The organism is Psychrobacter sp. 1Y10 (genome assembly GCF_052259005.1).
GTDB lineage: Bacteria > Pseudomonadota > Gammaproteobacteria > Pseudomonadales > Moraxellaceae > Psychrobacter > Psychrobacter saeujeotis.
In genome coordinates this window covers 173,014-230,684 of record NZ_JBQQES010000003.1, presented here as the reverse complement: position 1 = coordinate 230,684, position 57,671 = coordinate 173,014, and the positions used below count along the sequence as shown (strand labels likewise).

The following is a 57,671-nucleotide window of genomic DNA, read 5'->3' as shown; positions in this document are numbered from 1 at the left end:
AAGGTTAAGGAAGCATCACTGACCCCTCCTGCCAGCTCACCGACTTGATTATCATATTGGCTCAATCCTGACTGTCCAAATACCGTCATCCAGACGATGGTTACAAGCGTAGGGGCCAACATTACTGAGGTAATAAACTCACGTACTGTACGGCCTTTTGAAATACGAGCAATAAACATACCTACAAAAGGTGACCAGCTGATCCACCATGCCCAATAAAACACTGTCCAGCCATGAAAGAATTCGTCGTCACCGCGGCCTATAGGATTCGATAACGGGATAATATAAGTTGCATAATCAACAGCAGTGGCACCGATTTTACTCAGCAATCCGATTGAGTTGCCAACGAAAAACACAAACAGCAACAAAGATAAAGCGACTAACATATTGACGTTACTCAATAGCTTAACCCCGCCATCAAGGCCACGTGCTACAGATATTGTAGCAAGAGCAGTCACTACAACTATAATGGTAATCTCAAGCGAATTACCTGCAAAGTCCCAACCAAACAAATAATTAAGTCCGCTGGCCGCTTGTTGAGCACCCAAACCCAGCGAAGTCGCTAGACCAAATATCGTCGCTAGTACGGCCAATATATCAATAATATGACCAGGCAGCCCCCATGTCTTTTCTTTAAAAATAGGATAAAATACGGAGCGCATGGTCAATGGGAAGCGAAAATTGTAAGCAAATAGGGCCAATGACAAACCAACTACTGCATAGATACCCCAAGGGTGCAAACCCCAGTGGTACATGGTCGCACCCATAGCAGCATGGTAAGCTTCAGGGCTGCCTGCTGCGACACCAAGTGGTGTACCTGCCCAACCGCTTGCATAAGCCAATGGCTCAGCCACACTCCAAAACATAAGGCCGATGCCCATGCCAGCTGCGAACAACATGGAGAGCCACGAGCGCCGATTGAACTCAGGTTTGGCATTTATACCGCCAATTCGGATGCTGCCATAGGGAGACACAACCAATATCAGACTAAATATCACCATAATATTAGCTGTGCTGACAAAGAGCCAGTCAAAACCATTGACCACCCAATCTTTAGTACCATTAAGCCAAGAATTGGCTATATTCGGTAGTAATAAAGCAAATAATACAAAGCCAACAACGGCAATAGCGGTAAAGAAGAATACAGGTCTGTGTAAATCTAAACCCAATATTTCAGTGTTATTTTCACCAACTGTATGTTCAGTGGTATAAAGCCTGCGACGAAATTTATCGAGAAGGGGCTTTGGAATCTGTTTTTGCTCGTTCATAGGTGACGAATCTCCTGATGAGTTAGCTGAGCTGGACACCGTCAAAGTATCGACTATTTATGACTAATAAACAGTTTTTGGCAGCTACAAGCTTTAGATTTTAGGTAATGTAAAAATGCTGTTGGCGCTTTACAGAGAGTGCAAGCTACTGAATAATCGAGACTCAATAAAAGGCATGTATAGGAGATATTTATTCAAAATACTATGCAAAAGTTTATATAGAAATAATTAAATGCTAACAATGGAAAGTTAGCTTAAAACAAGAATAGCCAAAAGCGTGCCATGTTAACAAACCGTTTAGTTTTGTCAAATCGTAGCAGCCTGTTAAAGTGTAAATTAGTTTTGGTCAATTGCGAAAATATTCGTATAATAACTGCCAGATTCTTAAATAGATCCTACCTGCTATGTCTATCACTGCCCTAACTGACGCTTTTGCTCCCATTAATGAACAGCTATTTCCTATCCAAAACTTGCAAAGACGCTGGCTTGCACCCGTACATGGTGCAGTAGGCAGTCTATGGTTAGCAAGTTTGGTCAAAACGACTATATGGGAAGTGTCAGAACGTTTGAAAGTGGTCGTAGCTCGAGATCAAAACCAGCTCAACCAGATAGAGACTGAACTGGCATTTTGCGGCGTTGATGCTTATGTCTTTCCTGACTGGGAGACGCTAACGTATGATGAGCTGTCCCCGCACCAAGATATCGTTAGTGAACGAATCAACTTATTGACAGATATGCCAACGTCAGGTGTGCTACTCATATCTGTACAAGCTTTGATGCATCGCGTTGCACCGCCTAGCTGGCTGATTGGACAACACTTTGATTTAGGTGTTGGTGATCAATTTGATATCCATACTCAACGTGAGCTACTAGCGAAAGCGGGCTACCGTGCGGTTGACAATGTATTTGAGCCAGGCGAGTTTGCAGTACGCGGTAGTATTATTGATATTTTTGCGATGGGTCAGCCATTTCCACTGCGCCTAGATTTATTTGATGATGAAATTGAGACAATTCGCTTTTTTCACCCGCAGACTCAGCGTACGTTGACCGATGATGATCTAAAGGCTATGGTCTCCGGTAATGATAAAAGTATGGGTCAAGAGTCGCTATCGTTGTTGCATAAATTGCCCGATATCTCAAAACCTATTAAGAAGTTTCAAATACTACCTGCAAAAGAGTTTCCTTTAGAAGATGGGAAAGACACTTTTCGCATGAATTTTGCTGCAATGTTCCCAAATGCTAGTAGCCGTAAATCTGAGTTACATAAAGATGTGATGGCAGGAATTGCGAGTAGTGGGCTTGAATATTATCAACCGTTGTTTTTTGATCTAGAAGATTGGCAGCAAGAGAGCAGCTTATTCAATTATTTGCCTAAAGATGCTTTGTTCATTACAGATGAGCTAATCAATGAGCGCCAAGCGGATTACTGGTCGCAAATCCAGCGCCGCTATGAAGAGCGTCGTCATGATATTGATAAACCTATCGTAGCACCAGAGCTATTGTATTTATTATCCAATACGCTGAATGAGCATTTAAACCAGTATCCACGAGTGATATTAAGTGCAAGAGAAGAGCTTGCATCTATGACAGATGTAGCAGATCTTAATGGCCAAGAAGCATCCGCATCTACTGTATCGCAAACCAAACAACAAGGCCTAGTCACATTAAGCGCGCAAATGCCGCCACAACTGACAGTAAACCACCAAAAGGCAGAACCTTTAACCGAACTGTTGGATTTTTTACATCTGCAGGTAGAAACAGGTACACCAGTATTAATTGTCGCTGAAACTGCAGGTCGTCGAGAGATTCTCATTGAGCTGTTCAAAGGTAAAATTGATATAAAAACCTATGACAGCTTCAAAGATTTTTTAGCAGCAGACAAGGTCAGTGACAACAATTCAAGCCAAAAACCATATGTTGGTCTGACAGTTGCACCGATTGAGCGCGGAGTCTTTGTCCCCGAACGTTTGGTGCTGATTAGTGAGACTCAGCTATTCGGTAGGCAAGTACTACAAACACGTCGCCGTCGACAAAGTGGCGTATCAGAAGAGTTCTTGGTCAAAAGTGTCACTGAAATGACACAAGGCAGTCCTATTGTCCATATCGAGCATGGTATTGGTCGCTATAATGGCCTCATTATTTTAGATGTGGGTGACGGTGAGCAAGAATTTATCCATCTAAAATACGCCGATGATGCCAGTATTTATGTACCAGTAGCCAGTCTACAAATGATCAGTCGTTACAGTGGTGGTGATCCAGCACTTGCTCCTCTACACAAAATTGGTAGTGGAAAATGGGACAAAGCCAAGCAAAAAGCATTGCAGCAAATTCATGATGTGGCGGCAGAGCTGCTCAATATGCAAGCAAGGCGCGAAGCCAAAGTGGGTATTCATTTTAAAATAAATATCTCACAATATGATCTGTTTGCCAGCCAGTTTGCTTTTGAAGAGACCCCGGATCAAGCCAACGCTATTCACGCGGTTATCGAAGATATGAGACAAAACCAGCCGATGGATCGTCTTATTTGTGGTGATGTGGGCTTTGGTAAAACAGAGGTTGCCATGCGAGCTGCGTTTATTGCCGTCAGCGCTGGTTATCAGGTTGCCGTATTAGTACCGACTACTTTGCTTGCAGGACAGCACGAAGACAACTTCCGCGACCGTTTTGCTGATTGGCCTGTCCGTATCGAGACCTTATCACGGTTTGGTGGTAAAAAGCATCAGGAGACGGTGCTAGCAGATTTGGCTGCTGGTAAAGTTGATATTGTGATAGGTACGCATAAGCTATTACAGCCTGATGTCAAGTTTTCTAACTTGGGGTTGATGATCGTCGATGAAGAACATCGCTTTGGTGTACGTCACAAAGAGCGTATTAAGGCTATTCAGACTGATGTAGATAGTTTGTCGATGACAGCGACACCGATACCTAGAACGCTTAACATGGCGTTATCTGGTATGCGAGATATGTCTATTATTGCAACCCCGCCTGCACGTCGTTTGGCTATTAAAACTTTTGTCATGCAAAAGACAGAAGCTCTAATGAAAGAGGCTATTTTACGTGAGTTGCTACGCGGCGGACAGGTATACTTATTGCACAATGATGTCGCAAGTATTGAGCGTATGGCAGAGACTATTCGCGAGCTGGTACCAGAGGCGCGCGTAGGGGTCGCTCATGGACAGATGCAGGAGCGTCAGCTTGAACAAATCATGCAGCAGTACTACCATAAAAAATTCAATGTGTTAATTTGTACAACTATTATTGAAACTGGTATCGATGTACCGAATGCCAATACTATTATTATTGAGCGCGCTGACAAATTTGGCCTGGCTCAGCTGCATCAGTTGCGTGGCCGTGTCGGTCGCAGTCATCATCAAGCCTACTGCTATCTATTAGTACCATCGCTTAAGGGTCTTAAAGGGGATGCCAAACGCCGATTACATGCGATTGAGCGCGCCAATACATTGGGTGCAGGCTTTATGCTGGCGAGTGAAGATTTAGAGATTCGCGGTGCTGGTGAAATACTGGGTAAACAGCAAAGCGGTAATATGCAGGCAATTGGTTTTAGTCTGTATATGGATATGCTCGAACGGGCTACCAAAGCCATCAAGGCAGGCAAAGAGCCAGATTTGAGCACGCCGTTATCGTTAACCAGTGAAATAAACTTACACAGCTCAGCACTGATACCAGAAGAGTATCTGCACGATGTACACCAGCGCCTATTATTTTATAAACGGATTAGTAATGCGGATAGTAAAGAAACCTTGATCGACATACGTACTGAAATGATCGACCGTTTTGGCGTGCTGCCAGATCAAACCAAGCAGCTATTTGCCATTCATGACCTCCGTTTACAAACAGAGCCATTAAAAATTAATAAAATTGATGCCAATAGCCATAGTGTGACGCTAGAATTTGCACCCGATACACCAGTTGACGCTTTGGCAATCATTAAATTGATTCAATCTGATGGTCAACGTTATCGTATGAACGGCGCTTCAGGTATTCGTTATAATGACGCAGATAAACTTGAGACACCGCAGCAGCGGGTCACTGCTATCCAAGAGCTACTGCATTATTTTAGCGAACATACAGTAGCCGAAACAGCTTAAAAACGTGTTCTGTTTTCTTTAGTCAAGGGTGTTATATTGTTATCATCTCGCCTCGATATAGAACACAGTTTTGATAGATGAGTATGATCAGCAGTAGGTATGTGTGAATGTTCAACACGTCGTTACAGATAACTGATAAAATAGCGCCATTATAGATAGCTGTTAACTGATTTTATTGATATTTTATAACAAGAGAAGCCGTTATTATGTTCCAACTACATCCTAAGCTTGCTGCTGATAGTTTTTTAGTAGGGGATTTTCCCTTGTCGACATGTCGTTTGATTAATGACTGCCAGTTTCCTTGGCTGGTTTTAATACCACGTGTATCAGGTATCAAAGAATTGTATGAATTGTCTGAATCCGACCAAGCACAATTTTTACGTGAGTCAAGCTGGTTGTCAAGCCAACTTGCCAAGACATTCCAAGCCGACAAAATGAATGTTGCAGCACTCGGCAACCAAGTTCCACAGCTACACTTTCATCATATAGTACGCTATCAAAACGATCTGCAATGGCCAAATCCAGTATGGGGCGTACCTGCAGTACCATATACAAAAGATATATTGGCACAAATGCAGCAAACATTAATGATTGCATTGCGAGGTCATCATCAAATGCCGTTTGATTGGCAAATGTAGTTGTTAATCAACAGTTAGATACAATGTTAGATACAGTACTTGGCGAATGGTTACGTTTATATTTTTTGCGTTGTACTGTTTCTTACGTTATAACCAGAACGTCAACTACTGACACTACTGAGTAATGTTAAACGGTATCTAGGATGAATAGTATTGATTAACTGTTGTTCATTTTTAGCAATGTACGTTACTAGTAACTTATACAACATCTACATAGATCATTACCGCCAATCAACCAGCTGTATTCCTCTCTATTTTATTATAAAATTTAACACTCACTCTTCTAAGCTTTTTTAGCTTGTCTTAATCTAAGCGACTGTCAAGTATGCCTCTTTTAGGTAGATTGAAATCATCGACTTTATTGAAAAATCAAGAATATGCTCGGTTTGACTATCCAGAGATATTCGTCCTACTGCTTACTGTAGTGCTGGTCGCTATGCATTTTGAGTTTAATTCTATTTCAATGGTATTGTTTACAATTGTAAGCCTACCAAGTCTAATGATTTTAATTTACAACTACCGGCGTCAACCAAGCTTTTGGACATCCAATATCGTTGTAATGCTATTGTCAACAGTCATTGGAAGTATGCAGTTTTGTACCATCTTATCACTGAGTTTGTCATTATTGATCGGTATTCGAATCATCTTAAGTGAGCCTGAAAATCGACTTAAGCTGATTATTGTTTCGATCGTCATTACTGTCATGTTTTATTACGTCAGTACCATGCTAAATAGCGATATGATGGTTTGCAATGATGACTTTATATCACCCATTGTATTACTAGCTAGTATTATTACTATATGCTGTCAGTTTTGGGAGATTTATCATAAATATTTGAGTTACGAAAACACGGCAGAGAAGACAAAGGGACGACTTAATACTTTGGTATCAGTCATTAGTAAATTGTCCCGTTTCATACCTCCTCAGGTCTGGCAACCAATTGTAAAGTCAGACAATGTGGTAGATGTGAATAATAAACGAGCGAAACTTACGATCATGTTTTCAGACATCGCTGGATTCACTGAGCTGTCTGACAGTCTAAGCTCTGATAACCTAGCTGATATTTTAAATACTTATATGAAATGTATGACAGTTATTGCCAACAAACACGGCGCGATGCTAGACAAGTTTGTTGGTGATGGTATGATATGTTTTTTTGGTGAACCCAACAGTCGAGGGACGCGGCAAGATGCATTGGACTGCGTGGCCATGGCAATTGATATGCGCCGAGAAATGCGCAGTTTACGTCAGGAATGGCGTTTGATGGGCTTTGAAGGACTGTATGTACGCATTGGGATTACCACCGGTTACTGTCATGTAGGGAACTTTGGCAGTAATAGTCGCATGAGCTATACTATCATTGGTAAAGAGGCAAATCTTGCATCTCGTCTTGAATCGATAGCAGGAAAGGGAGATATTCTTATTAGTCAAAGGACTTATGATTATGTCTGCCACGATTACGAATGCGAATATGCTGGCACCTATCAGTTAAAAGGTTTTGATAGTAGTATCAATGCTTGGCAAGTATTAGACCCTGACGCTAATAAAGGCCGCTTATCTAAGTGGGTGGATCATACTCTACCTGGCTTTAATCTACATTTAAATTTTAAAGACATGCAAAATTATGATTATAAAGAGATTAAAAGCAAACTGAACTTCGCACTTGAACGTATTGAAAAGGAAGAAAAAGAGCATTCTTTAATCAATAAGTAAAAGATAACTGGGGCAGTTTTTTTAATCAACACAATGAACGAAGATTACTAGCTTTTCATCCAAACAAAAAGCCAGCTATTATATTTTAATAGCTGGCTTTTTAGTGTAGAAAAACTTTATGCTTATTCTTTAATGATTTTCTTTAGCATGGTTAAGCGTATATTTGGGAATTTCTATGGTTAAATCTTCTTCATCAAGCATCACCTGACAAGACAGGCGTGAATCAGGTTCCAGTCCCCAAGCACGATCTAACAAGTCGGCTTCAATATCATCCATTTCTTCTAAGCTATTAAATCCTTTACGAACCACGACATGACAGGTCGTACATGCTTTTGACATCTCACAAGCATGTTCAATCTTAACGCCTTTTTCAAGCAAGGCTTTACATAAGTTATCACCAGATTGAAGCTCGACCTCAGTACCTTCAGGGCAAATCTCGTGATGGGGTAGTACAGTAATCTTTGGCATAAATTGTCTGTCCAATACTAATCGATTAAAAATCTAAAAATGAAATGTTATAACGTATAAATATATTATATTAAATGAATTATACTTATTGATTTATAGTCATCAGTGTAGCTATTACCAGTCCTGAGCACTTGTACCTGCCATGCTGGCTTTGACACTCTGATTCATAATACGAGCAGCAAAAGCGTCGCTGTGCGGTTTAAGTGAAGCTTGTTCTCTCTCGATAACTGATAAGTCGTCAGTTTCAAGGGCCGTTTGTAACCCTTGAATATGCTTAGCAAGGGACTGCTGCTCCTCCGATGTTAATAAAGCAGCAAACTCGTTCAGGGCGGATTGTAGCGCGAGCACTTCGCGCTCAGCTTCTACTTTAGTCTCAATTAAAGAACGAGCGTTTTTATCTTCTTCTGCATGCTTAAATCCAGCAGTCAAAAGCTGCTCTTTTTGCTCATCTGATAATCCATAAGAAGGCACAATCTCAATCTGACTCTCTGTCTTTGTTGTGGTTTCTTGTGCACTAACTGTCAACTGTCCATTAGCATCAATACTAAAAGTCACTTCAATACGGGCAAAACCTGCTTTCATTGGCGGAATGCCATATAGCTCAAAACGTCCCAGTGAACGGCAGTTCTCTACTGTTTCGCGCTCACCTTGTACTACGTGAACAACCATGCCCGTTTGTCCGTCTTGATAAGTGGTAAACACTTGACGCTTTTTAACAGGAATAGGGGTATTACGTGGGATTAATACTTCAACCAAACCGCCCATGGTTTCAAGACCAAGCGATAATGGTGTCACATCTAATAATAGTAAATGGTCATCACTATCACCACTAACCAGTTGATGCGCTGTCTGAGCCGCACCTAAGGCAACGACCTCATCTGGATTTAGGCGACAAAGTGGCTGCTTATTGAAAAACTCAGCCACAACGTCTTGGATAGCAGGCATACGGGTTGAGCCGCCCACCAAAATTACTTCATCTAAATCAGTGCTAGATAGCTTTGCATCACGCAGTACTTGTTCACACACGCTTAATGTACGGCGACTAACAGGGTTAGCGATGGCGACTAAGTCTTCATGACGCAGTACGCCTTGATAAGACTGCTCATTGACAATAATGTCAATATCGACTTGTTTGGCATCAGTTAGCGCTTGCTTGTAGGCTTTAGCCTGCTGCGCAAGTATTGATTTATCATGAGGGCTGACGTCTTTAGGATCGACGTTTGCTTGTTTGATGAGCCAATTGGTCACCAAACGATCAATATCATCACCGCCTAGGGCACTGTTACCACCCGTTGCTAATACTTCAAAGACACCATCATTAAGCTTTAAAATAGACACATCAAAAGTGCCACCACCAAGATCATAAATTAAGTAGTAGTTTTCTTTAGTCTCGCTATTAACAGAGTCTTCAGCGGGTTTGTCGAGACCATATGCAACTGCAGCAGCGGTAGGTTCATTCAATAAACGCAGTACATTAATACCAGCCGCTTGTGCCGCATCTTTGGTCGCCTGACGCTGCGCTTCATCAAAATAGGCAGGCACGGTAATCACAGCACCTTCTACACTATCTATAGGTAGGGCACTCGTAGCTCGCTGTTCAAGAGCCGCTAAAATCCGTGCTGATACTTCAACAGGAGAGACCTCACCTTGAGCGGTGACAAACGTTGGCATATCATCTTTGTGACCAGACAGCTCATAAGGATGAGAGAACTTGATATCAGCTTGGCTACGGCCCATAAAACGTTTAGCTGAAACAATCGTATTTTTTGGATCATCTGCTAAGTGCGCTAGAGCGTCGTAACCGACAAGGGGGTTACCTGTACTTGGATAATAAACTACAGAAGGTAATAAAGTATCAGTCGTTGTAGCTGCCTCTAAGACTTGCGCTTTGCCTGAACGTACCACAGCGACCAGTGAGCGTGTGGTACCAAGATCAATTCCTAAACCAAAACGATGTTGGTGAGGTTGGGCGCTTTGATTGGGTTCGGCAATTTGCAATAAAGACATAAAATAACTCAAAGATAAAATAGATAAGTAAAATGAAGCAAATGTAGTATGCAGGCGACGATAGTTTAACGGCTAAAGTCTTACTCTACAATAGAAGAAAATAGCGCTTAAAATAAGAAAATATTGTTAGTAATATTTTGACCATACATATAGAGTGTAATACTCATACGTCAAGTTTAAACATATAGGTCATCATCATCTGAGTGTTCAGCGCTCGCTACTTCATCAAGACCGATCGTCACATCAGCATTTAATTTGACCAAAAACTTCAGCTTTTGTGTGGCATCAATGGCAGTCTGCCAGTCTTCACTTTCATAAGCTTCTTCAAAACGTTTAGATTGACGCGCTAAGCGCTCTATGATTTGCGGATGCAGTTGTTGTAATGTCGCACGATCTTTATCTTCGATGGCTTCATCTAAATCAATACGCATCTGCATCGCATCTTCTAAAAAATCCAAATCAGCAATAGAGTGTTCTACATTCTGTGCTTGGTCAGCCATATCAAGTAAATAGCTGGCACGACTATCAGGAGCACTAAGGGTTTGATAAGCTTGATTGATCAAGGCTGATGCCTGCTCAGATTGTTGCTTTGCTTGCGCGGTATCTGTTACGCTCTCTTTACCATTAACAGAAAGATTATCTGGATGATAACGCTTTTGTAGTAAACGTAAACGCTGATCAAGGCTATCTTGATCGACTTCAAACTGTACAGGATGCTCAAATAGAGCAAAAAAGTTATCAAACTGAGCTTCTAAAGTGACATCTGTCATATTATGCGCCTTGCTGTTCTGTTTGTTTTTCAGGTCTTTGCTTAACTGAATATTGTAAATACATACTTATATGAGGCTTAATGGCCAATACTAACTTTGCAACATTTACATCAAGATGCTGCTACTTGCTCAATATCGTAATCGTACATTTTAAACAGTAAAGGATTCCCCGCAGCCACATTCGCCTTTTTGATTGGGGTTGGTAAATTTAAAGCCTTCGTTCAAGCCTTCCTTTTCATAATCCATCAATAAGCCGTCTAAATAAACCAAGCTTTTAGGATCAATAAAAATGCTGACACCGCGACTTTCATAGCGTGTATCGTTATCATCAGGTACATCTACAAACTCTAAAACATAGGCTAGGCCTGAACAACCAGCTGTACGAATACCAACTCGAATACCTTCACCTTTGCCGCGATTATCCAAAAAATCTCGAACATGCTGAGCGGCGCGTTCTGTCATCTCAATCATGCCAACTCCTATTTACTATTAAATTTGATGACGACTAACAATATAGTAACTTATACAATATGGTAATTTATGCATTGATAACAACCACTATAAATGTATGGTCATATCAATAAACTCATCACAATCTAATGACTTTTAAAAATAAAAGGTGACAAGCACCTATAAGCATCATTGTCACCTCTAAGCGTTATTAGTAATGCAACTCACACTACTACAGCAGTGCTAACAGCATACATTGTGTATGCTATCAGATTTAACTTGTCGCTTCTTCTGCTACTTTGGCAGTACCATGCTTACCTTTATAATCGGTTATGGCAGCTTTAATAGCATCTTCTGCAAGCACAGAACAATGAACTTTTACTGGTGGCAATGCCAATTCTTCAGCAATATCCATATTTTTAATTTCGCCAGCTTGATCTAAACTTTTGCCTTTTAACCACTCAGTAACGAGTGAGCTTGACGCAATAGCTGAGCCGCAACCATAAGTTTTGAAGCGAGCGTCTTCAATGATACCTTTATCATCAACTTGAATTTGTAGACGCATCACATCACCACAAGCTGGGGCACCGACCATGCCAGTTCCAACGTTTTTGGCATTTTTATCAAGATTGCCAACGTTGCGTGGATTTTCGTAATGATCAATAACTTGGTCACTATAGGCCATGGGGTTTTCTCCTAGTTAGATGATGAGTAGTTATTTATTAACATTGAAAGGTTTAACTACTCATCGATAATTGGGGTCAAACACTTCATATAAAAACGTTATTTATAATTGTCTGATTTCTCACTAAATGGCTATATTTTATAACCATATTATTATCTAATTCATTAAATATATCTTACCAAATATTAATGTTCTGCCCACTCAACTGAATCTAAATCAACACCTTCTTGATACATATCCCAAAGTGGCGATAGGGCACGCAGCTTATCAACCGCTTCATGCATTTGCTTAACCACAGTATCAATATCTTCTTCAGTCGTATAACGACCAAAACTGAATCGAATCGAGCTGTGAGCTAACTCATCTGGACGACCAATTGCACGTAGCACATAAGATGGCTCAAGCGTCGCTGATGTACAGGCTGAACCAGATGATACCGCTAAGTCTTTCAATGACATCATCAGTGATTCGCCTTCAACAAAGTTAAAGCTGATATTTACGATGTTAGGAACACTGTGTTCTAAATCGCCATTCAAGTAAATCTCTTCGATATCTTGTAGGCCATCCCAAAGCTTTTGACGTAGTTTGGCTGCGTGCGCATGATCCTCTTCATAACGCTCATTAGCTAAAGCGAATGCTGCACCAATACCGACAATTTGATGCGTCGGTAATGTACCTGAACGCATACCACGCTCATGACCACCACCATGCTGCTCTGCTTTTAGGCGAATGCGCGGTTTACGGCGAACAAATAATGCGCCAATGCCTTTAGGACCATATGCTTTGTGACCAGAAAAACTCATCAAGTCAATTTTCATCTCTTCAAGGTTGATCACTACCTTGCCGACAGCTTGAGCACCATCAACATGGAAAATAACACCTGCGTCACGCGTAATCTCACCAATAGCAGCAACATCGGTAATCGTACCAAGCTCATTATTTACCATCATAAGTGATACTAAGATGGTATCGTCACGAAGGGCTTCTTTAACTTGCTCTGGCAAAATGAGACCAGTACTTGCTTGCGGCTCAAGGTACGTGATCTCAAAACCTTCTTGCTCAAGCTCACGGCAAGTATCTAATACTGCTTTATGCTCAATCTTACTTGTAATAATATGCTTACCACGAGACTGATAAAAATGTGCTGCACCTTTGATTGCTAGGTTATCAGATTCTGTTGCACCAGAAGTAAAGACGATTTCGCGCGGATCAGCATTGATTACTTCAGCTATTTGCCCACGAGCAGTCTCTACCGCTTCTTCTGCTTGCCAACCATAGCCATGTGAGCGCGAGGCTGGATTACCAAAGATGCCATCTACAGTCAGATACTCGCTCATCTTAGCAGCTACTGGTTTAGCAACTGGCGTAGTAGCGGCATAATCTAAATATATAAGGGTGTTATGTTGGCTCATGCTGGGTTTGCCTCGCTGGTCGATAAAGTAATAGTATTAATGTCTTTTAAGGAAATCTCTTTAGTAGAGGTATGCTGACGTTCTGATACTGACTGCACGTTTTCCATATCTAATAATTGCGCTAATGTTATATTTTTCAAGTACTGTTCTATATGATTTGATAATGCACACCATAAATCATGGGTCAAACACATTGTACCGCCTTGACAATCACCGCGTCCTTCACACTGCATCGCGTTAACAGATTCATCAACAGCAGAGATGATGGTCATCACGTCTATTTCATCTAAAGGTTTTGCCAAATGGTAACCACCTGCCGCGCCGCGGATACTAGTAACCAAGCCACGTTTACGAAGTTTGGAGAACAGCTGTTCAAGATAGGAGATAGAGATAGACTGTCGCTTTGCAATATCAGATAAGGACACAGCGCTGTCTTGCTGACTAGTCTGTAAAGCCAGATCTAATAAAGCGGTAACGGCGTACCTACCTCGAGTAGTTAAACGCATAAAATATCTCCAAGCTGATCAGTTATAAGCCAAATTTAATAACGAGCTTAAGCATATTGATTAATAAAATTAATGTAAGACTACTTACATCATGGCGATACTAAACAGATTAAATGCTAGCACCATCAAACAACAAATGATTAACCAGATATGTGCTGTGATAGAGTTATTATACTTAATCCTGAGTAATTTAGTCAAGATTAAAGTGTCTTAGTATGGTTAATCTTATCTATCACGGTTATTAATAAAAGTAATCGGTAAACTTAAGACTTAAAAAGAGACATAACAAAGAGGGGAACAGTAAGAGTAGAACACTTAACGACAGCTCTGTAGCGTCATTAAGTGTCGTTGTTTAACAAGAGCAAAGCTAAATAGATCAATTCATTAATAAAGCAATGATGGCACCGATCGCGATGATAGTCGCTACAACTGATACAATGGTAAGCGTTTTTTGTCTACTTTGTAGCTCTTTTACTGTTGTTTCAAACTCGCGATTTTTTATGGTCAACGTATTTATTTGAGTCTGTTGTTCTGCAATACGTATTTTATAATTATGCTTCTTTTCTTCCATCTCCTCTGTACTAGGCTTTTTCTTAGTACTGCCGCCTTTGAATTTTTTTACGATACCTTGGATCAAACTGCCTAGCCCTAGCTGAGTGATAAACTGCTTAACCAGTTGCACTTGAATGGCTTCACCGCGCATTTGTAATTTTTCAGTTGTTTCACTGTCGTGTGAGGTAAGAGCATTCAACACTTGAATACTATAAGCGTTGATAACGACGTCAGGCTCACTACGATCAACAGGTAGTTGAGCGTCGAGTAACACACCTTTGTAGCTAAAAGTTGCAAAAACCTCTACATGAGGTAAATAGAGGCGCAGACAAACCAAAGTGCCCTGTTTAGCAAGTGGGTAGGCAGCTTTACGTAGCTCAGGATCTAGACGTAGCAACAGGGTCAATGCTGACTCAATGAACACTAAAATGATATTAAGAAGAGAGTGAGACAATGTAGTACGCTTCATGTAAGTAATCCATTTTATTGGGCAGGTTAAAAGAAAACATAAAATATAAGTAACAATGAATGTTTGCAAACATAGGATTGATTATAGTTCGGTTTTTTATAACATACTATGCGACAGCTATCATAACGTTTTCATCATAAAAAGTAATGTATCTCTATGTCAGTTAATAAATTGTTGTGCTATGAACTAACAGCAAACAGTAAATTGATAAGCATTAATAGAATGATAATACAAGCCGCTAAAAACTATACTAACGTTGTTGGCTATCAATCAATAGTCTTATGTGGTCATAAAGAATCATTGTATAAGATGAATTTCTACCTTTAACGTTGAGTTAACCATTTAAATTATATTAAAAGCGACACTTTTTTAGTAAAGTTTGTATTGTAGAGTACGAAAATTACATTAGAAGTCTACTAAACCATTCTTTTATAAGTAGTATTTTTAAAGCAAATTTATACATCAAATAAAGAGTTACAGGAGATTTGCGTAACGTTAAGTGTCAAATACGTAGTTTCGCAAGCGAAAAAATGTAAAATCGCTTGCGCTCCTTTTGTTGCCTTGATATAAAGACGTTAATAACGCGCAACCTGCAAACAAAAGCGTCTAAAATGGTTTTTATTGCTTATATCATGTGAGAGCGATACAATGCCGGACGTTAGCGTTTATTTCAGCCCTTAAACTTGAAGGAAATTTTATGAATAAGTCAGAATTAATTGATAGCATCGCAGATAAAAGTGGTCTAAACAAAACTCAAGCTGGTGATGCATTGAACGCCGTTATGGAAAGCGTTGGCGAAGCTCTAGAAGCTGGTGAAAGCATCTCATTGGTCGGTTTTGGTACATTTAGCGTAAAAGACCGTAAAGCTCGTACTGGCCGCAATCCTAAGACAGGTGAAGAGCTAAGCATTCCAGCAAGTAAAGTACCAAGCTTTAAAGCTGGTAAAAACTTAAAAGAGCGCTTAAACTAGGCGAATATTGGCTTGTTTTTTATATTTGTTGTTTAATCTTTAATAGCAAAGCAAGCAATGAAAAGCACCTTTAAACAAAGGTGCTTTTTTTATTGCTAAAATTTGTGCCGTACAAGCTTGGAATATTTTGAGTATAGACCAAAATTCACGTATCATAGGGCGCGCGTAACGATATTGCTTTATTGAATTACGATTTTATCAGTTTCAAATAACACACATACCATTTATCATTTCATTGTTTTACATGTCATCGACAGTGTTGCAATGGTTCATCATCAATATGAGTTAAAAGTAGAAATAACTATGGATAAATTGCGCGATTTTTTAAAAAGCTGGCCTGGTCGCATTTTATTGATTCTATGCTTATCGCCACTTGCTTTATTGGGCATTGAAAGCTACTTTCAGGGTAATGTTGACCCCAATCAAGTTGCTCAAGTAGGTGAAGCAAGTGTAGGCTTATCAGAGTATCAGAACGCAGTCAACAATAGACGTTCTGAGATTTTAGACCAAATTGATGATGCAAGCTTATTAAATGAAGACGTATTACATGAGCAAGTGTTAAAAGGGTTGATTGATCGTACTTTGCTTGAGCAGCAAGCTGGCAAGCTAGGTATGACAGTATCAGATGAAACGATTAATCGTCTGTTACGTCAAGAGGAAGCTTTTAAAGATGAAAATGGTGAGTTTTCTAATGCTCAGTTTTCAAACTTTTTACGTCAACGTGGCATGAATAAAAACCAACTTTTTGCTGAATTTCGCAATCAACTAAGTCTTGACCAGCTCAATGCTAGTATCGTTGGTACTGCCATTTACCCTATGCAAGCGGTAAATCAATTGATTGATTTGCAGCTAGAATCGCGTGATATTTGGCTGCACCGCTTTGATTGGCAAGACTATCAGCAGCAAGTTAAGCTTAGCGAAAACGATATTCAAGCCTACTATGATGCCAATAAAGAAACGCTAAAAAGTGATGCGATGGTTGACTTGGCGTACATTCAGCTGAGCCCAGCGATGATCAAAGTTGATACAGTGACAGAAGAAGAGCTGCAACAGCAATATGAAAGCTATAAGCAAGGTCTTGCTGTGGTCGACGAACGTAAGATTAGCCAAATCTTATTGACTGGTGATGATGCAAAGGCACGCGCCAGCGATGTTAAAGCCCGTCTTGATAAAGGTGAGTCATTTGTAACATTGGCTAAGTCAGAGTCAGACGATCCATCAGGAGCAAGTGGTGGTAATATTGGACTGTTTAATGCCTCAGTATTCGGCAACGATGCTGCCACTGTTGAATCAGCATTACAAGGTTTGAGTGTTGGTGATGTTACACCACCTATCAAAACCAGTTTTGGTTATCAGATATTTACGGTAACAGAAGACAATGGTAGCAAAATACCAAGCCTAGAAAGCATGCGTGACGAGCTAACAATCAAGGCAAAAGAATATAAACGTCAATCTATTTATGCTGATAAAGTAACGGCGATTAATGACTTGGCAGCTGATGGTTTTAGTATCGAAGATATTGCGCAGCAAGAAAATGTGGCATTGAAAAATATTAAAGATTATCGTAAAGAAAATAACACCTCAGTGTTGTCGCAACCTGCTGTTATTAAACAGGCGTTTGATGAGTTTACTATTCAAGATCAAGCAGTAACAGCCGGGATTGAGGTCGGTAATGGTACGGCGTGGGTACAACCAAGTAACTATCGTCCTACTCAGACTCTTACGCTTGCAGCAGCAACACCGATAATCACGCAAAAGCTACGTCAACAAAAAGCCAGTGCTATGGCTCTTGAAGACGCTAAACAATTAGCTGCTGGTATTAAGACTGTGGCTGATATTAATGAGCAACCAGTAAACTTTCAAGCATTAGGTCAAGTGAATCGTCAAACAACGTTATTGACCAATAAAGAACGCAGTTTAGCATTCAGTCAGCAAGCGCCTAAAGATGGGGTTGTAGCGTTAGCTAGCGAGACTGAGATAGGCGCTAGTGTGATAGTTGGCAATCGCATCGAAACTGAACAACAATCACAGTTATCGGATATAGAAAAAGCCCAAACCGCACGTATCATTCGCGACAATCTAGGTCAAGATCAGCTACAAGATTATTTAGATTATCTGCGCTTAGTATATAAAGTTGAAATCAATGAAGCCAATATAGCCGGCGCACAAAGTCAATAAAAGTATCATGGCTTTAGTTTTAGCGATTAAGAATGGCTAAAAGATGGGCGAGATTTACTGAATAAAAAAGCCACTGTACTATACAGTGGCTTTTTTGATGGATGATAAATAAATACTAACTGGCTGAGTACTAGTGGCGGAAATGGCGCATACCAGTAAAGACCATGGCAATGCCGTGCTCATTTGCTGCAGCAATGGTTTCATCATCACGCATAGAGCCACCAGGCTGAATAATCGCTGAAATACCTACTTCTGCAGCATTATCAATACCGTCACGGAATGGGAAGAAAGCATCTGATGCCATGACAGCTCCTTCAGTAACCAATCCAGCGTGCTCCGCCTTGATAGCTGCGATACGAGCTGAGTTGACGCGGCTCATTTGACCTGCACCCACACCAATAGTACGCTGATTTTTGGCATAAACAATAGCGTTGGATTTGACATACTTTGCAACGTTCCAGCTAAACAGCAAGTCAGCGATTTGGGCTTCAGTTGGTTGAACATCGGTAACGATTTTTAGATCATTAGCCGTAATCAAACCTAAATCCTGCTCTTGTACGAGTAAACCACCGTTGACGCGCTTATAGTCAAGTTGAGAGTCACGCTGAGCCGGCGCTGGCAACTCGCCGCAAACCAATACACGTACGTTTTTCTTAGTCGCAGTTGTCTCAAGCACGCCGTCTTCAATACTTGGGGCGATAATGACTTCAACGAATTGGTTGTCAATAATAGCTTTAGCAGCCGCCACGGTTAATGGACGATTAAAAGCAATGATACCGCCAAAAGAAGACTCAGGGTCTGTGCTAAATGCTGTCTTATAAGCTGCGACCTGGTCTTGATCCACTGCTACGCCGCAAGGATTAGCGTGCTTTACGATGACGCAAGCAGATGCATTAAAAGCTTTAACGCACTCAAGAGCTGCATCAGTATCAGCGATATTGTTATAAGAGAGCGCTTTACCTTGTAATTGCTTTGCAGTAGCAATAGAAGCTTGCTGGCTTTTTAAAGACTGGTTTTCGGTATAGAAGGCTGCATTTTGATGAGGGTTTTCACCGTAACGTAGGTCTTGTGCTTTTTCAAACTGCACATTAAAGGTACGCGGAAAACTTTCAGGCTCTTGAGTATCATTGACACGGCTGCCTAGGAAGTTGGCGATCATACCATCATATTGTGCCGTATGTTCAAACGCTTTGACAGCTAAGTCATAGCGTAGAGCCGTTGTCAGCTCCGTGCCGTCACCTAAAGCGGTAAGCACACGCTCATAATCAGCTGGGTCAGTTACGATACCTACATGAGCATGATTTTTAGCAGCGGCACGTACCATAGTTGGACCACCAATATCGATGTTTTCAATAGCATCATTCATAGTGACATTGGCACGAGCAATCGTTTCAGCAAATGGATACAGATTAACCACGACCAAATCGATACGATCAATGCTATGTGAATTCATTACTGTATCGTCTGTACCACGGCGACCTAAGATACCGCCATGAATTTTTGGATGTAATGTTTTAACACGGCCATCCATCATTTCAGGAAAACCAGTATAATCTGATACTTCAGTTACCGCCACATCATGCTCTTTGAGCAACCGATAAGTACCACCAGTGGATAATAAGTCAAATCCTGACTGAATAAGCCCTTGAGCAAATTCTATGATATTAGATTTATCAGAGACTGAGAGTAGAGCAAACGGTTTGGTAGCCATAAAAACGATTCCATAGAAAAAGCCCGACAAAACGTCCGGCAAGATAGTAGTAGCAATCACAGATACAATTACATTTAATCTATAAATTGCCTTATACAATAATGATAAAGCGTGATATTAACAGCATGAAGTGAAGCTTTAAGGTTATAACAGCGTATCTGCAGTCAGCTATATACCGTCTAACCTTAAAAACACCCTAATAATCACGATGCCTATAATAAAACATCTGACTCATTTACACAAAACTCAATATCATTTTAGAGCATAAATACTAACTTCTATACAACCAACTACATTAAATTATGAATTTTTAGTTTCTTACGTAATGTGCCACGGTTGAGACCCAAGATTTGAGCACACTTGGTTTGATTGCCACGAGTTTGTTCAAGCACGACTGTTAACAAAGGTAGCTCTACTTCTCTTAAGATAAGCTCATAAAAGTCTGTTGGCATCTCGTCCTCCAAAGCAGCAAAGTATTCACGTACGACACGTTCGACATGTACTCGCAAGGGTGCATTGACTGGAGCAAGCTCTGAGTTGCCATACAAGTCATTGTTTGAGCTGCTTTGTGCGTCCATTGTTGGCTGCTGAATGCTATCTTGATTATCAGACTCGCGAAGATGATCATGATGGTGGGCAAGATGGTTGGCAGTAGGAGGAACTGAGTGTGCCATAAGATAATGTCCTTAAATATTGTCATACGACAAAGGTTATAAATAAAAGGCTAACTGGGTGTCAAACTGCATATCAATGTAAACATCAGGTTAGAGACAGGCAGGCATAAAAGATTAATAAATAGGATCAATAATTACTTTATTAATCTCATCATTGACCACAGGGACGGTAAACATAAAGGGTTTGTTTTGTTCAGCAGAGAGTAGGTTTTGTTTGCTGACTAGATAGTCCTTTGGCATGGCAATGAACTCTCCAATAACATCGTCATTACTATAGATACTGACTTTTAGATTGGGTAATAACTGAGATTTTGTGCTTTGATTTGCCAGGGTAGCTGCTATATCGGTAAACCCATCAGCAGCATTTACCTTACTAGGCCGATAAATCACGTCAACGATATCAAAAGCTGTCATATCAGCAGTGGGTAGACTACAAGCGGCAATAGCGCAAACTGCTTGTAAGCGCTCTGCATACATTGGATTTTTGACTAGATTGTCTAAATTAAAAATAACATATTGTGCAAACAATAGCATTATCAACACCAAACAGCCGGCCAGCCACAGTAACGAAGCGATGGATGTTTGTACACGAGATTGTACTGGATAAATACGTGACTGAACTTTGCTTGCGCGCTTAGGAGTAGCTTGAAATTGATCTCTCAGTGGTACGCCCATACTCACCAGCAATTGTGATAAATCAGTACCAGGTTCTATAACGTCTGTTTTATGGTTTTGCTCTTCAAGAAGTTTTTCGAGCCATGCATTATCATTATTAGTATTTCTGTTAGAAGTATCAATAGGGACTGAAACATTGTCGTATCGAGACATGGTGTTTATAGCATTATTTGTTTCTTCAAACATGTTTTCTGGTTCGTTATAGATATCATGATCAATGAAAGCGTCGCTATCTGCAGTGGCTATTGATTTATCAGCTGCGTTTGCAGAGTTTTGATGCGTTGATGATATTTGCGTAGCGTCCAAATCAAAAGACCAAGCGCTCATCTCATCCAATGAATTGTGTGCTGAGTTTGGCGATTCAAGATCATCAATAGGCATATCATCATAGATAAGCGTGTCAGAAGATAAAAAGTCATCATCCTTTCGTTGCGCGTTATTATGCTTATTTTTTTGGTTGAAAGTAGAGGTGCTATTGATACCTGAAGGCTCATCACCAGAAACCACAAGGTTTTCATTGATCAAAAATATCTGCTGACAGCGTTTGCAGCGTACTTTGGCATCCAGCTCATTTAATAAAGTTTGTGGTAAACTAAAGTAGGCTTGACAAGAAGGACATTGTGTTTTGATAAGCGTAGTCATGTAATTGAGTCCAAAGAAATACAGTAATAATCACCATATACTCACTCACCAAAAACTGTCTTATTTGAGATATCTGTAGCACGATAGACAATAGGGAGTAGTATTGCATTTGCAAAATCCAACCAATTACCTATCGTAACAGATGTAATAAATTGTTGCTAGTGTGTAAATAAAACTATTTTTTATTGCTATTGTGTAAATACTCCTGACAAACGTTGCCAATGTTGATCTTCTTGAGAAGTGAAAGCATGTTTAGAATCGAGGTCAAAGTAAGGACGATAAGCCTCTGCAACTTGCTCGGTTTGAGACTCAATTAATCCTGCTAACACTATGCGTCCTTTAGGTGTCATTAAAGTTGCAAAATAGGGAGCGAGACTAATAAGAGGTTTCGCTAAAATATTGGCAACAATAACATCCACTGGAATAATATCGTGCTGCGCGCAATAATCTGCAAACGCTTCTGGTAAAAATGCTTGCAATTGTCCATCAACCTTATTGCGTGCAGCGTTTTGGTTCGTAGCTAGAACTGCTTGTGGATCAATATCGACTGCGTAGACGTGTTTGGCACCTAATAACAACGCGCCAATGCCCAATATACCCGAGCCGCAACCATAATCTATTATTACTTTATTCTCTAAGTCTTGCTCGGTTAGCCAGTCTAGACATAGACGCGTAGTGGCGTGATAACCTGTGCCAAAGGCAAGTCCTGGATCCATAACAATATTAGTGGCATCAGCGTCGGGTGGCGTTAACCAGTTAGGCACAATCCATAGGTTGTTAGCGCATTCAATTGGATGATAATGAGTCATCCATTCACGTTCCCAGTCCTTATCGTCAACTGCTGTCAACCAAATGCGACTGGCTTGTATTTGTGCTGCAATATCATGACTGAGCTGCTCAACGGCCTGTCGACTGCCGTCTTCGGTAGTAGCGTCAAAAAGGCCGGTTAGTATTACGTCATCCCACAAAGGTGATTCGCCAGGCAATGGCTCAAATAAGGGTTGATCACCTGCGTCGTCTAACGCGATAGATAGTGCGCCTGCCTCTAACAACAGTGCTTCTGCAAGTTCGACGTTTGCTTTTTCACACTGGAGGTGCAGTTGTTGCCATGCCATAAAGATACCTTTGATTAGATTAAAGTGAGTAAAACAAATGTAAGCTACTGTACTTTATGTAAAAGTAGCTCAAAATTACTTAAGTGCTTGTTGCGCTTCACGAACAACACGCGAATTGTTTTGTTGTTGACCTGAGCGTAGGATAAGCTGCCATAATGAACGCCGGCGATTGGCATCTTCAGAAACAGTCAGACCACGCCGCGCCATGGCCTCAGCTTTACGCGGTTGCCCTTTTTTTAGGGCTACTTGTGATAGATAAAAGTATACTGCTGATGATCTCGGTGCTAAACGCTGCGCACGGGTAAAGCTGTTCTCAGCAGACGTTAGATTGCCTGATTTTAAATGACTAGTACCAGTTTGCATGAGATTGCGAAAAGCTGGCAAGTTACTTTGATTATCAGTAGGTTGACGGCTTTTTTGTTTTGAATTCTGACGCGCCTGCTCTAATAGCTCGTTATGTGACGGTGCAGTAGGGGGCTGCGAGATCATATAATCGTCACGCGGGGGAGTATATACAGGCTCGTTAAATATGATTTCTGGTTGTTCTATGACCTGTGTTTGCTGTGTTAAAGGGTTGTTAGCGTCTGAGGTGTTTTCTGAGTAAGTATTATTCTTTGGCGTAGCATCAGTAGGCGGTATATATGGTTTGGTTTGGTAGATATTTGTACCATCAGGACGATTTTGAATATCAGACGGTGTTTTAGTTGTGGTAGGTGCTACAGTCACAGGCGTTTTGGTTATCACCGTAGCAGTGTTGCTAGGTAGCGATGATGTCGTTTGACAAGCACTCAACATCAAAGTACTGATGAGCGCACTTGTTAGCAATAAAGATCTGCTGAGACTTTTGTAGCTTTTGTTCTGTACTACCAAGTACTGATGTTGCATAAATACCGCCATATCAAACCCCTTATTCTGTGTCATTTTAACCAACAGTATGAATCAACAGCTTATCAGATATTTTACTAGAACCACTCAAGAGCTCGATCGTACCAAGTATCCGTACGTCTTTGAGTATCGTTATCACCATTTTCGTCAGTTGGCTCGATTATCTCACTGTTTGGTATATTTAGACCTTCACGCTGACGCTGCTGATTGATCGATCCTTGCTCATTTTCCCATTGTATTTGACCACGTGCTTGCTCCTGCTGATACAAAGAGATCGCACAGCTGCTCGCTTCTTCTGGCAAATGTGCCGACATGACTGGTAAATATCGAGCCGAGGCGCAGCGCTCATTAGATAGTTTGCCAGTGTTATTCTCAAGCCATAACCATTCAATTCCTTCAGGCTCTGGCATCGCGACAGGCGTCAATTTTATACGATTCATATAATCAACCCATACTGGCAGTGCTCCAGTACCACCGCTAAGCCCAATTGGTTTATTGTCGTCACGTCCAACCCAGACGACGCTCACATAGTTGCCGCTATAGCCTGCAAACCAGGCATCACGGTAGTCATTGGTCGTCCCAGTCTTACCCGCTAGGTTTAAATTGCTACCAAGTGATTGGGCACGTTTGGCAGTACCGTTTTTGACCACTTCTTGTAAGGCGTAGTTGGTTAAGTAATTGGTTTCAGGTGGTATGCTACGTTGAGTGTTCAGACCAGTACGCTGCAAAATTCGCCCACGATTGTCAATAACGGTTCGAATACTATGAATAGGGGTGCGAAAGCCACCAGTTGCAAAGACTTGATACACGCCAAGCATGTCCATAGGACTTAAGTTAACTGAGCCTAATAGCGCTGAGGGATAAGCGGGGATCTTTTCTTCAATACCCAAACGGTGTAACTGTTTGGCAAATGTGTCAATGCCAAATTCCATTCCCAAACGCACGGCGCTTTGATTATACGATTTGGCAAGTGCTGTTGTTAATGGAACATAACCATGATCACGACCACTATAGTTTTTAGGGTTCCACTTGCTACCATCCCCTAAGTTTACCGTAATCGGAGAATCATCGACGGGGCTGGCTAAATTGTAGCGACCGCTTTCAAGCGCTGTCATATAAATAACAGGTTTTAACAATGATCCAACTTGACGCTTGGCATCAACAGCACGGTTAAAACCAGTAAACTCGCTACCACTACCAACGACAGCGACAAGCTCACCGGTTTCAGGATTGGCACTGACCAAGGCACTTTGCAAGTCTTTGGTCTTACTACTGTTGCGACGTAATTCGCCAAGTTTTTTATCAACCGCTTTGTCGGCTGCTAATTGCGCAATAGGGTCAAGGGTACTAATAATGGTAAGACCTTCGTTTTTTAGGTCATCAGAGTAATAGACGTCATTAAGCTCGCGCTTGACGATGTCCAAAAAGTCTGGAAATTGGCTTTTGCCTTCAACAGGCTTGTCTACCACTCCAAGAGGCTTTTCTAGTGCCGTATCGTATTGCTCTTGACTGATAGAACCCATCTGTAGCATATTGTTGAGCACTACATCACGACGTGCCTTTGAATCATTAGGATGGCGACGAGGATTGTAGACGCTTGGCCCTTTAGCCATACCGACTAGCATGGCTTGTTGATCCAAGCGCAGCTCATTTAGAGGTTGGTTAAAATAAAATTGTGCTGCCAAGCCAAAACCATTTATAGAGCGGTTACCATTTTGACCAAGATAGATCTCATTAAGATAGGTTTGCAAAATCTCATCTTTACTATAATGCAGCTCTAGTAATACGGCCATCAGTGCTTCATTGGCTTTACGCTTAAGGGTGCGATCAGAATTCAGATAAAAGTTTTTGATAAGCTGCTGGGTGATGGTCGACCCCCCCTGCATAGAGCCACCAGAAAAGTTGTTGATCACGGCACGGGCGATACCGCGTATAGATACTCCTTTGTGCTCATAAAAACCGCGATCTTCAGTCGCGATTAAGGCATCAATTAATGGTTGCGGTACGTCATCTAAAGAGACAACCATGCGATCTTCATTGCTATCCGGATAAATGCCGCCAATACTTACAGGCTCAAGACGAATAATGCCAGTCTTATTTTGTTCAGTGCTCTGAATCGACTTAATCTTATCGTTGGCAATCGTCATTTTGATGACTTGTTCTTTATCAATATCGTTTGCGCTATAAGTAAAGCCGCGCGTATGAATAAAGTAGTTATTGCCTGACTTATAGAAGCTACCTGTGCGATCATAGGCTTTGTTGCTACGATAATTAAGCAGCTCAAGCCAAGTCTTCATCATACTGTTGTCAACTGCCGCACCTTGATAAAGCTCAAGCGGTTGCGAATACACTTTGGCAGGAATATCCCAGCGCTTACCTTCAAACTTATGAGTAATAGTACGGTCAAGCTTGACCAGATACAGCGCCAACAAAACCATGCCAACGATGACAATGATTAATAGAATACTACTAAATACAATTCCGCGTTGCTGCGAGGGGGGATTACTTGCAGCAGACTGAGGTAACTTAGGATTAGATTTTCGCACTGATAACGCACCGTATTGGGATAAAAAACTGCCTCATAATGACGCAAATTGACAAAATTTTCAATCTATCATCATCGACTTAAGGTTTTATTGGGTTTAGCTAGGAAGGTGTATAATGATATAACATCGAATATCAATATATAAATGAACTAATGAAAGCGTAGTAATAGTACTAATATGAGTTTAAAAGAACTAAGAGTAGGGCAAATATTGTATTTAACGAATGAGTTTTAATATGGCATTCGCTTATATATGACTGTCTATAAGGTTTTAATTTATTTAATAAGTGCCATATAGGATAACAGCCTATACGCCCAAAAATGGTGTTTTTTGTATGGATTATCTGCTGTTATTTTATCAATAGTTGCTAGGTTATTGTTAAGCTTAAATTTAGTCTAAATCAAGCAATATTTATGCAACACAATATCTGTAAAGCAGTATGTCTAAAGGAAGTAAGCACGATTATGTCTAGTGTCTCGTCATCAATACCCGCAATCATATCTCATGAAGACAGCTCAATCATTGAAGGTTTGGTATTGCCGCTTGCCGGTCACTGTTTCCATTGCGGTGATCCAGTACCGCAGCCACCCTTTCATGCTGAGATATTAGGGGAGTCACGTGAGATGTGTTGTATGGGCTGTCAACTGGCTTCTCAAAGCATTGTAGAAGCTGGACTTGAGCAGTATTACCTTGATCGCTCAGAAATCAACCGTACAGCCAGTCTACCCACTCAATTAACACGCCTTGAAGCCTACGATAATGACGAAATAAAGTCGCAGTTTGTCTATGCCCAAGATGGTATGTCAGTTGCGGAGTTGTCTGTCAACAATCTACGCTGTGCCGCTTGTACGTGGTTGATTGAATCACGATTAGATGAGTTAGATGGTATTCGCAAATGTCAGGTAAATCTGACCAATCAGCGTATGCGAGTGATTTGGGACGAGAGCAAGCTGCCTATTAGCCGTATCTTAGCTGTCATTAACGAGATCGGCTATGAAGCAAAACCTTATCGGCAAGATACCCATGAGGCTATGCTGGCACGTCACAACAATCAGATGCTACTAAGGCTTGGTATTGCAGCATTGGGTTCCATGCAGGCGATGATGTATGCCGTAGCGATCTATTTTGGCGAGTATAGCGATATGCTGATATTCCAGCGCGACTTTTTACGCTGGGTATCTTTATTTGTGAGTACGCCTGTGTTTTTTTATGCAGGTATACCGTTTTTTACCTCGGCTTGGTCAGCGATTCGTGCACGCCAAGTCAATATGGATGTGCCAGTTAGTATTGCCTTGATTGTTACTTTCTTTACCAGTCTTTATGCCACTGTTACTGGTCAAGGAGAGACGTATTATGACTCAGTCAGTATGTTTATTTTCTTCTTATTGGCAGGACGTTATATTGAGCATAATGCACGTCTAAAAGCAGCTACTATGGCAAATGACCTAGTCGTTGTAGAGCCGGTACTGGTACAAAAAATTGCTGAAGACAAAGAGTCTGCCGAACGTATTTTGCAGCAATTAAAGCAAAGTACGACTGGGGAGAGTGATGTTAATAAAGCAGGAAAAAATCTTGCTGAGCAGATTGATAATGTGACTATTGAGGGTACAAGCAATCAGCATGCGTCAAGCTCTATACCTAACTTTATGCAGAACATGGAGGACGACGTCCAGCAACTAACCTTGCGTATTGCTAAAGACTGGCAGCAGACACGTAATCGACAATTGGGTCTCTTAAAACGACAAAACGAAGATGAAGAAAAGCAAATGGTCACCGCTCATAGTTTACAAGTGGGCGATATCATCATAGTTGAGGCGGGTTCCGAGATTATTAGTGATGGTATTTTGCTAAGTCCAACTGCTACAGTCTCTCAGAGCCTATTAACAGGTGAAGGCAACTTGATCGCCAAAACTCAAGGTGACTATATTATTGGCGGCGCTCAGAACGACAGTCAGCCGTTTGAGATGTTGATTACCGCACTGCCAGCAGACAGTCAAATAGGCCTGATTGATAGGCTAATGAACCGTGCTATGAGCGAAAAGCCAAAGCTGGCTCAGCAAGCAGATAAGCTGGCACGTTGGTTTGTTGCGCGCATTTTAGTACTGTCGGCGTTGGTGTTTATCGGCTGGTATGTCGTTGATCCAAGCCAAGCGATTTGGGCAACTGTAGCGGTACTAGTAGCGACCTGTCCCTGTGCGCTGTCATTGGCCACACCAATTGCATTGACTGTCTCGACCAATCGCTTGGCAAGCTATGGTTTTTTGACGACTCGTGGACATACGCTACAAACACTAGCAGAAATCACCCACGTGGCTTTTGATAAAACGGGCACACTTACTTATGGTAAACCAAACTTATTGAATATTGAGCTATTAGACTCTGTACAACAACATGAAAAAGATGAATCAAAGACAGCTTCACAAAAAAACAGTCTCTTAGCCACTGCTGCCGCTTTAGAAGTAGGCAGTCGTCATCCTATTGCTCATGCATTGCTAACAGCGGCTCATCAATTGCATTTACCACTTACCCAAGGTTTGCAGCATTATCCAGCGGGCGGGGTGGAAGCCGTGATTGATGGCGTATTGTACCGTATTGGACATATAGATTTCGCTTTGGATAGGGTCAACGATAGTTCTGTCAACGATAATTTTGATAGTCATATAAGCCCCATTGATGACTCCATTATTAATTTAGTTACTCATCGTGCCAGCTCCGCGGTGGTGTTATCGTGCCAAGCAAACGGTGGCAGTACGTGGCAGGGAATGGCATGTTTTTATTTCAATGACAAGATACGTGATGATGCCAAACCGATGCTTGATACCCTTAAGGAGTATGGTATCGAGTCAGTGATGCTAACAGGAGATCCAAGCCCGCAAGCGCTCGTAATGGCTAAAGATTTGGGAATGCAGTCTGCTTACAACGGTTTATCGCCAACCGATAAGGTTAACCACTTACAAAAACTGCAAGCTGAAGGCGCAGTCGTCCTAATGGTCGGCGATGGTATCAATGATGCCCCTGTGTTGGCAGCAGCAGACGTGTCGACCTCGATTGCTGGGGCCGCAGATTTGGCACAAGTATCTAGTGACAGTATCATATTGAACGGTCAAATCGATGCAATTACTGCTGCTAAACGTATCGCTGATAAAACCGAACGTATTATTAAACAAAACTTTCGCTGGGCTCTCGCTTATAACGGTATCGTGTTAATACCAGCGGCGCTAGGCTATGTTCCGCCTTGGCTCGCTGCTATTGGCATGTCGCTAAGCTCATTATTAGTGGTGTTAAATGCGCTGCGTTTAAAACGAGCTTAACCTATATTTGCATATAACAACTGTTATCATCTAGTTACTTGAAGCTTATCAGACTTGCTAATCTCAATCACAATGCTTCTTTCATCGCAACTTAAGTTTTAACAAGCCATTAGTTTTATCCATAAAAAAACCGCCTGTTATTAAAGGCGGTTTTTAAGCATAATTTTAATAAAACGTTACTTTTAGTTAGTCTTGTAAATAACTTAGCAAACGTAGGAACTCGATATACATCCATACTAAAGTCGCTACAATGCCTACACTAAATATCCATTCGTAGTCTTCAGAAACGCCTGCTGCTACTCCGCGCTCAATGTTATCAAAATCCAACAACAGACTGAATGAGGCGATAACGATGACAAACAAGCTAAAGCCAATAGCAATCATCCCGCCATCAAATAAAAACGGTAAGCTTGAGCCAAACAACACAAAACCCCACTGCACAACGTATAAGATCATAATCGCAAAAACTGCTGACATCATAATAGAGCGAAACTTATCCGTGACCTTCACTAGGCCTGAGCGATATAGACCTAACATAACCGCGGCTGTCACAAAGGTTGCACATAACGCAGTCAACGGCACACTTGGATACATACTCATAAATATCATCGAGATGCCGCCCAAGAACAAACCTTCTAGTAAAGCATAAGGAATGGCTAGGGTCTTAGCCATATGAGGCTTAAAAATCATAAAAAACGCTAAACCAACACCTGCAAACATACTAACGATTGCAGTCATATAGATAAAGCTACTAGATAATCCAGCAGCAATTGCATAAAAGAAAAAGCCTAAACCAGAGAGTGCTGACAAGCCTAATAGCATTGTTGTCTTTTGTACCACACCTTTGACGGTCATCGACTTACCGCCGACCGCAAGTTCTGCGCGACTGACAATAGGATTGGCCATACATGTATCCTTAATAAAAAATATAAATAAAATAATACAGATGTCAGTTACTTTAGCAAAACCGTTATTATTGTCAACTGTGTTTGCGTGACACCATGAGAGATAGAGGTTTTATGCGACTGCTAAATCGCTTATTGACTAATATAGACGATACTTTTAGTAGTCAAAAAAACATCTAAAAAATGCGTACGTTAGTTATTATATGGGGTCGATTATGACAGTTAACAACGATAATTGATAAAACATGCTAGTTTAAACGCTCATTTATCGCTATCATTACTCTGTACTTTACAGTGATACCGAGTCGTTTTATGGAAAACTCAGCGCAGTCAGAAAGATTGCCGCATTTGCACGAATCAGAGCTATTTCATGCTATAAAAAACCCAGCTTTTAGGCGTATTGGTCTGATGGGCCGAGCTGGTAAACGTAGCGTCACCCAAAGCCTTGTTCAAATTGCACAAACCATCAATGATATGGGTTTGATGTTGATTATGGATGTACAAACTGCTAACTTGCCTACTCTAGATTTGACGGAAGTAGAAAAAGTCAAAATCGTCAAGCGTAGTTTGATAGGCGAGATTTGTGATCTTGTCATCGTAGTAGGGGGAGATGGTTCTATTTTACATGCAGCTGAAGCACTAGCGCGCTACCGTGTACCTGTATTGGGTGTCAACCGTGGCCGACTTGGGTTCTTGGCTGATGTAAAGCCTGATGAAGCTGCCTTTAAGCTGCGTCAAGTATTAATGGGCGACTATCAGCTTGACCATCGGTTTTTATTGACCATGGAGATAAGAGAAGGACGCGACATTATCCATGAAGACATGGCGCTTAATGACATTGTTTTACATGCCGGAAAATCGGTACATATGATTGATTTTCAAATGAAAATTGATGGTCAAGATGTTTATCGACAGCATAGCGATGGTTTAATCGCTGCAACGCCGACAGGATCGACCGCTTATGCCTTGTCAGGTGGCGGCCCTATTATCCATCCTAGTATGGATGCAATATGTCTAGTGCCTATGCATCCACATACGCTATCGAGCAGACCGATTGTAGTCAGTGGCAATAGCGAAGTCTGTATTCGCATTCATGAGGACAATCGTACGCAGCCGATGGTCAGTGCAGACGGCAAAGCGAGCATGCCACTTGAACAAGAACAGCGTTTATACATTCGTAAACATCCAGATAAGCTGACTTTGCTGCATCCTCCAGGCTTTGACTTTTATGAAGCTTGCCGTACTAAGCTACACTGGAACGTCCACGCTGAAGAATTTAGTCTCGACAGTGATGATGATATTACAGATGACGAGTAAACGTATCTAAAATAATAGTAGAGAGTAGATATAATGGATAAACAAACAATCTTAGCGAGTTTAACCTCAGAGTTGGTTGATAAGTTCCGCGTTGCTATTGAGCTAGGTAAATGGGCTGATGGCACTAAGTTAAATGCTGAACAGCGTGCTACTTGCATGCAGGCAGTCATGATTTGGGAACACGAACATCTAGCACCTGCTGAGCGTACTGGCTTCATTCATAAACCTATAAAAGACGATGGTTCAACCGTTGGAGCTGAGTGTGATGTAGAGCATGAACATCATTATCCTAATATGCCCAATCCTAAGGGGGCGATTCAACCGGTCAAATTTCGCGATAAGTAATGTTATAAATGGAATAGTATTGAGTAATACTGGGTTGAACAATCTGAATCAACTTGATATAAAAAAGCCACGCTATCATCATAACGTGGCTTTTTTATAGTGGCAGATACTATATAGCTTACAGTGCAGTAGTATCTACGTTTGGACGTAATGTCAGTGGATTTGTTTCCATTAAAAATCCCTGCCAGCCCCAATGTAAAAAATTACGAATGTTAGCATGGTCTGTACCATTCGGCGTAGCTTGTACCTTTTCGTAATGCTCACCGAAAAGCTTTAGGGTATCTAATTGATCTAAGCCATGATGTCTAGCAAAGCCAAAGACTTTTGCACTCCCTTCATTTTCACCAGCATCATTATGCAGTAAGCCATTTACGAATGGCACTGGTGCATAGCGATAAAAATCATCAATAAAGCTGATAACATCATTAAATCCAATGGCTTTTTTGTTCAATCCATTAAGCAAAGCCGATACGTCTGATTGGCGGATACTCATAAGTAAATGACCTCAAAGCAGGTTAAATTAACGATTAAAGTAGTCTTCATCATCGAATGATGGCGCAAAATTGCCTTGTTCAAGATGTTGCATCTGTGATTGTACTGTACGCTCTTGCTGGATACGCTGATAAATCTCTTCACGATGTACTGCAATATCTTTAGGTGCATTGACACCTATACGTACTTGATTGCCTTTAACGCCCAGAACAGTAACACTCACTTCATCACCGATCATTAACGTCTCGCCCACACGGCGTGTCAAAATTAGCATGCGTCACACTCCTTATGTCGCATTAAAAAATTATTACTCATTACATTACATCTCAATTACAGATCATCACTAAATCGTCATGACATGGAACCTATGTACGACAACCATAAAGTAATATAGGCGCCTCATACGATAAGTAAAGTGTTACACGATAAGCGATGATGATAGGTAGGTTCATTTAGCCCAAATGAGCCCCCATTATAGGTGGCATAACAGATGCTGTCACGGGTTTTCATAAAACTATTAGGTAAACTACAACGTTAATAACGTTAAAATTACAAAAAGGGTATAAAAAGTACCTTCCTAACCAAATACTTATTAGAAACGATAAATAGCTATTTAATTGAAAACCGTCAAAACAATGCTACCAAAATAGGCTTACAGTTTTAACGGTTTCAATAATAACCAACACTAAATCGACGAACCATAGTATTTTGCATTGGTTTTATAAACCCGCAATTTTGCTATCGCCGTCTTCACGGTCCAGACCAAAGGCCGTATGTAGTGATTTAACGGCTTTTTCTAAATGTTGATCTTGAATCAAAACCGAAACTTTAATCTCACTAGTTGATATCATTTGAATATTGATATTGTTTTCAGCAAGCGTCTGAAACATAAGGCTAGCGACACCTGCGTGTGAGCGCATACCGACACCAACCAGTGACACTTTGACAACCTCGCTATTGCCTAGTATCTCTTTTGCACCAATCTCGTCTTTTACCTCATCATTTAGCACTTTCATGGTTTTGTCTAAGTCAGTGCGATTGACGGTAAAAGTAAAATCTGTTGTACCCTGATCCGAAAGATTTTGCACAATCATATCGATCTCAATGTTAGCGCGACCAATCGGGCTTAGGATAGCAGAGGCAATACCAGGATGGTCAGGTACACCGCGTACTACAATTTTTGCTTCGTCTCGGTTGAATGCGATACCTGAGATGATTGCCTGTTCCATATTGTCTCCTTCGTCTATTGTAATTAGGGTGCCGACATTGTCTTGAAAATCTTGATCAAAGCTGCCGTCGGTATTTTCATCAAAGCTAGAGAGTACACGTAAAGGCACACCATACTTACCAGCGAACTCTACAGAGCGAATTTGTAGAATCTTGGAGCCAAGACTGGCCATTTCGAGCATTTCTTCAAAGGTGATCTTTTCAAGCTTTTTGGCTTTTGAGGTCACACGTGGGTCGGTGGTATAGACGCCATCAACATCCGTATAAATTTGACACTCATCTGCGCCTAAGGCAGCTGCAATCGCAACACCTGTAGTGTCAGAGCCGCCGCGTCCTAAGGTAGTAGCATTGCCATACTCGTCGATACCTTGAAAGCCTGCCACGATAACGATATTATCAGCGTCTAGTTGTTCACGTATGTTTTTATCATCAATACTCTCGATACGTGCTTTATTGTGCGCGTTATCCGTTTTGATCGCTACTTGACGCCCAGTCATTGAGCGAGCACCCACGCCAAGGTCTTTAATTGCCATGGCTAAGAGTGAGATAGAAACTTGCTCACCAGTTGAGACCATTTGATCATATTCGCGGGGATCTGGTTGGCTACTAATTTGGCGAGCCAGATCAATCAAACGGTTGGTTTCACCACTCATGGCTGAAACTACAACGACAATCTGATGGCCATTATCGTGCCAACGTTTGACGCGCTTTGCGACATTTTTGATACGGTCGATACTGCCCATCGACGTACCACCATACTTTTGCACTATTAAAGCCATAAAATTTACCTATTATTCGTCAATGGCTGTCTATAAGTTGCTAGTGTTAACCTGTAATGAGTCTATTTATTCCTATTGCTTGAGGTAAATACTAACAAAGATAAAGCCGGATCATAAAAACTGCTGTGCTATTGATTGTTTTTTTCGTTGGCAGACTAGATTAAGAGCTGACCGCCATACTTTATACCACACTAGCACACTGATTTTAAGTCGCAACAGCCATTAGATACATGGCGATTGGTTATAACTGTTATAACCAATCAGATAAGTTATAGAACTCTGAGCCTCTTGTTAACCAAGTTGTGACTCAATCCACGCTGGTAGAGCTGTAATAACCGCGCCTATGTTATCGGTCTTGGACGCGCCACCTTGGGCATAATCAGGCTTACCACCGCCTTTACCTCCTAACTCGCCAGCAAGATGACGAACAATGTCACCAGCTTTAATACGAGCAGTGACGGACTTGGCTACGCTGGCCGCCAACGCTAGCTGTCCATCTTTATCACCCACTAAGACGATCACGCTGTCTTGCAGTTTGGACTTAATATCATCCATCAATGGGCGAATCGACTTACCATCAATGCCTTCTACCATACTAATTAATACTGGCGTGCCTGCAATGGTCTGTACATCGTCTAATAAGCTGGCTGCTTGAGCACTGGCCATTTTTTGTTGCAGACGCTCCAGTTGTTTTTCTAAATCGCGCTGTTTGTCTGCCATAGTCTGTACACGCTGGGCCACTTCAGGGCGTTTGACTTTGAGCTGGGAGGCTAAAGTACTCAACTGCTGATCGTTTTGTTGGATGTATTTTATCGCACCTATGCCAGTAACGGCTTCGATCCGGCGAATACCTGCGGCAATACCAGACTCACTGACAATTTTGAAGACACCGATGTCACCGGTACGCTGTACATGAAGGCCACCACATAGCTCGATAGAAAAGGGCTGACGCTGTCCATCAACGATACTGTCTGTGCCCATAGTTAAGACCCGAACGTCACTACCATACTTTTCACCAAACAGCGCGACTGCGCCTTTTTGCATGGCTTCATCGATGGGCATATTCTCAATACAAGCAGGTGCGTTAGCTTGTATTTGTTCATTGACTAAACGTTCTACGCGCATGATTTCAGCGCTACTGACGGGCTTGTCATAAGCAAAATCAAAACGTAATACATCGCTTGATACCAGCGAACCTTTTTGTGCAACCTCATCGCCCAATACCACTTTTAATGCTGCATGCAATAGGTGCGTGGCAGAATGGTTTTTGGCACTAGCGGCACGAACATCAGAAAGCACGTGCGCGTCCGCCGTTTGCTGCACACTAACGCGGCCCATATTTACGACACCATAGTGAATAATAGCTTGTCCAGACTTTTTAGTATCTTGTACTTCAAACACCCCTGTTGTCGTACGAATTTCGCCAAGCTCGCCAACTTGCCCGCCGCCCTCAGCATAAAATGGTGTGCGATCAATGATGACGACACCTTCCATTCCTTCATCTAAGTGTTCAGTAGATTTACCGTCTTGGTATAAGGCAATAACATTGACGTTGTTTTCTTCCAGTTGCTCATAACCGATAAATTCGGTAGGGCTCTCAACTTGAATGACACTACTATAATCAACGTCAAACTTGCCAGCATCACGTGCTCGCGTGCGCTGTGCCTGCATATGCTCATCAAACTCAGCTTCGTTAATCGCAATACCACGCTCTCGAGTGATATCAGCAGTCAAGTCTAGCGGGAAGCCATAAGTATCATAGAGTTTAAAGGCTGCTTCACCAGAGAGAATATCGCCATCTTTTAAGTCTTCAAGCTCGCTGGCAAGTAAACGTAAACCTTGCGCCAGTGTTTTGGCAAATTGTGCTTCTTCTTTTTGAATCGCGTTTTCGATGACGCTCTGCTTATCTTTTAGCTCAGGATAAGCTTCTCCCATTTCAGCTACGAGTGGCGCGACCATCTTATAGAAGAAATCGCTATCGGCGCCAAGCTTATTTCCATGACGCACGGCTCGACGAATGACACGACGGAGCACATAGCCGCGCCCTTCATTGCTTGGCAGGACACCATCAGCAATCAAAAAGGCAACCGCACGAATGTGATCGGCAATCACTTTAAGCGATGACTGCTGCTCATTTTGTATATCTAAAATCTCAGCAGAGGCATCCATCAAATGCACGAATAAATCGATCTCATAGTTGCCATGGACGCCTTGCATAATCGCGCTAATACGCTCAAGCCCCATACCAGTATCGACACTAGGCGCAGGTAATGGCAGCATAGTGCCGTCTTTTTGACGATTAAACTGCATAAACACGCAGTTCCAAATTTCAATAAAGCGGTCGCCATCTTCTTCAGGAGTACCGGGTAGTCCACCTTCAATCTCAGGACCATGATCGTAAAAGACTTCGGTACAAGGGCCACAAGGACCAGTATCACCCATCGTCCAAAAGTTATCGGATGCGTAGGGTGCGCCTTTATTATCACCGATACGAATGATGCGATCGCTGGGGATGCCAATGTCTTTATTCCAGATATCAAAGGCTTCGTCATCAGTTTCGTAAATGGTCACATATAGACGATCTTTATCTATCCCAAGCCATTCATCAGATGTCAAAAACTCCCAAATATAAGCAATACCTGCTTGCTTAAAGTAATCCCCAAACGAGAAGTTACCCAGCATCTCAAAAAAGGTATGATGGCGCGCGGTATAGCCAACGTTATCCAAATCGTTGTGCTTACCACCTGCACGGACACATTTTTGTGAAGATACTGCCCGTGTGTAGTCACGTGGCTCCATACCCAAAAACGTCTCTTTAAACTGGTTCATACCGGCATTGGTAAACAGCAGTGTGGGATCATTATGCGGGATGAGACTCGATGAAGACACAACGGTATGCTGCTTGCTCACAAAAAAATCTAGAAAAGCTTGGCGAATATCGGCTGAGCGAAATGGCTGACTCACAGCGGCTCCTTACTGACAAATAGAGATAAATAAAAAGGACAAAATAAAGAAAATAATTTTGCAAGCGATTTTAGCACAAACATATAAGGTGTGTTGAAGATTAACAAATAGACGTGTGGTAAACATCAGTCACCTTTGTATGCCACTCTTATAAGTATGGATAGGTTTGGTATTAACATTACTTAGTCAAAATTGCAGCATCAGTTTCGTCAAGTCTATTTTGGATAAAAGGATCAGATTCGATTATTTTTACAGGCAGATAACGCAGTTGTAACTTGATAGGCAAATAATCAGGAAAGTTATCCGCCATATCTTGGGTGATAACCGCTTCAATATCTTGTACATCAAAAGAGGTCGGACTTTTTTCACCACGAATGACCGCACGTACATTTTGATAACCATCAGCTTTTACAAATTGCATGTTGGTTAATACGTTACCTTTGTCTATAAAATGGCTGTTTATAGCGTCCTTTACGTTATTTTCAAAAGTTTGTTGTGTGGCACTGATGTTTAAGTTAATGGTCAAATAAATACCTAACCCAACCAATAATAATAACGCAACGGCATTACGGCGAAAGAACGTTATATAAGTGTTTGATTTGTAATCATCATCGACCAAACGACGAAAGCCCAAAAACCAAAGCACCATCGCATTCGTAAATTGAATAGCAATAATATTGGTCAAGGCGAGCAGGGCTGCACCAAAACCCAATGTAGTCTCTCCATTGGCAAACAAAATACCACTTGCTGCAAGGGGTGGTACAAGAGCGGTTGCAACCGCCACACCAACCACTGCGACAGACAGATGCGGTGAGACCATTGCGTACGCACCAGCAGTACCGCCAGCAAGTGCAATCATTAAGTCCATTGAAGTCGGCTGCGTACGCGAGAGAATTTCAGAGGAAAGCGGCTGGCCTTGATGCATATAACCGACAACAAAACCTACTAAGACAACTAAAGAGACGCCAGCTATAACGGTAAATAGTGTTCTGCGTAGTAGCGGCATGCGATAGTCAATGATAGCTAATGCAGCTCCCGTAATAGGCCCCAACATCATAGCGACTAACATTGCACCGATAACGACTGCCGCTGAATTGGTTATCAATCCATAACTGGCGATGATGGCAGAAAGGGTATTCATCATAAAATACATTTTACTAGGTAATGCATTGGCCTCGATAGTGAGACGTACTTTTGGATAGTCTACCTTTTGATTGCTAAATTGCTCCGCTATAAATTGCTTATAAGACTCAAGTTTTGCTTCCTTTTCTTCTTTGACTTTATCGACTTTATCATCGTCTGTTAGATGGCTTTCTGTGTCATTCGCACTTTTTTCGTTTTCATCCTCGCTTTGATGTGGCTTAACATTGCCGTCAACATCATCGTTCAACGTCGAATTTGGCGCAGGTGATGATGAGTTATTATTGGATTCTGCTGGTATTGTAGGAGGCGTTTGAGACGAAGAAGTATTTTCTGATTCGGTAGTGCGGTGCTGGTTGTTATCTTTATCATCAGGTTGTGCTGCCGCAGTTTCTGATTGAGGTGAGATATTTTCGACAGAGGCGATAACTACATCTGGACTGGGTGAAGTCATCGTTATCTCAGGGTCGGAATGTTGAGCCTCTGCTTCTATTTCATTTGCTTGTTGCCTGTCTTCTTCAACCAAACGGTTACTGTCTAATACATAGTCCGATGGATCTTGCTTTTTTACCTCAGTAGCATTGGTACTGTTAGCGTTGGTACTGTTTTGAAAGTTGGATGTGTCCTTTTTTGAAGGGGCAGGTTCAGAAGAGTCGTTGATTGATGATGTCATAGCATTTTGGCTTTACAAGTCAAATAAGAGAGGAGTGCTATTGTAATGATAAAACATGAAGAGCGTAATAATTTTTTAGTTAATAGACACTATGATGAGAAATAGTAGATGACTGATTGTTAGAGCAGTATTATTAAGAAGTGATGAAGAAAATAAGGAGGATTAAAGTAAATATATGAGTTGACAAATAATCCCTTATATTAGCATGGTTTTTTGAAGAAGTCAGTCGATATGTATGCCCTGTGAGTATATGCTAAAAGCTTACTATTAGTGTGGATTTGACGTATAAAGGTGTTATACCCACACAATTTATAAGGATTAAGCGATGAACTGGACACTATTTTCTATGATCTATTCAATGACGGCAACAGTCATCACTGGCGTACTTATAATCGCAGCATTGGTAACAGGATTAAATGAAATACCGCACATTAAGATCGCTGTAGTGATTGGTATCTTAATCTCAATACCAGTCGGATTGTTCTTTACCAAAAAAATAGGCAGCATTACTGGTGAAGAAAATAACGACGGTCAGCGAGTATAATGTTTCAGCTATATGAGCTATTCGAGGTTTATAAAACTTGAAATATTTGGAGTTTTTGACCATATAACCTCGCTTCATTGATGCTTTATATTTGTAGAGCTTGATTAATCTGATGACACAAACGTAAAGCACTAAATGCAGCTAAGCTTGAAGTTTTGGGATTTTCAGCTAATGGTAATCCAGTTATGCTAATTTCAAGCTTACCAAATATGCCTTCAGCTATTATATGATGAATGTTGTGAGAAAGCGTGGGATCGGCGATCAACTCTACTTGTGTCTCATCTAAGCCAACCCCTGCTAAAGCAATGGTTGCGGCGACATTAGAATTGGCAGGAAATAAAGTCGCAGCTTCTCTAGCAGTACCTGTAAAGAATACGGTCGATTTTTTTAAAGAGTCGTAATCAATGAGCTTGTCAGCATAACTGCCTTTCCAACTCGAAGGGCTTTTTCTACCTTGATAAATAACTTTACTAAGTCCGGCCAAGCTTGCAGCATTGATGCCATCTATACCTGCTACCGCTCCTGCTAAAATATGAATTTTTACCCCATGTCTTTTTGCAGCATCATGTAGCGAAATCGCAAATTTTTCATCAGTAAAAGCACCCACTGAGACAATCCCAAGAGGTATGTTTCTCTCTAAGATTTTGATACCGTGCTCTTTAAGCCCATCTTGTCCCGCCATCTCAATAGCGATATCAGGAACTTCTAGTAAATCGTCTACAGAAGTAATCACATTTATAGATTCGCCCATCTCTATTGTTAAATGATTTGCGCTCCTTGGACTGGCTAATACAGTCGATAATTTGACGTTTTTAGGTAGCATCTCGTGCACCTTTCTTGCCATCGATCCATAACCTATGAACATCACTGTCTTCATATTTGATCCCTATAATCTATGAATAAAAATCTATCAGTAAACAAAAAAAGACCTTTAAAATAAAGGTCTTTTTAAAATGAACGATGAATATATCAATGAAGTATTATCGAGTCGGCTACTACTTAAGCTCAACTGTCGCGCCATTTTCGATATTGGCATAAACTTCTAATACATCCCAGTTGGTTAGACGAACACAACCTGCTGATGCTTGGCGACTGATACCTTCAGGTTTGGGTGAACCGTGAATACCATAAGAAGGCTTTGATAAACCCATCCAGACGACACCAACGGGGTTATTTGGCCCTGGTGGTAACATATGTACTTTTTTGTCGCCACCTTCACCGACAGTCGCTTTATACCATGGCATCTTAACTCTATTAATGATCTTAAAGGTACCTTGTGGTGAAGGAGTGGCATCGCTACCAATCGTCGTTGGATAAGTAGCAACCAGCTTATCATCATTATAAGCATATAGTGTTTTGCTTGCTTTATCAGCAACCACGCGATTAATACGCTCATTGAGCGGCTTACGTGTGTTAAGTACGGTAATGGTTTCACCCGCTCGATAGTTTTTATTTTTATTTAACTTATCAAGGTAGCGTATGTCCATATGAAAGCGCTCAGCAAGCATCTCTTTAATATCTTGATAATATAAACCTTTCACTTTTGATTTGGCTTCCGAACCTGAAGGCGTAGTCAAAAAGTTGGTTTTGATATCATCTTCAGTCAACGTATACGTGACTAAGACAGGCTTATTGGCAGGGATATTCTTAGTCAATGCATCCCATGTTTTTTGATCCATCGTACCAGTCGCTGGTAATCCTTTCATCGTTTGAAAGTTGATTAACGCCTTTTTACTATTCATGCCCCAACCACCATCGATTGGACCAGGAGAGGCATAGTTCCAGTCAAGCAAAGCCTGCATTTTGATAGTCATCGCTGAATTGACGTTCATATTCGGCGACCATGTGGCGTTGTTTACTTGCTTGGCATAATTTGACAAATTAAGCGTGGTATATCTTTTACCATCTTTATCTTCGATATTTTTGATCGCAGGATCAGTGTTGAAGTCTAGACTCTTTTCATATTGAGGCATCTCAAAAGATGAAGGATCTGTTGCGTCTATAGATGAGGCGTCACTAGGACCCGCCACAGCTTGGCCTTCACTAATATCGTCAGTACGATCAGATTGTTCATCCTTACGCGTCAGCTCAGCTGCGCTCATATTGTCTGCAGCGACTGGTTCTGATGCTGACTGTATTCTGTTATCTTGCTTAGTGTCGATCAGATCACTCATACTGTCAGTGGTCTTAGGCTCGATGCTAGGCGTAGCAACTGTGTTATTTTTGTCAATTGATGTGCTACGATTTTCTTGTACATCAAGGCTTGCCAATACAGCAATACCAGGTAATTTGTCAGCCGTACGTGCTGGCGTTGTACGCGTATCATCAGTTGCAGCAACGGCACTGAGGCTCATACTAGCGCTAATGATAGCGATAGACATAGAAGCAATAAGAGGTTTTATTTTCATCATATTTGACCATAGTAGGTTATTACAATGGAGCTATTATGCGCACAATTAAGATTCTAAGCAAACTTTTGATACATCTTTTTGTACCTGTAGAGTGCTAAGCGTCAATAGCTGACGTATGACATACAATATAGTTATATTTGGCTGATATTTTAGCTGGTATGTTGCTCAAAATGTTTGATTAGCAATTTTTAAGTAAGATTATCTTTTTATAAAAAATTCCAAAAAATGAATAAATGCTGGTCAATTACTAAATAATGATCAATTAATTTTATTGCTATAGATAGCTGTAAACTCTTACTTCAAAGTTTTATTGCAGTAAGATTTATAGTCATTGGCGCTATATAGCGTTTACGTCTATAATGCATGCACAGCGTTTTATTTAATCCACTATCATGTGACTAACGAGCATGTAATCAACAAGGTGCGATATGTCAGAACACCAGACTATGAGTGCAGAAGAGTTTCAAAATCAATATTCTAACGATCAAGCGTCTCAACATTTTGAGCAGAATCTACAAGATGGGTTGGATACAGATGAAACGGATCTAATCACTGAAGAAGATCAATTTGCAAACTTACATAGCGAGCTTGAAGAGGCGCGTGAACAATTATCTAGCATACGTGATTTCATTCGTTTTTCAGTCACTCAACTACGCAATTATGATGTGGTTGTGGCACAAGGTACTACTGACGAGTTTGCTGAAGCGTCAGCGATTGTTTTGCATTCTCTGTCTTTAGATTGGGCCGCCAATGAGCAAATACTTGATTGCCGTTTGACGACGTCAGAAAAACAGCAGGTGCTAAGCTTATTAGAAGAGCGTATCGCTGAACGAAAACCGCTGAGTTACCTAATCAATTTGGCCTATTTTTGTGATCTGCCTTTTTATGTCGATGAACGCGTTCTTATTCCGCGCTCGCCCATAGCGGAGTTAATCCGCCAGCAGTTTCACCCATATTTTGATGTCAATGAGCTTGCAAAGCCTCTAGGTGCAACTGTTAATGGTCAACCGGCTGTGTTTTATGATCATGGGCTTGATATGAAACAATTGTCACAACCAGAGCGTATTTTAGATCTATGCACTGGGTCAGGTTGTATTGCTATTGCACTGGCGACACGTTTTGTCGATGCCTTAGTCGATGCGGTTGATATTGACAAAGGAGCATTAGAAGTGGCGATGGTCAACGTTGATCATCACGATCTTGGTCATCAAGTGAACGTGATCGAATCAGATCTATTTGCAAAGATTCCAGCGGAAAATCAATATGAACTTATTGTGACCAACCCTCCTTATGTTGATGCTGCTATCATGGCCGACTTACCGCCTGAGTTTTTATATGAGCCTGAGCAAGCACTGGCTGCTGGACAAGATGGACTGGATTTGGTGCATCGTATTTTATTTGAAGCGCCAGAATATCTAAGTCCTGAAGGCTTGTTAGTGTGTGAAGTGGGTGATAGTGAGTGGGCGCTTAGACAAGCTTATCCAGACATTCAGTTTGACTGGCTAAAATTTGCACTCGGTGGTCATGGTATTTTTGCGATTACTTTTGATGAGCTAATGGCGCATCGTGAATTGTTCGCACATTACGTACAGTTATTGGACAAGAGTCAATAACGAATCAGCGCTTTTGATCCACTAGTAAATACATATAAACAGATTTTTATTGGTTTAGGGATAGTTATGGCAGGTAATAGTATTGGTCAGGTTTTCACCGTCACCACTTGCGGTGAGTCACATGGTGCAGGTTTGTTGGCTATCGTTGATGGCGTACCTCCAGGTTTAGTATTATCTGCAGAAGATTTACAGGTAGATTTAGACCGCCGCAAACCAGGCACCTCTAAGTATTCAACCCAGCGCCGTGAGTCTGATGAAGTTGAGATTATCTCCGGTGTGTTTGAAGGTAAAACCACGGGTACGTCCATCGGTCTGCTTATTCGTAATACCAATCAAAAATCAAAAGACTATAGTGAGATTAAAGATACTTTTCGTCCTGGTCATGCTGATTATACTTATAGTATGAAGTATGGCTTTCGCGACTATCGCGGCGGCGGTCGCTCATCAGCCCGTGAGACAGCGATGCGAGTCGCGGCTGGTGCTATCGCTAAGAAGTATCTCCAAGAGCGCTTGGGTGTGCAAATCCGTGGTCATGTCACCCAAATTGGTAATGAATATAGTAACGTCACAGACCCAAGCCAGATCGATTGGGGTTTTGTGAATAGTAATCCGTTCTTCACTGCTGACAAAGAGGCGGTTGGTCGCTTTGAAACATTAATAGATAGCCTACGCCGAGAAGGTACTAGCTGCGGAGCGAAGTTAGAAGTTATTGCCAGTGGCGTACCAGTCGGACTTGGAGAGCCTGTCTTTGATCGTTTAGACGCTGATATTGCCCATGCGATGATGAGCATCAATGCCGTCAAAGGGGTAGAGATTGGCGATGGTATGGCTGTTGCTGGGCAGTTTGGTCATCGTTCACGCGATGAGCTGACTCCAGATGGGTTTACTGCCAATCATGCTGGCGGTATCCTAGGTGGTATCTCGTCAGGTCAGAATGTTAGCGTTAGTATCGCGCTTAAACCGACTTCTAGCATTACTACCCCTGGTAAGAGCATAAATACAGATGGTGAAGCAATTGATATGCTAACTAAAGGTCGTCATGACCCTTGTGTGGGGGTACGTGCCACGCCCATTGCAGAAGCCATGCTAGCGATTGTATTGCTCGATCATTATCTGCGTCATCGTGGTCAAAATGGGGATGTTAAGCAGCCGGTAGAATCAATTACTTAAAACCGCATTCAAAGAGTTATCAGCCTTTTGTTGATTCTAGTCTTATCTAATTAGAAACAACCAAAGGCTTTTTTTGTGCGGAACTAAAAAATAAAGAACAAAACCTACTACAGAAACCAGTTCTATAGAAAGCATAAATTGTTTGTATCCATAATTTTATTCAAAGGAACCTAAAGAATATGAGTAATTATTTAGATGCGGTCATTGTTGAACATAACCCATCACAAAAGAATATAGACAGAGCAGTGATTTGGCTGCATGGCTTGGGCGCTAGCGGCAATGACTTTGAGCCAGTGGTACCGCAGTTAGGCTTAGCGAATGACATGGCCGTACGCTTTATCTTTCCGCATGCGCCTAAACGCCCAGTGACAGTAAACGGTGGTATGGTGATGCCAGCATGGTATGATATTTTAGAGATGAGCCTTGAGCGCAAAGTCGATCTGGCTCAGATAGAGACATCTTCTCAGCAAATCCATGACTTGATTTGTCGTGAGATTGAACGCGGCATCAAACCTAAACATATCGTTATCGCAGGGTTTTCGCAGGGCGGGGCAGTGGCTTATCATGTCGCGCTTGGCTATCCTGAGCGGCTAGCGGGACTGATGACCTTATCTACGTATTTGGCAACCGATGATCATATCGACTATAGCACTGCTAATAAAGAGATACCGATATTGATCGAACACGGTACTCACGATCCAGTTGTTCCTGTAATCTTGGGACAGCAGGCACAGCAACTGTTATCAGATAAGGGATATGGTGTTGAATATAACACTTATCCAATGGCGCATCAGGTCTGTATGCCGCAAATACAAAATATTGGTAAATGGCTAAATAAAGTCTTGGCTTGAAGGCTAAAAAACAACAGAACAACAAAACATCAAAGCCAGTCAGGTAATTTGACTGGCTTTTTTATGGCAGTTATTATCAATTACTGGCCGGCTACTGTATATTTATATAGGAGAATGTAACTATAGGAGTACATCATGCAAGCCACCTATTTGGCGTTTTACATTGCAGAAAAAGGAAAGTTATTAGACCATATTATTAGTACAATCGATGGTTCTCCCTATAGTCATTGTGAGCTTGTGATTAATGAATTGGGCGAGCAACGTTACGATTGTATTAGCTCAAGTCATCGCGATGGTGGACTGCGGCGTAAGACGATCTATATGGAGCCTAGTCACTGGGTATTGATTCCAGTTATGTGTGATATTGACTATGCCGTACGTTGGTTCAACAAACGTAAAAGCTTTAAATATGACTATTTGGCTTTGATTAGAACTATAATTCCAGGATTTTATAATCCTGAGTATCGGTTGTTCTGTTCTGAAGCATGCGCTGATATGTTAGAGCTGGTCGATCCAGGTAGTTATGGTCTTAAAAAGCTCTATCGCTGGGCAGTGGCTAATTAACCTCTATAATCAAAACCTATCAAAATCATGTCATAAAAAAAGCCAACCACCTAAGTGATTGACTTAATTTAATATATTTGGTGGAGATGGCGGGAGTTGAACCCGCGTCCGCCAGCATTACGCTCATGACTCTACATGTTTAGATTCTGTCTTTGATTTTAGTCCGCACCGATCCGACAGGCAGGATGGATTGGACGATTCTCTACTTTTGAACCCAAGCGATTGAGACAATCCCTTGTGGCGAACCTATATACGGACGCTTCAACTGGGCTGGTCAACTATAGGTAATCGGCAGCGCAGTAAGCAGGGTTTAAGCTGCTAGAGCGTAAGTTTCGTCGTTTGCGACTATAACAATATATGTTTGATTTACGAGAGGACATACACTCTCGACATGCATCATTGAGTTTCATCACCAGCGTCGAAGCCAGAACATCCCCAATAGAACGACGTATTATAATATATAATGGTGGTTTTGGCAATGGTCTTATATGCGGACATTACACTTAATAACATACTATATTATAATAGCCCGATGAATACTATTGTTCGTTCATAGAACTATTATATGGGGCGTTTTTACGATAAATAAAGAGAGGCTGTCTATTTTCCTATTAATTCAAGAAGATGAATTGCTAAACCATAAATTCTCATGTAACTTACCATCTTTATGAGGCGTGGCAATATTAAGCGCGGTTGTAGCGAATATATCATGTGATGCCTTTGAAAACGCTTGCCATTCAGCCCAGCGCTTTAGCACATAAACGGTCTTAGGTACATGCTCATCAAGGCTGTCGGTCGTCGCTTGCAAGGTCTGTAGCCACCAAGCTTTGTCATCATCACTTAATTGATGGTTGTTAGATGTATTTTTATCTGCTTGCCACCTTTTAATAATAGCTAGCGTGTTTTTATGGTTAGGACGGTCTTGAATGATGAACGTTGCCACCAAGGCGCGAAACCAATAACCCAATGCATCGCGCTGTGCTAACTCGTTGAGATGGGGTAGTACGCATAAAACGCTGTGCAAACTGGTTAATCCATGAATGATAAAAAATTCATTATCACTACCGTACACTATGCTTGCTGCCATCACGGTTAGCGCTTCGATAGAGTTAGTCAAATTATTGCCAGTCTCAGGTAGCTTTAGTACAACCTTATCATTAAGAAACTGTGCCATTGGCTCATTAGGGTTATCGAAGGTAATTAAACGCTGCTGGAAGCCGCCTCTATTCAATTGCTTATAATCTTCAGTTTGACTCAGCTGAACAGCTCTTTTGGTTAATTGAGATAGGCTATCGTCAGCTAAAATTTGCTCAAGCATGTCAATAGGGTGCGGCGCATCAGGTGACCATAACTGATACAAGCTATGATGTGCGCCCGTCGCTAAGGGCTGGAAGGCAGTTGCCATATAGGCCAGTCCTTCCGCTGCCATATTATCGGACTCAACATCGACCGCCCAACCTGTATGTATTACTGGATGCATTGCCGCTCCTGCCATACCCTCTGATAACGCAGGGTAGTAGCGTTTTAAGCAAGTATTTAACCCAAGCTTTGCTATTTTCTTATCAAAAAAGTCACGATAGGCTTCAAATGCGATACGCGTAGACTGTATATTGTATAGCCAATTGACATCCGTTATCGCTGTGTAGTCAAGCGCATTTTGGCGCGGCGGCACAAGCATTTCAGACCCTTTTGCCGTACTTGTAGCACCTTTATCTATGACATTGTTAATATATACGTCTTGCCACCATTGCATTTTATTTTGACTGACACCTGCAGCATCAAGCGCAATCCAATTATGGGTAATATGATTGGACAGATAGTCGTCATATTCGATATGCCAATTGCGGCCACGTTTAAGCCAATCGTGTAAGTGCTTTGAATAATTTGGCTTTGAATAATATGTCATATGAACGTCTCAGTGCTTAGATCTATTTAGAGTAATGATTTATAAGATATAAGTTATACCATACTACGATAAGAACCAAACTGCTAAAGATTGTTCGTTATGATGGAGATGGCGGGAGTTGAACCCGCGTCTCCTAAACAAAAAAGAGCCAGCAACTTAAAGTCACTGGCTCTTTTTGATCTAAACGAGATATTCTAAAACTTACTCTTCAGAGTAATCTTCGCTCTCGTCTTGTGTCTCATCATCTTCTACTGCAATGTTTTCTTCATCACCATCTTCAGAAAGAATGGTTACTAAAATGCTAGCAGTAACGTCATGATGTAGCTGAATATCAACATTATATTCGCCAACTTGACGCAGAGTGCCTTCAGGCAGCTTGATTTCAGCACGGTCAACTTCTAGACCTGAGTTAGTCAATGCTTCGGCGATATCGCGAGTACCGATAGAGCCGAATAGCTTGCCTTCGTCACCAGATTTTGCACGCATGATCACATTAACGTCAGTTAGTGCATCAGCACGCTCTTGAGCAACAGCGATCTCTTTTGCTTCTTCAGCTTCAAGCTCAGCACGACGTGCTTCGAACTTTTCAATGTTAGCTTTAGTAGCAGGTAGTGCTTTGCCCTGAGGGATAAGAAAGTTACGTCCGTAACCTGGTTTTACATCGACAGTTTCACCGAGTTTACCAAGGTTGACGATACGCTGTAACAAAATAATTTGCATGAGTCATTCCTAGTTAACGGTTAAATTACTGATGGTTGTCAGTATACGGAAGTAGCGATAAATAGCGAGCCTGCTTGATAGCAGTGGCTAGTTGACGCTGATATTTAGTAGATGTACCGGTAATACGGCTAGGTACAATCTTGCCATTGTCACTGATATACTGTTTTAGCAACTCAACATCTTTATAGTCAATGTGAGTGATGCCTTCAGCAGTGAAACGGCAGAATTTGCGACGGCGATAGAAACGTGCCATAAGTATTCTCCTTTAATTAGTCTTCACTGTTGTCGTTGTCGTCGTTTTCACGACTGTCTGGACGACGAGTAGTTGCTTTACGTGCACGTTTTTCATCGGCATTTTTAGCTAACTGTGACTCTTCAGTGATAGCATCGTCACGGCGCATAACTAGGCTACGAATGATCGCGTCGTTATAACGGAATAACTCTTCAAGCTCAGCCAAAGTCTCACCGTCAGTTTCGATATTGAAAAGAACGTAATGAGCTTTGTGAATCTTGTTGATTGGGTAAGCCAGTTGACGACGGCCCCAATCTTCTAAACGATGAATAACACCACCGTTGTCTTGAACCAACTTAATATAGCGTTCAACCATGCCGACCACTTGGTCGCTTTGGTCTGGGTGTACGATTAACACCAGCTCGTAATGTCTCATTTGGACTCCTTACGGATTAGTAGCTATTAACCCTATGTTAATAGCAAGGAGATTTATAAGGTAAGCTGCCTCTCAAACAAATCATTAAAGAAAAGTTGAAAATAAGCTTAGGATATAAAGCGCCGTATTATAGCAGTAGTCGAGTCTTAACACAAAGGTTAATACTGTTGTCTGCCGATAAATAAAAAAGCAACGACTAAGCGCTGCTTTTAGTGAGTCTATATAGTTTTAAGTGGCTAAATATATTTATTTTACTACAGGTTGCTTAGCCAATTGGCTACTATCAGCTTTAACTACCAAAGTTTTAGCAATCTTATCATGCCACCCTATATTTTCAGGGCTTTTAGATGCTATAAAGTAGTGAACAGCAATGACGACAAATCCTAAGAAACTTGTAAATGAAAATAATAGGTTGTAGATAATAAAGAGTAGCAAGGTTCGCATACCGATAAGCTTAAGAAAAGAGGGTATACGATGTGTGGTTTGATCGACAACACGAATGCCAGTGATAAGCTTACCAAGCGACTGTCCACGTAATGTAATAAATACCAGTTGTAGCGCAAACAGTCCAAACACCATCACTTGTGACATCATTAAAGTAGAGCTAGGTAAGCTCTCCATGAGTGTCATTGAGTACTGGTATGCAGCGTCCATGTTTTGAATATCTTGAAACTTTGAATAGTCTATGTCCATTTTGGTTAATGCCAGTACCAGCGGAAAAATCGCTAATACATACAATAGGCCATTAAGCGCAGTGGCTAATACTCGTGACATGATAGGTGCCAAGACGACATTACCAATAACTTTATCTTTTTGAGACCCAGTCTTATTGACAGTTGACTTATTTAGTGACACGTTACTATGAGGCGTGTGATGACGGTTGGTTGTCATATCCGCTTTTGTGTTTTTGGCGGTATCTTTTGAGCGTTCAGGCTTACCATATAATCTATCTAGCGATACCGATTTACTACTTTGGGGGTTACTAGCATTGTCTTCTGGAAAGACTGTCACATTGTTGACAATAGAGTCGTTAGAAGGAGAAGAGATATCAGCAGGACGATAAGAATATTGGTTACCTGTTAAGTCACCAATACGTTGCCATTTATCTAAACCTTCATGCCATACCAAATCATCCAATACTACTTCACCAGATGTCAGCATAATATTTAACTGATCCAATGTATATGGACCTGCTTGTACGTTGTCTCGAGCAAGGAAAATCTGCATAGTTGCCTACATAATTAGTCATATCTTAAATCATTATATTAGGGTCTATTCGAAAAAATCAAATAGACCCTAATCAAAGTAACTTTAATGACTGTGTGAATTACTGCGGTGACTGAATACTGCAGTTTATTGTGCTTCTTCACCCGCTAAAAAGAACCAAGTGTCAAGGACTGAATCAGGGTTTAGTGATACAGAGCTGATACCTTGCTCCATGAGCCAAAACGCAAGGTCTGGATGATCTGATGGACCTTGACCACAGATACCGATGTATTTATCCGCTTTACGGCAAGCTTCAATCGCCATAGACAATAGTTTCTTAACTGCAGGATCACGCTCATCAAACAAATGTGAGACGATACCTGAGTCACGATCAAGACCAAGCGTTAACTGAGTCAAGTCGTTTGAACCGATTGAGAAACCATCAAAGTGCTCTAGGAATTCTTCTGCTAGTAAGGCGTTGGTAGGTAGCTCACACATCATAATAACGCGTAGACCATTTTCGCCACGTTTTAAACCATTTTTCTCAAGCAACTCGATGACTTCTGCTGCTTCACCAACGGTACGTACGAAAGGAATCATAATCTCGACGTTAGTCAAACCCATCTCATCACGTACGCGTTTTAGTGCTTTACACTCAAGCTCAAAGCAGTCACGGAAGTTGTCAGACACGTAACGACTGGCGCCGCGGAAGCCCAACATTGGGTTTTCTTCTGATGGCTCATATAATTTACCACCAAGCAAGTTAGCATATTCGTTTGATTTGAAATCTGACATACGAACGATAACGGGTTGATCCACGAAGGCAACAGCGAGCGTTGAGATACCTTCGACCAATTTATCGACATAAAAATCAACAGGTGATGCATAGCCTGCAATACGCTCATTGATCGCTTGTGATATCTCACGTGGCAAGCTATTCATGTTAAGCAGTGCTTTTGGATGCACGCCGATCATACGGTTGATGATAAATTCAAGACGTGCAAGGCCGATACCTTCGTTTGGCATTTGGGTAAATGAGAAAGCACGGTCTGGGTTACCCACGTTCATCATGACTTTAAATGCAAGTTCTGGCATAGATTCAATAGAGTTGGTCTGGATTTCAAAATCAATTTGACTCTCATAAATAAAGCCTGTGTCACCTTCAGCACAAGAGACAGTCACGTCTTGACCGTCGACCAGTAATTCAGTAGCGTTACCACAGCCAACGATGGCTGGGACACCAAGCTCACGCGCAATAATAGCAGCGTGACAAGTACGGCCACCGCGGTTAGTAATGATAGCTGAAGCACGCTTCATGACTGGTTCCCAATCTGGGTCTGTCATGTCTGATACTAAAACATCACCGTCTTGGACTTTGTCCATCTCGTTTAGATTGCTCACGATACGTATTTTACCAGCGCCAATACGTTGACCGATTGAGCGACCTTCACACAATACTTTAGCACCAGCTGTATCAATGACATAGCGCTCCATAACAGTACTGTCTTGACGACTTTTTACCGTTTCAGGACGAGCTTGTACGATAAATATCTCATTAGTATCGCCATCTTTTGCCCACTCAATATCCATCGCTTGACCATAATGCTTTTCGATAGTCATGGCTTGTTTGGCAAGATCAGTCAGCTCTTCAGTAGATAACGAGAACTGCATACGTTCTTGCTTTTCGACATCGACTGTTTTGACAGATTTGGTTGTGCTACCTTCATCACCGTAAATCATTTTCTTGTGCTTGCTACCAAGGTTACGGCGAATAATTGCAGGTTTACCATCCGTGAGTAGGCGTTTTGATAAATAAAACTCATCAGGGTTAACAGCACCTTGAACGACCATCTCACCCAAGCCATAGCTCGATGTGATAAACACTACTTGATCAAAACCACTTTCTGTATCTAACGTAAACATAACGCCAGCTGCGCCTGTTTCTGAGCGTACCATACGTTGTACAGCAGCAGAGAGGGCAACGCCTTCGTGCTCAAAACCTTTGTGTACACGATAAGAGATGGCACGGTCGTTGTATAAAGAAGCAAATACCTCTTTAATAGCGAGTAGCACGTTATCAATACCACGAATGTTCAAGAAAGTCTCTTGCTGACCGGCAAATGACGCGTCTGGCAAATCTTCAGCAGTTGCAGAAGAACGTACCGCCACAGCAATGTCTTTACCATCGCTCATCTCTTCAAATGATTGGCGAACCTCTTTTTCAAGATCTTCTGGCAATTCTTGTTCGATAATCCAATTACGGATTTTTTTACCTGTGGCAGTTAGCTTATTTACATCGTCTACATCGAGCGCTTTAAGTTCACTATTGATTTTATCAAGCAAACCTGTTTCAGTCAGAAAACGATTGAAAGCATTTGAAGTTGTAGCAAAACCGCCTGGGACGCTAACGCCCAGATCGGACAGATGACTGATCATCTCGCCAAGCGAGGCATTCTTACCACCGACCATATCAATGTCGTTTTTTCCTAACTGATCAAGATTGATCACAAGTGCTGTAGATTGCGCTGCCATGATAACTCCAGAAAATAAGGTTATTTAGTAAAGATTATAACGGTGAATTATACCGCTATATTTGGACAATTTCGAGGGGTTAGACCGAAAAACTTATGAAAAAGATACAAATTATAGAGTCTAGCAATAATTTGTGAGTAAATAATCGAACTATTGTCTCACTTATCCGAATATAAAGCAGCCAACTTAAGATAAATATTTTCGTAAATGATATGTATTTCTGTCATCTGCAACGTTTAATGTGCTCAAATCCACATAAAGGATTGTATTAAATGTCTGTCATTTAGATTTTATAGTTGTGCTAACTTTGATTCCTATTAAGTGTCTATTATGAGTATAATGTAGGACATAAAGTAACAAGCGTATAAGACCCTAATGGCAGCTAGTAAATTCATTAGAGACACAACTATCAGTGTACTAAATAAGTTGCCTATTTATATATACGTTATTACCATTCACCATATATTTGCCACATAGCGATTCAGTTTTAAAAATTGACACACTAAATATCATGAGTCGATTAAAGCTTACTATTGAGGTTTACACTAAGGTTTTCAAGTTATGTATTCAAACAGTCTGTCTGAGCAAGATAAAACGACTATTCAAAACCGTCATGCTTTAGGTTTGGACAATTCACAGGCGATAAGAAGCGCGTTCTTTATCTCTGATGGTACCGCCATTACAGCCGAAACGTTGGGCCGTTCTATATTGAGTCAATTTGCCTCAGTGCCATTCGAAACTCGAGTATTGCCCTATGTCGATAGTATCGAACGTGCTGAAAACGCAGTTGAGCAAATCAACATCGCTTATCAACGCGATGGATTATTGCCGTTAGTATTTGATACTATTGTCAGTCCAGAAATTCGCGAAAAGATTAATTCTGCTCATAGCTGTAATTTAGATATGTACGAAGGTTTGATCGGCCGTATCGCGGAAGAAACTGGTATAGAGCCAGATGCTCATTCTGGTCATGCTCACGATAACGTCGACTCTGAGACTTATAAAGAGCGTATCGATGCGGTACATTTTGCTTTGGATAATGATGATGGAGCACGTACGCGTCATTACAATATGGCAGATATCATATTAATTGGCGTATCACGTTCAGGTAAAACGCCAACCTCACTGTATTTGGCTTTACAGTTTGGTATTCGCGCCGCTAACTACCCATTGACTGAAGATGATCTATACGACAATCAGCTACCAAAAGCATTGCGCGAGCATAAAGACAAGCTGTTTGGTTTGTTGATTGATACGGATCGTCTAGTAAAAATCCGCCAAGAACGCCGCGCAGGTAGTCGCTATTCTAGCTATCAGCAGTGTCAGCAAGAGCAGCGCGCTATACAAGGTATCTACACTTCACAAGGTATTCAAAGCCTTGATGTCTCCGAGATGTCTGTTGAAGAGATTGCCACTCGCATTTTGCAAATGACGGGCCTAAAACGTCGCATTGGTTAATCTGATACATGTGTTTATAGTCGACCATTATTATCACTATATACTACATTTTATATAAGTATCGCTATACATTTATCACCACATAGAGAGTGTTATGAGTCTATCCCATCAACCTAAAACATCGCCCTTGTTTTTGTTAGGCCTGCTATGCAGTGTCACGTTACTTAGTGCTTGTCAAACGTCACCTTTTGCGCGCAAGCCTGTACCCGAGCCGCGCTATATACCTACTATCGTCTTAGGTGACGCGCAAACGTTAACCATTATGCCAAACCGCGTGGCCTGTGCCTCAGCATTACCGATGCAGTGTCTGCTAGCCAAGTCCAATAAAGATGGTTCGGTATTTCAAATCCCCTATGATTGGATTGATGACTTTACGCCAAGTCTTGGTACAGAGTATGTGATTAGTGCGCGTCCGCAGGTTGATGAGGGGCGTCAGAGCCTAAATGGGCATTGGACATTGCAAAATATTTTGTCACAACGTATGGTGGGCACGCCATAATACTGGCTATTAACGCATGAATGTATTGATTCACGTATAGATGGCTTCATAACAGTATGAGTAGATTGACAGACAAGTCAGTAAATAAATAATTAAAGAGGTTATCATGGGAAGCAAACGCAAAGATGATGCAACTAACGATACTGGTCGTGATACAAAGACTGAAGTATCAAACAAAGACAGCGGCGCTGCACCTGCTACATCTCCTGAGCAGACCAAAGAAAAAAATAAACAAGAACAAATCGAGCAAACCCACGAACAAGTCACAGAAGATGTTATGCATCATCCCGATTTGGTCAATCCGTTAGATGATACGCGTATCGATATCAAATCAGGCTTTACTAAAGATTCGCAGCGTATAAAAAGCGATCAGCATAATTTTGAATACGATGCAGTTGTGCTAGGCGCAGGTCCTGCTGGTGAGGCTGCAGCGATGAAGCTGGCTAAGTCTGGTAAAAAGGTAGCGGTCATTGATCCACGCGATCAGGTTGGTGGTAACTCTACTCACGTCGGTACGATTCCTAGTAAAGCGCTGCGTCAATCCGTATTTAATCTGATCAATTTTCGCCGTGATCCTATGTTTACCAAAGCGCTTGAATATGAGCAAGTGCCACTAAACAAGGTGCTGGCCAATGCTCGTCGCGTGATACGTAGCCAAGTGAGTACTCATACACGCTTTTATGAGCGTAACCGTATTGAAGTCATTCATGGCTGGGCAAGTTTTGTAGATGCCAATACCTTGCGTGTTGAAACTGACGAAAATATCTTTGAAACCTTTACTTTTAATAAGGCGATTATCACGGTTGGCAGCAGACCTTATCGTCCTGAGATTTTAGATTTTGATCATCCGCGCGTTTTTGATTCTGATAAAATTTTGCAAATGGATTATGTGGTCAAAAAAATCATCATTTATGGTGCAGGTGTCATCGGCTGTGAATATGCTTCCATCTTCACCGGTCTTGGCTACAAAGTTGACTTAATCAATAACCAAAATCAGCTACTAAGCTACCTTGATAGTGAAATCAGTGATGCCATCGCGCATGACTTTAGACAGTTCGGTGTCCTTATTCGTAGTAATGAAGAGATCGACCATCTTGAGACTCACGACGATTGTGTGATTTTACATCTCAAAAGTGGTAAAAAAATCAAGTCTGATGCAATTTTATGGTCAAATGGGCGCTCAGGTAATACTGAGGGCTTAAATTTAGAAGCCATAGGTTTAGAGGCTAATAGCCGTGGACAGCTCAAAGTAGATGATACTTACTGTACAGGGGTTAAAAACATTTATGCAGCTGGAGACGTTATAGGCTGGCCATCTCTTGCTTCTGCAGCTTATGACCAAGGACGCTGCGCTGCTGCCTTTATGGTCGGTGATAGAGATGCCGAACCAGTATCAAGTGTACCGACTGGTATCTATACCATTCCTGAAATCTCGAGTATCGGTAAAACTGAGCAAGAGCTGACAGACGAAAAGGTTCCTTATGAAGTGGGCCAGGCGTTTTTTAAACATTTGGCGCGTGCGCAGATTATCGGCGAGCGCTCTGGTGTATTAAAGATATTGTTTCATCGTGAAACGCTTGAAATCTTGGGTATCCATTGTTACGGCAATCATGCGTCAGAGATCATCCATATCGGACAGGCCGTGATGAAGTGTAATAATACCCTTGAGTATTTCGTCAATACGACGTTTAACTATCCAACGATGGCAGAAGCTTATCGGGTAGCGGCGTTAAATGGACTCAACCGAGTGTTTTAGATTTTGAGAAAAGACATAAAAAAGCGCTTGTTATTGATGTAACAAGTGTTTTTTTTGGCAAAGTGTTTTTAACTTTGTTTTTCTAAATGAGTATTGCTTCATTAAATACTTTTGGGTCAAGGGCATTTAAAAGTAGATTGTTTTGATTGTGTGCGCTTACGCATAAATAGAAGCAA

The 57,671-nt window shown here is 41.4% G+C and carries 45 protein-coding genes, 1 other RNA gene and 1 pseudogene (2 of these 47 only partly in view); 16 read left to right on the top strand and 31 right to left on the bottom strand.

The window, feature by feature from the left end:
• Positions 1–1,268, bottom strand: the 5' portion of a protein-coding gene (locus tag ACTXGH_RS06670) for a BCCT family transporter (RefSeq protein ID WP_299216288.1). Its footprint begins 367 nt before the window's first position; only the first 1,268 of its 1,635 coding nucleotides appear in the window; the start codon lies at positions 1,266–1,268; its stop codon lies beyond the left edge, outside the window.
• A gap of 404 nt (positions 1,269–1,672) precedes the next feature.
• Between ACTXGH_RS06670 and mfd the strand changes: the two genes are divergently transcribed.
• From mfd to ACTXGH_RS06655, 3 genes are all read left to right on the top strand, one after another.
• Positions 1,673–5,377: a transcription-repair coupling factor gene (gene mfd / locus ACTXGH_RS06665; protein ID WP_439296037.1), complete on the top strand. Its 3,705-nt coding sequence runs from the start codon at positions 1,673–1,675 to the stop codon at positions 5,375–5,377.
• Positions 5,378–5,583: 206 nt separating this feature from the next.
• Positions 5,584–6,015 (top strand): HIT domain-containing protein, encoded by a 432-nt coding sequence (locus tag ACTXGH_RS06660; protein WP_439260678.1) that lies wholly within the window; start codon positions 5,584–5,586, stop codon positions 6,013–6,015.
• Positions 6,016–6,376: 361 nt separating this feature from the next.
• The gene (locus ACTXGH_RS06655; RefSeq protein ID WP_439296036.1) at positions 6,377–7,729 is read left to right on the top strand and encodes an adenylate/guanylate cyclase domain-containing protein; all 1,353 of its coding nucleotides are present in this window, start codon (positions 6,377–6,379) and stop codon (positions 7,727–7,729) included.
• Between the two features lie 129 nt (positions 7,730–7,858).
• Here the strand turns inward: ACTXGH_RS06655 and fdx are convergent, their stop codons facing one another.
• The 8 genes from fdx to ACTXGH_RS06615 form a co-directional block, all read right to left on the bottom strand.
• The gene (gene fdx, locus ACTXGH_RS06650) at positions 7,859–8,197 is read right to left on the bottom strand and encodes an ISC system 2Fe-2S type ferredoxin (protein WP_439260680.1); all 339 of its coding nucleotides are present in this window, start codon (positions 8,195–8,197) and stop codon (positions 7,859–7,861) included.
• 114 nt (positions 8,198–8,311) lie between these two features.
• Positions 8,312–10,204 carry a Fe-S protein assembly chaperone HscA gene (gene hscA / locus ACTXGH_RS06645; RefSeq protein WP_439296035.1) on the bottom strand — a complete coding sequence of 631 codons (1,893 nt, stop codon included), beginning with the start codon at positions 10,202–10,204 and terminating at the stop codon, positions 8,312–8,314.
• Between the two features lie 176 nt (positions 10,205–10,380).
• Positions 10,381–10,974, bottom strand: a complete 594-nt coding sequence (gene hscB / locus ACTXGH_RS06640; protein WP_439296034.1) for a Fe-S protein assembly co-chaperone HscB — start codon at positions 10,972–10,974, stop codon at positions 10,381–10,383.
• A gap of 150 nt (positions 10,975–11,124) precedes the next feature.
• Positions 11,125–11,445 carry an iron-sulfur cluster assembly protein IscA gene (iscA, locus tag ACTXGH_RS06635; protein WP_299216268.1) on the bottom strand — a complete coding sequence of 107 codons (321 nt, stop codon included), beginning with the start codon at positions 11,443–11,445 and terminating at the stop codon, positions 11,125–11,127.
• 253 nt (positions 11,446–11,698) lie between these two features.
• Complete coding sequence (iscU, locus tag ACTXGH_RS06630) at positions 11,699–12,109, bottom strand: Fe-S cluster assembly scaffold IscU (protein WP_439296033.1); 411 nt, start codon at positions 12,107–12,109, stop codon at positions 11,699–11,701.
• 185 nt (positions 12,110–12,294) lie between these two features.
• Complete coding sequence (locus ACTXGH_RS06625; protein WP_439260684.1) at positions 12,295–13,521, bottom strand: IscS subfamily cysteine desulfurase; 1,227 nt, start codon at positions 13,519–13,521, stop codon at positions 12,295–12,297.
• Entirely contained in the window at positions 13,518–14,027 is a 510-nt protein-coding gene (locus tag ACTXGH_RS06620; RefSeq protein WP_299189044.1) for an Rrf2 family transcriptional regulator, read from the bottom strand. The genes ACTXGH_RS06625 and ACTXGH_RS06620 overlap by 4 nt, the downstream gene beginning before the upstream one ends.
• Before the next feature lie 376 nt (positions 14,028–14,403).
• Positions 14,404–15,048, bottom strand: coding sequence for a hypothetical protein (locus ACTXGH_RS06615; protein ID WP_345832152.1), 645 nt, complete (start codon positions 15,046–15,048; stop codon positions 14,404–14,406).
• 697 nt (positions 15,049–15,745) lie between these two features.
• Between ACTXGH_RS06615 and ACTXGH_RS06610 the strand changes: the two genes are divergently transcribed.
• Both ACTXGH_RS06610 and ACTXGH_RS06605 read left to right on the top strand, forming a co-directional pair.
• Positions 15,746–16,018: an HU family DNA-binding protein gene (locus ACTXGH_RS06610; protein ID WP_025653024.1), complete on the top strand. Its 273-nt coding sequence runs from the start codon at positions 15,746–15,748 to the stop codon at positions 16,016–16,018.
• A 303-nt stretch (positions 16,019–16,321) separates the two neighbouring features.
• Positions 16,322–18,196: a SurA N-terminal domain-containing protein gene (locus tag ACTXGH_RS06605; RefSeq protein ID WP_439296032.1), complete on the top strand. Its 1,875-nt coding sequence runs from the start codon at positions 16,322–16,324 to the stop codon at positions 18,194–18,196.
• A gap of 130 nt (positions 18,197–18,326) precedes the next feature.
• Here ACTXGH_RS06605 and purH read toward each other — a convergent pair whose 3' ends face one another.
• The 6 genes from purH to mrcB form a co-directional block, all read right to left on the bottom strand.
• Positions 18,327–19,907, bottom strand: coding sequence for a bifunctional phosphoribosylaminoimidazolecarboxamide formyltransferase/IMP cyclohydrolase (gene purH / locus ACTXGH_RS06600; protein WP_439296031.1), 1,581 nt, complete (start codon positions 19,905–19,907; stop codon positions 18,327–18,329).
• A gap of 290 nt (positions 19,908–20,197) precedes the next feature.
• Positions 20,198–20,485, bottom strand: coding sequence for a helix-turn-helix domain-containing protein (locus tag ACTXGH_RS06595; protein ID WP_420884185.1), 288 nt, complete (start codon positions 20,483–20,485; stop codon positions 20,198–20,200).
• A 210-nt stretch (positions 20,486–20,695) separates the two neighbouring features.
• The gene (locus ACTXGH_RS06590; protein WP_439296030.1) at positions 20,696–21,898 is read right to left on the bottom strand and encodes a DUF3426 domain-containing protein; all 1,203 of its coding nucleotides are present in this window, start codon (positions 21,896–21,898) and stop codon (positions 20,696–20,698) included.
• 188 nt (positions 21,899–22,086) lie between these two features.
• On the bottom strand, positions 22,087–23,013 hold the full coding sequence (gene prmA / locus ACTXGH_RS06585) for a 50S ribosomal protein L11 methyltransferase (RefSeq protein ID WP_345832156.1): 927 nt from the start codon (positions 23,011–23,013) through the stop codon (positions 22,087–22,089).
• 75 nt (positions 23,014–23,088) lie between these two features.
• Positions 23,089–23,910 (bottom strand): tetratricopeptide repeat protein, encoded by an 822-nt coding sequence (locus ACTXGH_RS06580; RefSeq protein ID WP_439296029.1) that lies wholly within the window; start codon positions 23,908–23,910, stop codon positions 23,089–23,091.
• Positions 23,911–23,975: 65 nt separating this feature from the next.
• Positions 23,976–26,444 (bottom strand): penicillin-binding protein 1B, encoded by a 2,469-nt coding sequence (mrcB, locus tag ACTXGH_RS06575; protein WP_439296028.1) that lies wholly within the window; start codon positions 26,442–26,444, stop codon positions 23,976–23,978.
• A 464-nt stretch (positions 26,445–26,908) separates the two neighbouring features.
• Here mrcB and ACTXGH_RS06570 point away from each other — a divergent pair, with 464 nt between their 5' ends.
• Positions 26,909–29,755: a heavy metal translocating P-type ATPase gene (locus ACTXGH_RS06570; protein ID WP_439296027.1), complete on the top strand. Its 2,847-nt coding sequence runs from the start codon at positions 26,909–26,911 to the stop codon at positions 29,753–29,755.
• A gap of 186 nt (positions 29,756–29,941) precedes the next feature.
• Here ACTXGH_RS06570 and ACTXGH_RS06565 read toward each other — a convergent pair whose 3' ends face one another.
• A complete protein-coding gene (locus ACTXGH_RS06565) occupies positions 29,942–30,661 on the bottom strand; it encodes a Bax inhibitor-1/YccA family protein (RefSeq protein WP_058368538.1) in 720 nt (239 codons plus the stop codon).
• A gap of 311 nt (positions 30,662–30,972) precedes the next feature.
• On the opposite strand from ACTXGH_RS06565, the gene ACTXGH_RS06560 reads away from it, so the two are divergent.
• Both ACTXGH_RS06560 and ACTXGH_RS06555 read left to right on the top strand, forming a co-directional pair.
• Positions 30,973–31,977 (top strand): NAD(+) kinase, encoded by a 1,005-nt coding sequence (locus ACTXGH_RS06560; RefSeq protein ID WP_299216235.1) that lies wholly within the window; start codon positions 30,973–30,975, stop codon positions 31,975–31,977.
• A gap of 33 nt (positions 31,978–32,010) precedes the next feature.
• Positions 32,011–32,322 carry a YeaC family protein gene (locus tag ACTXGH_RS06555; RefSeq protein WP_439296026.1) on the top strand — a complete coding sequence of 104 codons (312 nt, stop codon included), beginning with the start codon at positions 32,011–32,013 and terminating at the stop codon, positions 32,320–32,322.
• A 118-nt stretch (positions 32,323–32,440) separates the two neighbouring features.
• Here the strand turns inward: ACTXGH_RS06555 and ACTXGH_RS06550 are convergent, their stop codons facing one another.
• The 5 genes and pseudogenes from ACTXGH_RS06550 to ACTXGH_RS06530 form a co-directional block, all read right to left on the bottom strand.
• Positions 32,441–32,815, bottom strand: a complete 375-nt coding sequence (locus ACTXGH_RS06550; RefSeq protein WP_299216229.1) for a HopJ type III effector protein — start codon at positions 32,813–32,815, stop codon at positions 32,441–32,443.
• Positions 32,816–32,920: 105 nt separating this feature from the next.
• Positions 32,921–33,088: pseudogene (gene csrA, locus ACTXGH_RS06545) on the bottom strand (carbon storage regulator CsrA); the annotation flags it as partial.
• A gap of 445 nt (positions 33,089–33,533) precedes the next feature.
• Positions 33,534–34,820 carry an aspartate kinase gene (locus tag ACTXGH_RS06540; protein WP_439260695.1) on the bottom strand — a complete coding sequence of 429 codons (1,287 nt, stop codon included), beginning with the start codon at positions 34,818–34,820 and terminating at the stop codon, positions 33,534–33,536.
• 291 nt (positions 34,821–35,111) lie between these two features.
• Entirely contained in the window at positions 35,112–37,784 is a 2,673-nt protein-coding gene (gene alaS, locus ACTXGH_RS06535) for an alanine--tRNA ligase (RefSeq protein WP_439296025.1), read from the bottom strand.
• A 178-nt stretch (positions 37,785–37,962) separates the two neighbouring features.
• Entirely contained in the window at positions 37,963–39,597 is a 1,635-nt protein-coding gene (locus ACTXGH_RS06530) for a DUF389 domain-containing protein (RefSeq protein WP_439296024.1), read from the bottom strand.
• A 325-nt stretch (positions 39,598–39,922) separates the two neighbouring features.
• On the opposite strand from ACTXGH_RS06530, the gene ACTXGH_RS06525 reads away from it, so the two are divergent.
• Positions 39,923–40,141, top strand: a complete 219-nt coding sequence (locus ACTXGH_RS06525; RefSeq protein ID WP_439296023.1) for a hypothetical protein — start codon at positions 39,923–39,925, stop codon at positions 40,139–40,141.
• Positions 40,142–40,226: 85 nt separating this feature from the next.
• Here the strand turns inward: ACTXGH_RS06525 and ACTXGH_RS06520 are convergent, their stop codons facing one another.
• Positions 40,227–41,018, bottom strand: coding sequence for an aspartate dehydrogenase (locus ACTXGH_RS06520; protein WP_439296022.1), 792 nt, complete (start codon positions 41,016–41,018; stop codon positions 40,227–40,229).
• 118 nt (positions 41,019–41,136) lie between these two features.
• Entirely contained in the window at positions 41,137–42,552 is a 1,416-nt protein-coding gene (locus tag ACTXGH_RS06515; protein ID WP_439296021.1) for a L,D-transpeptidase family protein, read from the bottom strand.
• A 428-nt stretch (positions 42,553–42,980) separates the two neighbouring features.
• On the opposite strand from ACTXGH_RS06515, the gene prmB reads away from it, so the two are divergent.
• The 4 genes from prmB to ACTXGH_RS06495 all read left to right on the top strand — a co-directional run bounded on the left by prmB (position 42,981) and on the right by ACTXGH_RS06495 (position 46,750).
• Positions 42,981–44,165, top strand: a complete 1,185-nt coding sequence (gene prmB, locus ACTXGH_RS06510) for a 50S ribosomal protein L3 N(5)-glutamine methyltransferase (RefSeq protein WP_439296020.1) — start codon at positions 42,981–42,983, stop codon at positions 44,163–44,165.
• Between the two features lie 66 nt (positions 44,166–44,231).
• On the top strand, positions 44,232–45,335 hold the full coding sequence (gene aroC, locus ACTXGH_RS06505; protein ID WP_439296019.1) for a chorismate synthase: 1,104 nt from the start codon (positions 44,232–44,234) through the stop codon (positions 45,333–45,335).
• 179 nt (positions 45,336–45,514) lie between these two features.
• The gene (locus tag ACTXGH_RS06500) at positions 45,515–46,186 is read left to right on the top strand and encodes an alpha/beta hydrolase (protein ID WP_439296018.1); all 672 of its coding nucleotides are present in this window, start codon (positions 45,515–45,517) and stop codon (positions 46,184–46,186) included.
• 135 nt (positions 46,187–46,321) lie between these two features.
• A complete protein-coding gene (locus tag ACTXGH_RS06495; protein ID WP_439296017.1) occupies positions 46,322–46,750 on the top strand; it encodes a hypothetical protein in 429 nt (142 codons plus the stop codon).
• A 78-nt stretch (positions 46,751–46,828) separates the two neighbouring features.
• On the opposite strand, the gene ssrA is transcribed toward ACTXGH_RS06495, so the two are convergent.
• From ssrA to ppsA, 7 genes are all read right to left on the bottom strand, one after another.
• Positions 46,829–47,187, bottom strand: a transfer-messenger RNA (tmRNA) gene (gene ssrA, locus ACTXGH_RS06490).
• Between the two features lie 179 nt (positions 47,188–47,366).
• Positions 47,367–48,656: a questin oxidase family protein gene (locus ACTXGH_RS06485; RefSeq protein ID WP_439296016.1), complete on the bottom strand. Its 1,290-nt coding sequence runs from the start codon at positions 48,654–48,656 to the stop codon at positions 47,367–47,369.
• Between the two features lie 201 nt (positions 48,657–48,857).
• On the bottom strand, positions 48,858–49,376 hold the full coding sequence (gene rplI / locus ACTXGH_RS06480; protein ID WP_439260709.1) for a 50S ribosomal protein L9: 519 nt from the start codon (positions 49,374–49,376) through the stop codon (positions 48,858–48,860).
• A gap of 25 nt (positions 49,377–49,401) precedes the next feature.
• On the bottom strand, positions 49,402–49,629 hold the full coding sequence (rpsR, locus tag ACTXGH_RS06475; protein WP_058368567.1) for a 30S ribosomal protein S18: 228 nt from the start codon (positions 49,627–49,629) through the stop codon (positions 49,402–49,404).
• 16 nt (positions 49,630–49,645) lie between these two features.
• Complete coding sequence (rpsF, locus tag ACTXGH_RS06470; protein ID WP_439260710.1) at positions 49,646–50,044, bottom strand: 30S ribosomal protein S6; 399 nt, start codon at positions 50,042–50,044, stop codon at positions 49,646–49,648.
• A 246-nt stretch (positions 50,045–50,290) separates the two neighbouring features.
• Entirely contained in the window at positions 50,291–51,271 is a 981-nt protein-coding gene (locus ACTXGH_RS06465) for an RDD family protein (RefSeq protein ID WP_439260711.1), read from the bottom strand.
• A gap of 126 nt (positions 51,272–51,397) precedes the next feature.
• A complete protein-coding gene (ppsA, locus tag ACTXGH_RS06460; protein ID WP_439296015.1) occupies positions 51,398–53,782 on the bottom strand; it encodes a phosphoenolpyruvate synthase in 2,385 nt (794 codons plus the stop codon).
• A gap of 561 nt (positions 53,783–54,343) precedes the next feature.
• Here ppsA and ppsR point away from each other — a divergent pair.
• The 3 genes from ppsR (at position 54,344) to sthA (ending at position 57,495) form a co-directional block, all read left to right on the top strand.
• Positions 54,344–55,240 (top strand): posphoenolpyruvate synthetase regulatory kinase/phosphorylase PpsR, encoded by an 897-nt coding sequence (ppsR, locus tag ACTXGH_RS06455; RefSeq protein WP_420884168.1) that lies wholly within the window; start codon positions 54,344–54,346, stop codon positions 55,238–55,240.
• Positions 55,241–55,334: 94 nt separating this feature from the next.
• Entirely contained in the window at positions 55,335–55,739 is a 405-nt protein-coding gene (locus tag ACTXGH_RS06450; protein WP_439296014.1) for a DUF4377 domain-containing protein, read from the top strand.
• Positions 55,740–55,845: 106 nt separating this feature from the next.
• A complete protein-coding gene (sthA, locus tag ACTXGH_RS06445; RefSeq protein WP_439296013.1) occupies positions 55,846–57,495 on the top strand; it encodes a Si-specific NAD(P)(+) transhydrogenase in 1,650 nt (549 codons plus the stop codon).
• A gap of 116 nt (positions 57,496–57,611) precedes the next feature.
• On the opposite strand, the gene ACTXGH_RS06440 is transcribed toward sthA, so the two are convergent.
• Positions 57,612–57,671: the 3' portion of an ABC transporter permease gene (locus ACTXGH_RS06440; RefSeq protein WP_439296012.1), read on the bottom strand. It continues 1,146 nt past the right edge of the window; only the last 60 of its 1,206 coding nucleotides appear in the window; its start codon lies off the right edge, out of view — the gene reads right to left on this strand; its stop codon occupies positions 57,612–57,614.

What these genes read in the sequence shown, in the direction of transcription:
- hscB (WP_439296034.1), bottom strand. Translation starts at nt 10,974, where the DNA reads ATGACAGATGTCACTTTAGAAGCTCAGTTTGATAACTTTTTTGCTCTA.
- rpsF (WP_439260710.1), bottom strand. Translation starts at nt 50,044, where the DNA reads ATGAGACATTACGAGCTGGTGTTAATCGTACACCCAGACCAAAGCGAC.
- mfd (WP_439296037.1), top strand. Translation starts at nt 1,673, where the DNA reads ATGTCTATCACTGCCCTAACTGACGCTTTTGCTCCCATTAATGAACAG.
- ACTXGH_RS06495 (WP_439296017.1), top strand. Translation starts at nt 46,322, where the DNA reads ATGCAAGCCACCTATTTGGCGTTTTACATTGCAGAAAAAGGAAAGTTA.
- ACTXGH_RS06625 (WP_439260684.1), bottom strand. Translation starts at nt 13,521, where the DNA reads ATGAGCCAACATAACACCCTTATATATTTAGATTATGCCGCTACTACG.
- ACTXGH_RS06500 (WP_439296018.1), top strand. Translation starts at nt 45,515, where the DNA reads ATGAGTAATTATTTAGATGCGGTCATTGTTGAACATAACCCATCACAA.
- iscA (WP_299216268.1), bottom strand. Translation starts at nt 11,445, where the DNA reads ATGATTGAGATGACAGAACGCGCCGCTCAGCATGTTCGAGATTTTTTG.
- ACTXGH_RS06485 (WP_439296016.1), bottom strand. Translation starts at nt 48,656, where the DNA reads ATGACATATTATTCAAAGCCAAATTATTCAAAGCACTTACACGATTGG.
- ACTXGH_RS06520 (WP_439296022.1), bottom strand. Translation starts at nt 41,018, where the DNA reads ATGAAGACAGTGATGTTCATAGGTTATGGATCGATGGCAAGAAAGGTG.
- ACTXGH_RS06560 (WP_299216235.1), top strand. Translation starts at nt 30,973, where the DNA reads ATGGAAAACTCAGCGCAGTCAGAAAGATTGCCGCATTTGCACGAATCA.
- ppsR (WP_420884168.1), top strand. Translation starts at nt 54,344, where the DNA reads ATGTATTCAAACAGTCTGTCTGAGCAAGATAAAACGACTATTCAAAAC.
- ACTXGH_RS06555 (WP_439296026.1), top strand. Translation starts at nt 32,011, where the DNA reads ATGGATAAACAAACAATCTTAGCGAGTTTAACCTCAGAGTTGGTTGAT.
- ACTXGH_RS06465 (WP_439260711.1), bottom strand. Translation starts at nt 51,271, where the DNA reads ATGCAGATTTTCCTTGCTCGAGACAACGTACAAGCAGGTCCATATACA.
- prmB (WP_439296020.1), top strand. Translation starts at nt 42,981, where the DNA reads ATGTCAGAACACCAGACTATGAGTGCAGAAGAGTTTCAAAATCAATAT.
- hscA (WP_439296035.1), bottom strand. Translation starts at nt 10,204, where the DNA reads ATGTCTTTATTGCAAATTGCCGAACCCAATCAAAGCGCCCAACCTCAC.
- ACTXGH_RS06540 (WP_439260695.1), bottom strand. Translation starts at nt 34,820, where the DNA reads ATGGCTTTAATAGTGCAAAAGTATGGTGGTACGTCGATGGGCAGTATC.
- rpsR (WP_058368567.1), bottom strand. Translation starts at nt 49,629, where the DNA reads ATGGCACGTTTCTATCGCCGTCGCAAATTCTGCCGTTTCACTGCTGAA.
- ACTXGH_RS06515 (WP_439296021.1), bottom strand. Translation starts at nt 42,552, where the DNA reads ATGATGAAAATAAAACCTCTTATTGCTTCTATGTCTATCGCTATCATT.
- ACTXGH_RS06660 (WP_439260678.1), top strand. Translation starts at nt 5,584, where the DNA reads ATGTTCCAACTACATCCTAAGCTTGCTGCTGATAGTTTTTTAGTAGGG.
- ACTXGH_RS06595 (WP_420884185.1), bottom strand. Translation starts at nt 20,485, where the DNA reads ATGGACGCACAAAGCAGCTCAAACAATGACTTGTATGGCAACTCAGAG.
- sthA (WP_439296013.1), top strand. Translation starts at nt 55,846, where the DNA reads ATGGGAAGCAAACGCAAAGATGATGCAACTAACGATACTGGTCGTGAT.
- aroC (WP_439296019.1), top strand. Translation starts at nt 44,232, where the DNA reads ATGGCAGGTAATAGTATTGGTCAGGTTTTCACCGTCACCACTTGCGGT.
- ACTXGH_RS06530 (WP_439296024.1), bottom strand. Translation starts at nt 39,597, where the DNA reads ATGACATCATCAATCAACGACTCTTCTGAACCTGCCCCTTCAAAAAAG.
- prmA (WP_345832156.1), bottom strand. Translation starts at nt 23,013, where the DNA reads ATGGCATGGCAACAACTGCACCTCCAGTGTGAAAAAGCAAACGTCGAA.
- fdx (WP_439260680.1), bottom strand. Translation starts at nt 8,197, where the DNA reads ATGCCAAAGATTACTGTACTACCCCATCACGAGATTTGCCCTGAAGGT.
- ACTXGH_RS06615 (WP_345832152.1), bottom strand. Translation starts at nt 15,048, where the DNA reads ATGAAGCGTACTACATTGTCTCACTCTCTTCTTAATATCATTTTAGTG.
- ACTXGH_RS06580 (WP_439296029.1), bottom strand. Translation starts at nt 23,910, where the DNA reads ATGGCGGTATTTATGCAACATCAGTACTTGGTAGTACAGAACAAAAGC.
- iscU (WP_439296033.1), bottom strand. Translation starts at nt 12,109, where the DNA reads ATGGCCTATAGTGACCAAGTTATTGATCATTACGAAAATCCACGCAAC.
- ACTXGH_RS06525 (WP_439296023.1), top strand. Translation starts at nt 39,923, where the DNA reads ATGAACTGGACACTATTTTCTATGATCTATTCAATGACGGCAACAGTC.
- ACTXGH_RS06590 (WP_439296030.1), bottom strand. Translation starts at nt 21,898, where the DNA reads ATGACTACGCTTATCAAAACACAATGTCCTTCTTGTCAAGCCTACTTT.
- purH (WP_439296031.1), bottom strand. Translation starts at nt 19,907, where the DNA reads ATGGCTACCAAACCGTTTGCTCTACTCTCAGTCTCTGATAAATCTAAT.
- ACTXGH_RS06605 (WP_439296032.1), top strand. Translation starts at nt 16,322, where the DNA reads ATGGATAAATTGCGCGATTTTTTAAAAAGCTGGCCTGGTCGCATTTTA.
- ACTXGH_RS06570 (WP_439296027.1), top strand. Translation starts at nt 26,909, where the DNA reads ATGTCTAGTGTCTCGTCATCAATACCCGCAATCATATCTCATGAAGAC.
- ACTXGH_RS06450 (WP_439296014.1), top strand. Translation starts at nt 55,335, where the DNA reads ATGAGTCTATCCCATCAACCTAAAACATCGCCCTTGTTTTTGTTAGGC.
- ACTXGH_RS06620 (WP_299189044.1), bottom strand. Translation starts at nt 14,027, where the DNA reads ATGCGTTTAACTACTCGAGGTAGGTACGCCGTTACCGCTTTATTAGAT.
- ACTXGH_RS06610 (WP_025653024.1), top strand. Translation starts at nt 15,746, where the DNA reads ATGAATAAGTCAGAATTAATTGATAGCATCGCAGATAAAAGTGGTCTA.
- rplI (WP_439260709.1), bottom strand. Translation starts at nt 49,376, where the DNA reads ATGCAAATTATTTTGTTACAGCGTATCGTCAACCTTGGTAAACTCGGT.
- ppsA (WP_439296015.1), bottom strand. Translation starts at nt 53,782, where the DNA reads ATGGCAGCGCAATCTACAGCACTTGTGATCAATCTTGATCAGTTAGGA.
- ACTXGH_RS06550 (WP_299216229.1), bottom strand. Translation starts at nt 32,815, where the DNA reads ATGAGTATCCGCCAATCAGACGTATCGGCTTTGCTTAATGGATTGAAC.
- ACTXGH_RS06565 (WP_058368538.1), bottom strand. Translation starts at nt 30,661, where the DNA reads ATGGCCAATCCTATTGTCAGTCGCGCAGAACTTGCGGTCGGCGGTAAG.